Origin of the sequence: Brevundimonas sp., from assembly GCF_016463485.1 — a bacterium.
Taxonomy (GTDB): domain Bacteria; phylum Pseudomonadota; class Alphaproteobacteria; order Caulobacterales; family Caulobacteraceae; genus Brevundimonas.
On record NZ_JAEMRD010000001.1, the window covers coordinates 56,023 to 110,234 of the forward strand.

54 protein-coding genes (1 of these 54 running past the window's edge) are annotated in these 54,212 nt (G+C 63.8%); 30 read left to right on the plus strand and 24 right to left on the minus strand.

Going from position 1 to position 54,212, the window contains the following annotated elements:
- Positions 1 to 248 carry the beginning of an MFS transporter gene (locus JHC99_RS00300; RefSeq protein ID WP_292151470.1) on the minus strand. 1,042 nt of this gene lie to the left of the window's left edge, so the window shows 248 of its 1,290 coding nt (coding positions 1-248); it begins with the start codon at positions 246 to 248; its stop codon lies beyond the left edge, outside the window.
- A 206-nt stretch (positions 249 to 454) separates the two neighbouring features.
- On the opposite strand from JHC99_RS00300, the gene JHC99_RS00305 reads away from it, so the two are divergent.
- The 4 genes from JHC99_RS00305 to JHC99_RS00320 are packed head-to-tail and all read left to right on the plus strand — an operon-like array spanning position 455 to position 3,803.
- Complete coding sequence (locus JHC99_RS00305) at positions 455 to 658, plus strand: ferredoxin (protein ID WP_292151471.1); 204 nt, start codon at positions 455 to 457, stop codon at positions 656 to 658.
- A gap of 4 nt (positions 659 to 662) precedes the next feature.
- Positions 663 to 2,063 (plus strand): FAD-binding oxidoreductase, encoded by a 1,401-nt coding sequence (locus JHC99_RS00310; RefSeq protein ID WP_292151472.1) that lies wholly within the window; start codon positions 663 to 665, stop codon positions 2,061 to 2,063.
- A gap of 7 nt (positions 2,064 to 2,070) precedes the next feature.
- Complete coding sequence (locus JHC99_RS00315) at positions 2,071 to 2,856, plus strand: SDR family NAD(P)-dependent oxidoreductase (RefSeq protein ID WP_292151473.1); 786 nt, start codon at positions 2,071 to 2,073, stop codon at positions 2,854 to 2,856.
- Complete coding sequence (locus JHC99_RS00320; protein WP_292151474.1) at positions 2,853 to 3,803, plus strand: alpha/beta hydrolase; 951 nt, start codon at positions 2,853 to 2,855, stop codon at positions 3,801 to 3,803. Before JHC99_RS00315 ends, JHC99_RS00320 begins: the two co-directional genes overlap by 4 nt.
- Before the next feature lie 4 nt (positions 3,804 to 3,807).
- Here the strand turns inward: JHC99_RS00320 and JHC99_RS00325 are convergent, their stop codons facing one another.
- Both JHC99_RS00325 and JHC99_RS00330 read right to left on the minus strand, forming a co-directional pair.
- A complete protein-coding gene (locus JHC99_RS00325) occupies positions 3,808 to 4,947 on the minus strand; it encodes a Gfo/Idh/MocA family oxidoreductase (protein ID WP_366927694.1) in 1,140 nt (379 codons plus the stop codon).
- Positions 4,948 to 4,992: 45 nt separating this feature from the next.
- The gene (locus JHC99_RS00330) at positions 4,993 to 5,412 is read right to left on the minus strand and encodes a nuclear transport factor 2 family protein (protein ID WP_292151476.1); all 420 of its coding nucleotides are present in this window, start codon (positions 5,410 to 5,412) and stop codon (positions 4,993 to 4,995) included.
- Positions 5,413 to 5,677: 265 nt separating this feature from the next.
- Between JHC99_RS00330 and JHC99_RS00335 the strand changes: the two genes are divergently transcribed.
- Positions 5,678 to 5,977 (plus strand): hypothetical protein, encoded by a 300-nt coding sequence (locus tag JHC99_RS00335; protein ID WP_292151477.1) that lies wholly within the window; start codon positions 5,678 to 5,680, stop codon positions 5,975 to 5,977.
- An 8-nt stretch (positions 5,978 to 5,985) separates the two neighbouring features.
- On the opposite strand, the gene JHC99_RS00340 is transcribed toward JHC99_RS00335, so the two are convergent.
- Positions 5,986 to 6,780: a sugar phosphate isomerase/epimerase gene (locus tag JHC99_RS00340; RefSeq protein WP_292151478.1), complete on the minus strand. Its 795-nt coding sequence runs from the start codon at positions 6,778 to 6,780 to the stop codon at positions 5,986 to 5,988.
- 77 nt (positions 6,781 to 6,857) lie between these two features.
- Here JHC99_RS00340 and JHC99_RS00345 point away from each other — a divergent pair, with 77 nt between their 5' ends.
- Positions 6,858 to 7,904, plus strand: a complete 1,047-nt coding sequence (locus JHC99_RS00345) for a cyclase family protein (protein WP_292151479.1) — start codon at positions 6,858 to 6,860, stop codon at positions 7,902 to 7,904.
- A gap of 3 nt (positions 7,905 to 7,907) precedes the next feature.
- On the opposite strand, the gene JHC99_RS00350 is transcribed toward JHC99_RS00345, so the two are convergent.
- The 8 genes from JHC99_RS00350 to JHC99_RS00385 are packed head-to-tail and all read right to left on the minus strand — an operon-like array spanning position 7,908 to position 18,044.
- Entirely contained in the window at positions 7,908 to 8,243 is a 336-nt protein-coding gene (locus JHC99_RS00350; RefSeq protein WP_271143830.1) for a hypothetical protein, read from the minus strand.
- 1 nt (position 8,244) lies between these two features.
- Positions 8,245 to 8,913 carry an SDR family oxidoreductase gene (locus JHC99_RS00355; RefSeq protein WP_292151480.1) on the minus strand — a complete coding sequence of 223 codons (669 nt, stop codon included), beginning with the start codon at positions 8,911 to 8,913 and terminating at the stop codon, positions 8,245 to 8,247.
- On the minus strand, positions 8,913 to 10,904 hold the full coding sequence (locus JHC99_RS00360) for an NAD(P)-binding protein (RefSeq protein ID WP_292151481.1): 1,992 nt from the start codon (positions 10,902 to 10,904) through the stop codon (positions 8,913 to 8,915). The genes JHC99_RS00355 and JHC99_RS00360 overlap by 1 nt, the downstream gene beginning before the upstream one ends.
- Positions 10,901 to 11,932, minus strand: coding sequence for an acyl-CoA dehydrogenase family protein (locus tag JHC99_RS00365; RefSeq protein WP_292151482.1), 1,032 nt, complete (start codon positions 11,930 to 11,932; stop codon positions 10,901 to 10,903). The genes JHC99_RS00360 and JHC99_RS00365 overlap by 4 nt, the downstream gene beginning before the upstream one ends.
- Before the next feature lie 4 nt (positions 11,933 to 11,936).
- Positions 11,937 to 13,094, minus strand: coding sequence for an acyl-CoA dehydrogenase family protein (locus tag JHC99_RS00370; protein WP_292151483.1), 1,158 nt, complete (start codon positions 13,092 to 13,094; stop codon positions 11,937 to 11,939).
- Positions 13,091 to 13,984: an enoyl-CoA hydratase gene (locus JHC99_RS00375; protein ID WP_292151484.1), complete on the minus strand. Its 894-nt coding sequence runs from the start codon at positions 13,982 to 13,984 to the stop codon at positions 13,091 to 13,093. The genes JHC99_RS00370 and JHC99_RS00375 overlap by 4 nt, the downstream gene beginning before the upstream one ends.
- A complete protein-coding gene (locus JHC99_RS00380) occupies positions 13,981 to 16,080 on the minus strand; it encodes an acetate--CoA ligase family protein (protein WP_292151485.1) in 2,100 nt (699 codons plus the stop codon). The genes JHC99_RS00375 and JHC99_RS00380 overlap by 4 nt, the downstream gene beginning before the upstream one ends.
- A complete protein-coding gene (locus JHC99_RS00385) occupies positions 16,077 to 18,044 on the minus strand; it encodes an NAD(P)/FAD-dependent oxidoreductase (protein ID WP_292151486.1) in 1,968 nt (655 codons plus the stop codon). Before JHC99_RS00385 ends, JHC99_RS00380 begins: the two co-directional genes overlap by 4 nt.
- Before the next feature lie 253 nt (positions 18,045 to 18,297).
- Between JHC99_RS00385 and JHC99_RS00390 the strand changes: the two genes are divergently transcribed.
- The 9 genes from JHC99_RS00390 (at position 18,298) to JHC99_RS00430 (ending at position 27,204) form a co-directional block, all read left to right on the plus strand.
- Positions 18,298 to 19,476: an acyl-CoA dehydrogenase family protein gene (locus tag JHC99_RS00390; protein WP_292151487.1), complete on the plus strand. Its 1,179-nt coding sequence runs from the start codon at positions 18,298 to 18,300 to the stop codon at positions 19,474 to 19,476.
- Positions 19,473 to 21,065 carry an AMP-binding protein gene (locus tag JHC99_RS00395; protein ID WP_292151488.1) on the plus strand — a complete coding sequence of 531 codons (1,593 nt, stop codon included), beginning with the start codon at positions 19,473 to 19,475 and terminating at the stop codon, positions 21,063 to 21,065. The genes JHC99_RS00390 and JHC99_RS00395 overlap by 4 nt, the downstream gene beginning before the upstream one ends.
- A 47-nt stretch (positions 21,066 to 21,112) precedes the next feature.
- Positions 21,113 to 21,493: an OB-fold domain-containing protein gene (locus JHC99_RS00400; protein WP_292151489.1), complete on the plus strand. Its 381-nt coding sequence runs from the start codon at positions 21,113 to 21,115 to the stop codon at positions 21,491 to 21,493.
- Complete coding sequence (locus tag JHC99_RS00405; RefSeq protein ID WP_292151490.1) at positions 21,490 to 22,635, plus strand: thiolase family protein; 1,146 nt, start codon at positions 21,490 to 21,492, stop codon at positions 22,633 to 22,635. The genes JHC99_RS00400 and JHC99_RS00405 overlap by 4 nt, the downstream gene beginning before the upstream one ends.
- A gap of 1 nt (position 22,636) precedes the next feature.
- The gene (locus JHC99_RS00410; RefSeq protein ID WP_292151491.1) at positions 22,637 to 23,614 is read left to right on the plus strand and encodes a phosphotransferase family protein; all 978 of its coding nucleotides are present in this window, start codon (positions 22,637 to 22,639) and stop codon (positions 23,612 to 23,614) included.
- Between the two features lie 37 nt (positions 23,615 to 23,651).
- Complete coding sequence (locus JHC99_RS00415) at positions 23,652 to 24,803, plus strand: hypothetical protein (RefSeq protein WP_292151492.1); 1,152 nt, start codon at positions 23,652 to 23,654, stop codon at positions 24,801 to 24,803.
- Positions 24,803 to 25,570: an SDR family oxidoreductase gene (locus JHC99_RS00420; protein WP_292151493.1), complete on the plus strand. Its 768-nt coding sequence runs from the start codon at positions 24,803 to 24,805 to the stop codon at positions 25,568 to 25,570. Before JHC99_RS00415 ends, JHC99_RS00420 begins: the two co-directional genes overlap by 1 nt.
- Before the next feature lie 84 nt (positions 25,571 to 25,654).
- Positions 25,655 to 26,263, plus strand: a complete 609-nt coding sequence (locus JHC99_RS00425; RefSeq protein WP_292151494.1) for a TetR/AcrR family transcriptional regulator — start codon at positions 25,655 to 25,657, stop codon at positions 26,261 to 26,263.
- The gene (locus JHC99_RS00430; protein ID WP_292151495.1) at positions 26,260 to 27,204 is read left to right on the plus strand and encodes an oxygenase MpaB family protein; all 945 of its coding nucleotides are present in this window, start codon (positions 26,260 to 26,262) and stop codon (positions 27,202 to 27,204) included. The genes JHC99_RS00425 and JHC99_RS00430 overlap by 4 nt, the downstream gene beginning before the upstream one ends.
- On the opposite strand, the gene JHC99_RS00435 is transcribed toward JHC99_RS00430, so the two are convergent.
- The 7 genes from JHC99_RS00435 to JHC99_RS00465 all read right to left on the minus strand — a co-directional run bounded on the left by JHC99_RS00435 (position 27,193) and on the right by JHC99_RS00465 (position 32,617).
- Entirely contained in the window at positions 27,193 to 27,723 is a 531-nt protein-coding gene (locus JHC99_RS00435; RefSeq protein ID WP_292151496.1) for a hypothetical protein, read from the minus strand. The genes JHC99_RS00430 and JHC99_RS00435 overlap by 12 nt on opposite strands.
- The gene (locus JHC99_RS00440) at positions 27,710 to 28,666 is read right to left on the minus strand and encodes an alpha/beta hydrolase (RefSeq protein WP_292151497.1); all 957 of its coding nucleotides are present in this window, start codon (positions 28,664 to 28,666) and stop codon (positions 27,710 to 27,712) included. Before JHC99_RS00440 ends, JHC99_RS00435 begins: the two co-directional genes overlap by 14 nt.
- On the minus strand, positions 28,667 to 29,446 hold the full coding sequence (locus JHC99_RS00445; protein ID WP_292151498.1) for a coniferyl-alcohol dehydrogenase: 780 nt from the start codon (positions 29,444 to 29,446) through the stop codon (positions 28,667 to 28,669).
- Positions 29,447 to 29,453: 7 nt separating this feature from the next.
- Positions 29,454 to 29,684 carry a biotin/lipoyl-containing protein gene (locus JHC99_RS00450; protein ID WP_292151499.1) on the minus strand — a complete coding sequence of 77 codons (231 nt, stop codon included), beginning with the start codon at positions 29,682 to 29,684 and terminating at the stop codon, positions 29,454 to 29,456.
- Between the two features lie 16 nt (positions 29,685 to 29,700).
- Entirely contained in the window at positions 29,701 to 30,711 is a 1,011-nt protein-coding gene (locus tag JHC99_RS00455) for an alpha-ketoacid dehydrogenase subunit beta (RefSeq protein ID WP_292151500.1), read from the minus strand.
- Positions 30,711 to 31,724: a thiamine pyrophosphate-dependent dehydrogenase E1 component subunit alpha gene (locus tag JHC99_RS00460; RefSeq protein ID WP_292151501.1), complete on the minus strand. Its 1,014-nt coding sequence runs from the start codon at positions 31,722 to 31,724 to the stop codon at positions 30,711 to 30,713. Before JHC99_RS00460 ends, JHC99_RS00455 begins: the two co-directional genes overlap by 1 nt.
- Before the next feature lie 116 nt (positions 31,725 to 31,840).
- A complete protein-coding gene (locus tag JHC99_RS00465; protein ID WP_292151502.1) occupies positions 31,841 to 32,617 on the minus strand; it encodes a thioesterase family protein in 777 nt (258 codons plus the stop codon).
- Positions 32,618 to 32,802: 185 nt separating this feature from the next.
- On the opposite strand from JHC99_RS00465, the gene JHC99_RS00470 reads away from it, so the two are divergent.
- Positions 32,803 to 33,990, plus strand: a complete 1,188-nt coding sequence (locus tag JHC99_RS00470) for an FAD-dependent oxidoreductase (RefSeq protein ID WP_292151503.1) — start codon at positions 32,803 to 32,805, stop codon at positions 33,988 to 33,990.
- Positions 33,991 to 34,003: 13 nt separating this feature from the next.
- On the opposite strand, the gene JHC99_RS00475 is transcribed toward JHC99_RS00470, so the two are convergent.
- A complete protein-coding gene (locus JHC99_RS00475) occupies positions 34,004 to 35,176 on the minus strand; it encodes a thiolase family protein (RefSeq protein ID WP_292151504.1) in 1,173 nt (390 codons plus the stop codon).
- A gap of 228 nt (positions 35,177 to 35,404) precedes the next feature.
- Between JHC99_RS00475 and JHC99_RS00480 the strand changes: the two genes are divergently transcribed.
- The 9 genes from JHC99_RS00480 to JHC99_RS00520 all read left to right on the plus strand — a co-directional run bounded on the left by JHC99_RS00480 (position 35,405) and on the right by JHC99_RS00520 (position 44,316).
- Entirely contained in the window at positions 35,405 to 36,196 is a 792-nt protein-coding gene (locus JHC99_RS00480; protein ID WP_292151505.1) for a hypothetical protein, read from the plus strand.
- 73 nt (positions 36,197 to 36,269) lie between these two features.
- Positions 36,270 to 37,010, plus strand: coding sequence for an SDR family oxidoreductase (locus tag JHC99_RS00485; protein ID WP_292151506.1), 741 nt, complete (start codon positions 36,270 to 36,272; stop codon positions 37,008 to 37,010).
- A 44-nt stretch (positions 37,011 to 37,054) separates the two neighbouring features.
- Positions 37,055 to 38,521: an aldehyde dehydrogenase family protein gene (locus tag JHC99_RS00490; protein WP_292151507.1), complete on the plus strand. Its 1,467-nt coding sequence runs from the start codon at positions 37,055 to 37,057 to the stop codon at positions 38,519 to 38,521.
- Between the two features lie 127 nt (positions 38,522 to 38,648).
- Positions 38,649 to 39,311 carry a TetR/AcrR family transcriptional regulator gene (locus tag JHC99_RS00495; protein ID WP_292151508.1) on the plus strand — a complete coding sequence of 221 codons (663 nt, stop codon included), beginning with the start codon at positions 38,649 to 38,651 and terminating at the stop codon, positions 39,309 to 39,311.
- A 134-nt stretch (positions 39,312 to 39,445) separates the two neighbouring features.
- Positions 39,446 to 39,958, plus strand: coding sequence for a CoA transferase (locus JHC99_RS00500; protein ID WP_292151509.1), 513 nt, complete (start codon positions 39,446 to 39,448; stop codon positions 39,956 to 39,958).
- Complete coding sequence (locus tag JHC99_RS00505) at positions 39,954 to 41,075, plus strand: CaiB/BaiF CoA-transferase family protein (protein ID WP_292151563.1); 1,122 nt, start codon at positions 39,954 to 39,956, stop codon at positions 41,073 to 41,075. The genes JHC99_RS00500 and JHC99_RS00505 overlap by 5 nt, the downstream gene beginning before the upstream one ends.
- 21 nt (positions 41,076 to 41,096) lie before the next feature.
- On the plus strand, positions 41,097 to 41,387 hold the full coding sequence (locus tag JHC99_RS00510; RefSeq protein WP_292151510.1) for a hypothetical protein: 291 nt from the start codon (positions 41,097 to 41,099) through the stop codon (positions 41,385 to 41,387).
- Between the two features lie 6 nt (positions 41,388 to 41,393).
- Positions 41,394 to 42,887: an AMP-binding protein gene (locus JHC99_RS00515; protein ID WP_292151511.1), complete on the plus strand. Its 1,494-nt coding sequence runs from the start codon at positions 41,394 to 41,396 to the stop codon at positions 42,885 to 42,887.
- A gap of 1 nt (position 42,888) precedes the next feature.
- Positions 42,889 to 44,316: an amidohydrolase family protein gene (locus JHC99_RS00520; RefSeq protein WP_292151512.1), complete on the plus strand. Its 1,428-nt coding sequence runs from the start codon at positions 42,889 to 42,891 to the stop codon at positions 44,314 to 44,316.
- Here the strand turns inward: JHC99_RS00520 and JHC99_RS00525 are convergent.
- On the minus strand, positions 44,212 to 45,189 hold the full coding sequence (locus JHC99_RS00525) for an enoyl-CoA hydratase/isomerase family protein (RefSeq protein WP_292151513.1): 978 nt from the start codon (positions 45,187 to 45,189) through the stop codon (positions 44,212 to 44,214). The two genes, JHC99_RS00520 and JHC99_RS00525, sit on opposite strands and share 105 nt — an antisense overlap.
- 73 nt (positions 45,190 to 45,262) lie before the next feature.
- Here JHC99_RS00525 and JHC99_RS00530 point away from each other — a divergent pair, with 73 nt between their 5' ends.
- Positions 45,263 to 46,591, plus strand: a complete 1,329-nt coding sequence (locus JHC99_RS00530; RefSeq protein ID WP_292151514.1) for a CoA transferase — start codon at positions 45,263 to 45,265, stop codon at positions 46,589 to 46,591.
- A 12-nt stretch (positions 46,592 to 46,603) separates the two neighbouring features.
- Here JHC99_RS00530 and JHC99_RS00535 read toward each other — a convergent pair whose 3' ends face one another.
- The gene (locus JHC99_RS00535) at positions 46,604 to 47,383 is read right to left on the minus strand and encodes an SDR family oxidoreductase (RefSeq protein ID WP_292151515.1); all 780 of its coding nucleotides are present in this window, start codon (positions 47,381 to 47,383) and stop codon (positions 46,604 to 46,606) included.
- Positions 47,384 to 47,582: 199 nt separating this feature from the next.
- Here JHC99_RS00535 and JHC99_RS00540 point away from each other — a divergent pair, with 199 nt between their 5' ends.
- Both JHC99_RS00540 and JHC99_RS00545 read left to right on the plus strand, forming a co-directional pair.
- Positions 47,583 to 47,966, plus strand: a complete 384-nt coding sequence (locus tag JHC99_RS00540) for a nuclear transport factor 2 family protein (protein ID WP_292151516.1) — start codon at positions 47,583 to 47,585, stop codon at positions 47,964 to 47,966.
- Positions 47,967 to 48,036: 70 nt separating this feature from the next.
- Positions 48,037 to 48,675, plus strand: a complete 639-nt coding sequence (locus JHC99_RS00545) for a TetR/AcrR family transcriptional regulator (RefSeq protein ID WP_292151517.1) — start codon at positions 48,037 to 48,039, stop codon at positions 48,673 to 48,675.
- Positions 48,676 to 48,725: 50 nt separating this feature from the next.
- Here JHC99_RS00545 and JHC99_RS00550 read toward each other — a convergent pair whose 3' ends face one another.
- Positions 48,726 to 50,072 (minus strand): amidohydrolase family protein, encoded by a 1,347-nt coding sequence (locus JHC99_RS00550; protein WP_292151518.1) that lies wholly within the window; start codon positions 50,070 to 50,072, stop codon positions 48,726 to 48,728.
- Positions 50,073 to 50,233: 161 nt separating this feature from the next.
- On the opposite strand from JHC99_RS00550, the gene JHC99_RS00555 reads away from it, so the two are divergent.
- A complete protein-coding gene (locus JHC99_RS00555) occupies positions 50,234 to 51,979 on the plus strand; it encodes an amidohydrolase family protein (protein ID WP_292151519.1) in 1,746 nt (581 codons plus the stop codon).
- A 4-nt stretch (positions 51,980 to 51,983) separates the two neighbouring features.
- Entirely contained in the window at positions 51,984 to 52,673 is a 690-nt protein-coding gene (locus tag JHC99_RS00560; RefSeq protein WP_292151520.1) for a TetR/AcrR family transcriptional regulator, read from the plus strand.
- On the opposite strand, the gene JHC99_RS00565 is transcribed toward JHC99_RS00560, so the two are convergent.
- The coding region (locus JHC99_RS00565; RefSeq protein ID WP_292151521.1) for an FAD-binding protein at positions 52,670 to 54,212 on the minus strand (1,543 nt) is incomplete at its 5' end. The two genes, JHC99_RS00560 and JHC99_RS00565, sit on opposite strands and share 4 nt — an antisense overlap.

Consider the following 54,212-nt stretch of genomic DNA (forward strand, 5'->3'; position numbering starts at 1 on the left):
GGGCCCGTCAAGATGGTGGCGAACCCGGCAAGAGCCGGGCCAAAGGAAATGTCGCCGCGCGACCAACCGAAGTCGGTCTCGAAAGGGGCGATGAACAGGCCGACCGAATAGATGTTGATGGTCGATATGGCGACGCCCGTCGTCGCCGCCGCTACGACCGGCCAGTTGGCGCGCCATTCCGCACGCGTGATACCGAGCCTGGGGGGCGCGACCGAGCCGGATTGTTCTTGATTTTCGGACGTGGCCATTGACGCGGAGATTCCCTGGACACCGATATGGCAGGCGATTGGCCGCAGCCAGCGGCAGCCGCGACACCCTCATGCAACACCGGATGGCCGGTGATTGCACGATGTCGCTCAAGGGCATCGCCGTGGCGGATTCACCGAGCGTTCGATTGACCCCCCTTGGGCCCGCGCATAGCCAGAGGGGAAGCAGGATCGTGGGAGTAGCTGGAATGGCGGACAAGCTGGTGGTGGAATGGCCGCTGTGCGACGGCAACGGCGTCTGCACCTTCGAGGCCCCTGAACTCCTTGAGATCGACGACGACGACAACCTGATCGTGCTTCGAGATGAACTGACCGAAGCGGATATGCCCAAGGCCGAGGCCGCCGTCCGCGTCTGCCCCAAACACGCCCTGCGGATCGAGCGCCAGGGATGAACCGGTGACCTGCGACGGACTGGAAGCGGAACTGCGCACCGTCGTCGGGGAGGACCATGTCCACATTGGCGATGCGATCGGCGAACGCTACCGCGTGGACGTGTCGCGAGGATATCAGTCTCGACCGGTGGCCCTGGTCAAACCCGCCAGCACGGACGAGGTCGCCGCCATCGTCAGGCTGGCGAGCCGGCGGGGGCTTTCCATCACCGTCGTGGGGGGGCAGAGCGGCACGGTCGGTTCGGCCGTGCCTGCGGACGGCGGGATCGCCTTGTCGCTGGAGCGGATGAGCCGTGTCGTCGAAATCGACACCCTTTCGATGACCATGACCGTCGAGGCGGGCTGCATCCTGCAACTGGCTCAGGAAGCGGCGGAGGTCCAAGGCGCATTCCTGCCCCTTGACCTGGGCGCGCGGGGATCGGCGACCATCGGCGGGGTAATCGGCACCAATGCCGGTGGTAACCGGGTCATCCGCTGGGGCATGATGCGCGACATGGTGATCGGGCTGGAGGTCGTGCTGGCCGACGGTACGATCGTGTCGTCCCTGACCAAGATGCTCAAGGACAACGCGGGGTATAACTGGAAGCATCTCCTGATCGGCAGCGAGGGGACGCTCGGCATCGTCACCCGGGCCGTGCTGAGGCTGCGGCCTATCCCGACCTCGCGCCAGACCGCCCTGATCGCCACCGAACGGTTCGAGGACGCCATCCTCTCCATGAGGCGGCTAGAGGTCGCGCTTTCGGGCAAGCTGTCTTCCTTCGAACTGATGTGGAGTGATTTCTACGCGGCGATGACCGAGGCGCAGTCGTCGCAACGCCCTGCACCCATGGCTCCAGGCCATGGATTCTACGCGCTTGTCGAGGCGATGGGGGGCGACGCGGTCGCCGACAACGAGCAGTTCGAACGGGTCCTGACGAGCTTGATCGAAGAGGGGTTGGTCGCCGATGCGATCATCGCCCAGTCCGATCGCGAGCGGGAAAACATATGGGCGGTGCGCGAGGACATGACGCCGGGCCTGACGCCGCTGCGTCCCTTCTGCGCCTACGACGTGAGCATGGGCATCGCCGACATGCCTGCCTTCGTGGCGGCGGCACGTACGGGACTGGCCAAGGTCTATCCCGACGCCAGTGCCCTGTTCTATGGCCATGCCGGCGACGGGAACCTGCATGCGATCGTCAGCCGTGGCTCCATGGACAAGGACATCCAGCGCGGTTTCGACACGGCGATCTTCGACGCGGTGCGAGACGTCGGCGGTTCGATCGCGGCGGAGCACGGGATCGGTGTGTCCCGCGCGCCCTATCTGTCCTGGACCCGTTCGCCGGCGGAAATCGATCTGATGCGGACATTGAAGGGCGCGCTTGATCCAAACGGCGTCCTGAATCCCGGAAAATTGCTCGACGCGATGTGAGGTGGCCATGACCGACCGTTTTCAGGGCAGGGTTGCGATCGTCACGGGCGGGGCCACCGGCATCGGCGCGGCGATTGTCGCGCGCCTCGCCAGCGAAGGCGCTCAGATCGTGGTCGCCGACATTAAGGCCCCGGAGCCCGACGCGGCCGCGAGTCTGTTCATCCCAACGGACGTCACGGACTCGACCCAGGTCACCGCGATGGTCGCCGAAACGATGAGCCGCTTCGGGCGGCTCGATATTCTGGTCAACAATGCTGGGATAGGCGTGCTCGCCGAGACGCCGGATCTGTCCGAAGCGCAATGGGAGCGGGTGTTCGCCGTCAATGCGACGTCAGTCTATCGCACCTGTCGGGATGCGATCCCGGCGATGCAGCGATCCGGCGGCGGAGCCGTGGTCAATATCGCCTCGGTCTCGGGCCTCTTGGGTGACTATGGGTTCAGCGCCTACAATGCGTCCAAGGCGGCGGTGATCAATTACACCCGCTCACTGGCCCTGGACTGCGCCCGCGACGGCATCAGGGTGAATGTGGTGTGCCCCGGGGCCATAGGCTCCACCGCCATGGGCGTAGGCACCCATGGTAGCCAAGCGGATCGCCAGGAATGGCTGGACGGCATTCCTATGGGCCGCGTGGGCCAACCGCACGAAGTCGCCAATGTCGTGGCCTTTCTCGCATCCGACGAGGCCTCGTTCGTGACCGGCGCGACCCTCGTGGTCGACGGGGGCAGGATGGCGCATAGCGGCCAGCCGAACATCATCGCCCAACAGCGCCGTAGATCGGAGGCGACCGCATGAGCGACGCCGCAAGTTCCTCCAGGCCCCATCCTGTGTTCCAGGCGATCATCGATGCCTACGCGGCGGCGAACCGGCCTTTCCTGCATCAGGTGTCGCCGACGGTTGCCCGCGAGATGTTGCGCGCCTCCATGATGGCGGCACCGAAACCGGCAGGCCTCGCCGGACTTGAGGCTGTCGTCGACGCCGTCGTCGAGGGTCCGAATGGTCCTATCCCGATCCGTCGCTATATGCCGTCAAGTCGGGCGCTGGGCGTCTGCGTCTATCTTCATGCGGGCGGCTGGGTCATCGGCGACCTGGAGTTCTCGGACACGACCTGCCGACGTCTGGCTACAGCAAGCCAGTGCGAGTTCATCAGCGTGGATTACCGGCTCGCCCCCGAGCATCCCTTTCCCCAGCCTTTGGACGACGCCTATGCCGTTCTCGAATGGGCGGCGGCCTCCCGCTCCGGACCGTTGCTCGTTGTGGGTGAGAGCGCGGGTGCCAATCTGGCGGCCGCCTGCGCCATCCGGGCACGCGATTGCAACGGTCCCAGGCTGGTCGGGCAGGTCCTCGCCTACCCGGTCACAGACCACGATTTCACGACCGGCTCCTATCAGGAGGTGGGCGAGCGGAACTGGCTGCTTTCGACAGCCGATATGCGTTATTTCTGGGACCACTACGCGCCGTCTGGGGTTGATCGCTCGGATCCGCTGATCTCGCCGCTTCGGCTGACGGATCCCGTCGGCCTTCCCGCCACCTTCGTCGCCGTTGCAGAGCTCGACCCGCTGCGCGACGAGGGCCTCGCCTATGCCGACCGCCTGGCAATGGCGGGGATCGCGGTCGCGACGAGATGCGACGCCGGCATGGTGCACGGCTACCTGGGTGCCGCCGGAGCCATTCCGCTGGCCGCCGAGGCACTGGCGGATATCTCGCGCTGGATCCGAAGCGCAGCCGGGCAGGCCGGCTAACCCTTTAGACGTCGATCCAGGCCCGAGCCGCGTGCGATGCGTAGAGGGCGTCGATCAGGCGCTGGATTTCGGCGGCGCGGGCAAAATTCGGCATGGCTTGACCGGTTCCTCGGATTTCGGCGACGACGCTTTCGAAGACGCGCGCGAGCGATAGTGTCTGGCCACCGTTCATCATGTCGGCGGCGGACGGTTCGACGCGGCGGCCCGCGACGCTCAAAAGCCGATCGGGCACGATCACCTCGGAGCCGGTCGGAACCATGCTGATCGGTCCGGTCGAGGCGTAGAGCTTGGCCGTGGAGACGCTGGGATAGAGCAGGGCGTCCAGTTTCAGCCTGCCCTTGCTGCCGAACACATCCAGGGTGAAGCCGGGGCTGTCGGCGGCGGTCCAGGAGGTTCGCATCGACCCCATGGCTCCATTGGCGAAGCCGAGCAGGGCGTGGCAGGTGTCGTCGGTTTCGGCGGCCCGAGGGCCCTCGCCCGGGATGTTCCAGGACTTGAGCTGTGTCTCCATCCGCGCGACGACGGAGCTGATGGGGCCGTTCAGATAACGGAGTGCATGCAGGATATGGGAGCCGTGATTGCGGGTCACGCTGACGCCCAGACCCGCCTTCCCGAACCACAGATAGGGGAAGCCCGGCATGATCTCCAGGAAGAAGGACAGCTGGAAGGCGGCGTCGATCTGGAAGACCTCGCCGATCTCACCGGCCTCGATCATTTCCTTCATCAGGGCAAGATGGGGAAGCCCCGCCAGGCTGGAGGCGGCACCACCGACCACGCCGGCGTCCTGTTGCAGCGCGGCGAGGCGATCCGCGGCCTTGCCGGAGGTTGCGAACGGCATGTTGTTGACGACGTGCTTGCCGGCGCGGATGGCGGCCGCGACCATGGACTCGCGCAGGATGGGGCTGCTGCCGACATCGATGATGTCGATGTCGGGGTCGGCGCACATCGCCTCGAAATCCCAGAATGGCCGCGCGATCCCGTGTTGCGCGACCGCGGCCTCGGCCGTCTCCTGGCGGGAGGTGCACATGGCGGTGACCTCGACGTCCGGGATCAGTCGCCACGCCGGCAAATGTCCCATGGCTCCCCATTTGGCGCTGATGATTCCGACTCTTAGGGGCCTTGTCATGTGCGCTTCGCGTTCCATGGTCTTGTTTACGAAAGGCTTTGGCTAACCGCTGCCGTCGTGGTGCTAGCCGATCGCGACGATATCGACATGCAGCCGTGTCAGTTTTGACGCCGAGATCTTCCAGACCCCGTCCAGACGCCGAAACCGGTCGCGATAATGGCCGAAGCCCGAGAGAGAGGGACCCTGCGGTCCGAAGACGACCCGATCCTGCATGGCCCAGATGCCCTCGGCGGTGTCTCCGTTGATAGTGATCTCGGGAAAATGGACCTGATGGACAGTGATCGCGGGCACGACGAAGGACATGGCCATTTCGAGGGCTTCCGTCCGGCCCTTGATCGGCGGCGGTCCGCCGGCCTCCGAAACATCCAGCTCGTAGTCTTCGGTGAACAGTTCGCGCCACGCGTCCCACTGTTTGGTGTCCATGAAGCGGCAGTACCGCGCCTTGACCTCGCAGATGGCGATCCAGTCCTGAATGTCGGTCATCGTCGTGCTCGCATGGTTGCTGGTTGATCGCGACCTTGCCTATCGAGTTGAAAGGCGGCGTCGAGCGCTGGCCTGCTCGATCGTCGGCCCACCATGCGGGGGCGCCGGAAGTTCTGTCAGCAGCGCACTTGCCTCTCGGCGCGTGTATCGCCGGGGCGAACTTTACTCCTCGGCGATGTTTTAAAGGCTGCGTCGGCCATACGGTGGAGCCGGTAGGATTTTTGGCCGGGTTCTGCCGAAAGATCCGGTTCAACAGGAGACAAGAATGGCGATCGACGGCGTGTATGAAGTCACCGTGAAGTCACCGATGGGCGACCAGAAGGCGGTCCTGACGGTCAGGACCGACGGCGTGACCTGGACCGGTTCCCAGGCCGGACAGATGGGAACCAATGAGATCACGGACGGAACGATCGAGGGCGACACGATCCGGTGGGTGACCAAGATGACGTCACCGATGCCGATGACCCTGGAGAACGAGGCCACGATCGATGGCGACGCCATTGCAGGCTCGGTGAAAGCGGGCGCCTTTGGCACATTCCCACTTTCAGGAACGAGAACCGGCTAAACGGGGAGTCAGTCGGAGAGGATCATGCGGATCGTGTTTGCGGCGCGCGCCAGGGCGGCTTCATGCCCTTCGGCCGCGATCCGCGGGCCGATGATCTCCATATCGAACCATCCATTGAACCCTGCGGCCACGATTTGAGGCAAGAGCCGGCCCAAGGGGATCCCGCCATCGCCCGGCACAGCGCGACAGGGCAGGGCGCGGTCGCCCATCACGTAGTCGCTGACCTGGACGACGGCGCACAGGGGAGCAGCGGCGCGAAGGGCGGCGTCGATATCCGCATCCATCCAGCAGGCGAAAAGGTCGATGCCCAGATGAATGCCGGCCTGTCTTGCCAGTGAGACCGTGTCCGCCAATCGATGGGCGATCGAGACGTCGGCGTAGAGATGCGATGTGGGTTCGATCGCCAGGCTGATCCCGACCTCGCGAGCACTCTCGGCGCAGGGCGCGATGGCCTGGGCGAACATTTGGGCAGCGTCGGGCCAGTTCAGGTGTTCGCGCCCCCCCGTCGTCATGGTGATGGAATCGGCTTGGATCTCTTGTGCGAGACGCAGGGTTGCTAGCAGCCGCTCCCGACCGGCCTTTGCCAAGTCCGGTGTGGCGTAGGCAAAGGCCCGGTGGGTGAAGGTGGCTATGGATAGTCCCACGTCGTCAAGCAGTCGGCGGGCCCGCGTGGAGCCGAACTCCGTGACTTCCTCGAGCGTCGGGCTGATCGCGGTCAGGCCCAGCCGGACGACCTGATCGACATGGACGTCGAAAGGAGCGGGCGCGAGGCTGAGCGTGTTAACCGAGATCATAGGGTGCATCGCAAGCTCCAACGGAGCTTGGTTCTTGCCAATGCATCGAGGGCGTTGCAATCGATGATCTGCGTGAGGGAAATGTCATGACGAAGTCTGTTCGCTGGACCCGGCGGCCCGAGGGCTCGAACTGGGGCGATTTCGGTCCGGACGACCAGCTTGGTCGACTGAATCTGATCACGCCGGAGCGTCGGCGAGCGGCCGCCCAGGAGGTCCGCGAAGGCTTGGCGTTCTGTCTGTCCTTGCCACTCGACTGTCCGCGACACGTGGAACTGCATCCTCGCCGAAAGCCGCCCGAGTTGGGGTTTTTCCTGCGAGGCGAGGATCCGACGCTGAACTATCCGATGTCCCGCGTGAACCCCGATCAGGACGACGTGGTCTGTGACGACAAGGCGCTGATCAGCCTTCAGTTCTCGACCCAGTGGGACAGTCTGTGCCACATCGGCGCGTTGCATGACGCCCATGGCGACGGACGCCGCGAAGCGACCTACTACAACGGCTTTCGGGCCAACGATCACATCCATGGACCCGTCGATTATCTCCGGGATCGGCGGCCCTTCGACGGCCCCTATGGCGCAGGGGCCCTGGGTATTGAAACCCTGGCCGAAACCGCCTTGCAGGCGCGCGGGGTCATGGTCGATCTGTTCAGCCATGTCGGCCTGGAGCGAGTTGCGGTGGGCTATGACCCGCTAATGCGCATACTCGAGGCGGACCGGACCTCGGTCGAGGCCGGAGATGTTCTATGCCTGCGGACGGGTTTCGATCGCGCGCTTCTGGGACGCTACAACGATCCGTCCGCGCCCTTCGATCAGCATCGGTGTTCGGGGTTGGATGGGGCGGACGAGCGGTTGCAGCGCTGGATCGATGACAGCGGCCTCGTCGCCATCCTGTCGGACAATGAGGCGGTGGAGCTTTTGCCGCCCTCCAGTGTGCCGCACGGCCACGGCACGCATATCCCCCTGCATCACCTGTGCCTGTTCAAGCTTGGCATTCCATTGGGCGAACTGTTCCTGCTGTCCGACCTGGCCGACTGGCTCCGGGCCCACGGCCGGTCACGCTTTTTGCTGACCGCGCCGCCGCTTCGCTTACCCGGGGCGGTGGGATCTCCCGTGACCGGTGTCGGGACGGTCTGAGGTTCAGCCGATCGAGGCGGTGGGGCGGCCCACGATCGTCAGCATTCCATCCTTTGTCATCGCGTCGCTGAGCGGCATGATTTCGGTTCCAGAGGCCTCTCGGATGGCTGCGAGCGTGATTTCGGGATCGTCTGTCTCAAGCTCATAAATGGCCATGGATCGCCACGCCGGCGGCTCCCAGTCCTTTGTCTTGATCCGTTCGATGTTGAATCGCCGCGCGCTGACAACGCCCGGCATTCTGGCCACGTCCGGCATATGCACGGTGTCGTACCAGTGATCGAACTCCTGCTCTCGCCCCGGTGTTGGACAGATGAAGGCCACGTAGGTGTACTGGCCCATTTCAGCCGGCCAGCGACAGAGGAATGGCGGCTCCGGTCACCGCGCCGGATTCGCGAGACAGCAGGAAGGCTATGACCCGCGCCGCCGCCTCCGGCCTGACCCAGGCCGACGTATCGGCGTCGGGCATGTCGGCGCGGTTCGTCGGTGTGTCAATGATGGTCGGAAGGACCGCATTCACACGGATGCCCCTGCCCTTGAGTTCTTCGGCGAGGCTTTCGGTCAGGGCGTGAACGCCGGTTTTGGACGCGGCATAGGCGGCGAACCCTGTGCCAGGCCGGACGGCCCCGGCAGCACCCACGTTGACGATCGCCGATCCCTCCACAAGCAGCGGAATCGCCGCGCGACACGAGGCGGCTGCCGTGCGCAGGTTCATGCGATACATCCGGTCGAAGCTGTCCAGCGAGCCGTCCGCCACGGTCTCCCATACGAAACCCCCGGCGATGTTGACGACGCCGCCGATCGCTCCGAGGTCGCTGACCACATTTCGATAGGCCTCGGCGACTACGTGTTCTTCGGCCAGATCGACGCCGCCCAGGGTCAGTTTGGCTAGGGATTCCGTCGGGACGGGAGCCATATCGACGGCGGCGACCTGATGCCCGGCATCAGCCAGATGGCGGACAACGGCGCGACCCAGAGCCCCGAAGCCTCCCGTGACGACAATGACGGCCATCAGGCGACGCCTCCAGTGGCTAGGCTGTCGATAAGAGCCGACACGCGCGTGGTGATGAACTCATGCGGGTCCGGTGTCCGGGTCCATTCCCAGTAGTCGATCAACGGCCAGGGCGAATTTGCGATGACCTTTCCGGCGGCGTTCTTGTACCAGCTTCCCGCGCTGTCGTGGGACCAGGTGAACCGGGACAGCGCCGCGTCCATCCGAGTGCAATAGTCCGCAAACACCGTCGGCTTGAGTTCGATCGCGTCGATGTCATCCTGAACCATCCATTTCAGGGCGTTGGCGATGTATCGCGCCTGGCATTCGGAGTTGAAGAACAGGTTGCCATTGAAACCCAGATTGGTGCCCGGTCCGTACATCAGGAAAAGGTTGGGAAACTCGGGCACGGTGATACCGAGATGGGCGCGTGGCGTGTCGTCCCAGAATCGGTCGATTCTCTCTCCGGTTCGACCCACGATCTCCATCGGGGCCAGATACTCGAGCGCCTTGAACCCGGTGGCATAGACGACGATGTCTGCGTCGTGATGGACCCCCTTGCCATCGATGATTCCGGTCTCGTCAAAACGCACGGCACCATCCGTGCACAGGGTGACATTCTGACGCTGAAAGGCGCGGAAATAGCCGCCGTCTCCCAGATTGGGTCGCTTCACATAGGGTGGGTAGGTCGGGATTAGCTTCGCCTGCAGTTCCGGATCGTCGCCGATGGCGGCCTTCATACCTTGGGTCAACCGCGCGCGCGCCGCGTCATTGGCGGCGCTGACGGCCTGGGGCCCACCGGTCCATGCCGGATCGATAACCATGTGATCTGGCGAGCCGTCCAGCGCCCAGTTGTACATGATCGCCCGGGTCCAGCGCGCAAAGCCTGGTAGGGTATTCATCGCCCACTGCTCGGCGTCCGAGACCTTGCGACGGTACTCGGGGTGGACCAGAACCCAGGTCGGGGAGCGTTGAAAGACGGTGAGGTGGGCCGCCTGCTCTGCCAGTTCGGGCACGATCTGCAAGGCCGTCGCGGCCGAACCGATGACGATCACCCTCTTGCCTTTGGCCGACAGGTCTTCCGTCCACTTCGATGTGTGGACGCGAACGCCTTTGAAGCTATCCTGGCCTTCTATGTCCGGGATCAGGGGGCGGTTGAGCTGCCCGACGGCACTGACCAGTGCGGCGACACGAACCTGTTCCTCACCCCCGGCCGAGCGCAACGCCACGTTCCAATGCGCGGACCCGTCATCGTAGACGGCGCGCAGAACCTCGGTCTCGTAGCGGATGTGCGGCGTGAGCCCCAAGCGGTCAGCCAAGTCCGCGAAATAGGATCGCAGCACCGGCCACGGTGAGAAGAGTTCGGGCCAGGTCTGGTCGCGCACGAAGGAAAAGGAATAACAGTGGCTGGGCACATCCACGCGCGCGCCGGGAAAGCGGTTCTCGAACCATGTGCCGCCAGGGCCGCTGTTCTTCTCGACGATGGTAAAGGGAATGCCAGCCTCTTTGAGCCGATAGCCCATCACCAGACCGGAAAGCCCGGCCCCGACGATCAGAACGGATTTGGCGTTCACTGCCGTCTCTTTGACGGGCCTGTCCCAATGGAAGGCGCGTGCATCACCGCCGAAGCCCAGCTCTTCGGAAATCAGGGGCTCGTAGCGTGGATCGAGCGCCTTTCCTGTAAGGGCTGCGATCATCTCGCGCAGTTGAAACGTGTCTGGAAGATGAGGGGCGGGGCATCCCGCGTCACGCCATGCCTTGATCGCCTGGGCCGCCTTGGCGCGCAGTTCGACCTGGAGGTCGGCGGGGACACTGCCCGACAGGTCGGTGGAATACTGGGGTCTCAGGGTCGGTCCTGCGGCGCGCAGAATTTCGGTGCTGCCTGTCAGGTGGACGACTGACATCAGAAGCGGCAACAGGCCGAGATCGCCGACCGCCGCATCGATCTCGTCATCGCTCGCCGTCAGCGGGGCGACGTCTGAGAGACCAGGAACAGCGAAGGTCGCGCTCACGCTGGCACCCGACTGGCAAAGGTCATATCGGGTCCTGTCGGCCGGGTGTTCAAACGCTCGATCACGGTCGCCCGATGATCGAAGGCCGTACCCCAGGCATAGCGTAACGCCAGGGTACGCTTGAGGAAGAAATGGACGTCGGCTTCGCGGGTCATTCCCATGGCACCATAGATCTGGACCGCCGTTCGGGTGGCGAGATCGGCCGCGTCGCCGGCGGCGATCTTGGCATGGGCGACGCGGGCGCGGGAGGCGAAAGTGTCGAGGGGGAGCTCGGCAGCAGCGGCGTGAACGACGGGGCGGGCGAACTCGATCTTGACCTGAGCCGAGGCGATCAGATGTTTGACCGCCTGGTAGCTGCCGATCGGCTTTCCGAACTGAGTCCGGTCCTTGGCGTAGGCGACGGCGAGGTCGATGGCGCGCTGGCCAAGACCGATTAACTGGGCTGCGGTGAACAGAGCGCCGCGATCGGCGGTCTGACCCCAGTCGGACCCGACCATGGTTTCTGGCGACGGGCTCCAATCGACAGTGAACAGCCGACGGAAGGTATCGACACTATGCCGGAGCGTCAGTGAAACCTGTTCTCGTTCTACCAGATGGAGCTCCGCGCCATGAGGGAGGACGAAGGCACCGGCCGTATCCGCGTCGGCGACGAACGGATTTGCCGGATGGCCGACGGCGACGACCTCGCCCCTGATCACACGCTCGATCCAGCCGCGATCGTCGGCAAGCGAAGCTAGCAACGGGACGACAATCCCGGCTTGTTCGACCAGAGGCTCGGGCAGGCCTACATAGCCCGCAGCCTCTGCAATGCCGACCAAGTCGACCGGTGCGAGCTCGAGACCGCCAGCGTCCTCGGGGGCGAGCATCGCTACCAATCCCATGTCCCGGATAGCGTTCCAACGCGCCTCATCCCAGGCTTCGTTCCGCTCCAGAAGATGGCGCAGGTCGGCGGGGGTGCAGGTCTCGACCAGCATGACCCGCGCGGCGTCGGTCATGGCGAGCTGATCTTCGTCGAAGGCGAACTGCATCGGCTCAGGCCCTCGGCAGGCCGAGCATCCGCTCGGCGATGATGTTGCGCTGGATCTCGTTCGATCCGGCGTAGATCGGACCCGCGAGGGCGAAGATATAGTCCTCCAGCCAGTCGACTGCCGTCGTGCCCAGGTCTGGCGGCGCCAACTCGGCCCGGCCACCCAGAATGTCGAGCGCGGTCTGGTGCAGGGCGATATCCATTTCGGACCAGAAGACCTTGTTTGTCGAGGACTCCGGCCCGATCGATCCGCCCGCCGTCAGGCGCGACGCGGTCGAATAGATCGACAGGGCATAGGCGTCGGCATCCATCCAGCTCTGGGCCACGCGCTCGGCAACCGAGGCCGGGAGCGAGTTCTTGTTGTTTTCGTACAGTGTCAGCAGGTTGGACGCCGCGACTTGATAACGGGCGGGCGAGCGTAGCATCAGCCCGCGCTCGAACCCTGCGGTGGCCATGCAGACGTGCCAGCCCTGGCCTTCGTCGCCCAAGCGATCGGCAACCGGCACCCGGACATTGTCCAGGAAGAGTTCGGCGAACACCATCTTGCCGTCCATCCGCTGAATGGGACGACGTGTCACGCCGGGCGCATCAAGCGGAAACAGGATCAGGCTCATGCCCTTGTGCCGCTCGCTGCCCGGTTCGCGGAACAGGCCGAAGGCCCAGTCGGCGAAGACGGCGCGGCTGGACCAGGTCTTCTGCCCGTTGAGGATGTAATGGTCGCCGTCACGGGTCGCGGTGGCGCGAACGCCGGCAAGATCGCTGCCTGCGCCGGGCTCGGACCAGGCCTGGGCCCAGATGTCGTCCCCTGCGGCCATGCGCGGCAGGAACCGCGCCTTCTGATCCTCGGTGCCGAACTCCATCATGGTGGGGCCGAGCAGGAAGATGCCGTTCTGGTTGACACGCGTCGGAGCCTTGGCGCGGTAGTACTCTTCCTCGAAGATCAGCCAGCGGATCAGGTCCAGAGCACGGCCGCCGTAGGCCTCGGGCCAGGTGACCATACCCCAGCGCCCTTCGCTGAGCTTGCGCTCCCAGTCGCGGTGGGCTTCGAACCCTTCGCGCGTCAGGTCGAAGGAGGGGAGGGGCCCGGACGGGACGTTGGCCTCCATCCAGGCGCGGACCTCGGCGCGGAACGCGTCCTGTTCAGGGGTGTACTCGAGCTTCACTCGCCGGCCTGCTTCTTGTTGGCCGAGGCCATGGATTTCGCGTCCAGCCCGCCCAGGCTGTTGTCGGACGTCAAGTCGTTCTGGGCGTGGGCGAAATGGTGCATATGGAACACCGCCTCCATGGCTGTTCTCTTGCCGCGCAGTTCCTCGACATGGTTGACGGCCTGTTTGGTCAGCCAGGCGCCGAGGCGAGGCTGGGCGGCCAGCTTGGCGGCGACGGCGGCGGTTTCCTCGCGGAGTTTGTCGCGCGGCACGATCCGGTTGACCATGCCGAACTGTTCGGCCCGCTGAGCTGTCATCCGCTCACCGAGCAGCAGGAACTCCTTGGCGATGCGGGGGGGCAGCTCGAAGGCATGGGCGAAATACTCGACGCCCGGGATGCCCATGCGGACGACCGGATCCTGGAAGAAGGCGTCGTCCGAGGCGATGATCAGGTCGCAGACCCAGGCCAGCATCAGACCTCCGGCGATACAGGCCCCCTGAACCATGGCCACGGTCGGCTTTGGGGCTTCGCGCCAGCGTCGGCACATCCCCAGATACTGTTCCTGCTCACGGGTGTAGAGCAGTTCGGCGGCCGGCCGGTTGACGTGGCGGCCGAACATGAGGCGGCGATCGAAATCCTTGTGCAGGTCGCGACCCGGCGTGCCGATATCGTGCCCGGCCGAGAAATGCTTGCCCTGTCCCGCCAGGACAATACAGCGGACGTCGTCGTCGTTCACGGCGCGCTGGAAGGCGTCATCCAGCGCATAGGTCATCTGACCGTTCTGGGCGTTGTTGAAACCGGGACGGTTCATCGTGATCCAGGCGACGCCGTCCTCGACGGCGTAGAGGATGGGCTCCTCGGTCTCGTAGACGATCTCGGTCGCCTTAGGCTCCACCAGATCGGTCATGCGGCCTGCTCCTGTGTGTCGTCGTGTCCGCTGTCCAAAAGCACCAGGGCATCCACGGCGATCGCGCCAAGACCCTCCGGCATGACCAGAAGCGGATTGATTTCCACTTCGCGAAGTCGCTCGCCGCCAGCCATGACGGCGTTGCACAGGGCGGCGATCGCCTTGCCCGCCGCCGCGACGTCTCCCTTGGGCGCGCCGCGATAGCCGTCCAGCAGCTTGAAGCCCTTGAGGCCGCGAAGCATGGCTTCGGCCCCCGCGGCATCGACGGGCAACAGCCGGTGCTGAACGTCCTTCATGAGTTCGGTCCAGACGCCACCCAGGCCGACCGTCAACATCCAGCCGAAGACGGGATCGCGGGTGACGCCTGCCAGGATTTCGACGCCCCCTTGCAGCATGGGCTCCAAGGTCACGCCCTCGATCCGTACGCCGGGCATGGATCTGGCCTTGTCCATCATAGCCTCGAAAGCCTCGACGACACTGTCTGCGTCCCTGAGGCTCAGCCGGATCAGGCCATGCTCGGTCTTGTGCGCCACATCCGGGCTAACCAGCTTGGCGACGAGCGGGTAGCCGATCCTATGGGCGGCCTCACGGGCCTCAGCGGCGTCATGAACCACGGCGTCGTGGACCACCGGAACGCCGAAGGCCGCGAGCGCATGCTTGGCCTCGGTTTCCGAAAGGGCGGACTCTCCAACCGGGAAGGCGGGCCAGGTCGCGCTGGCGCTCGCCGGGGTGACAACCGCGTTGCCCTGAGCCTTCCATCTGCCGTAGGTCGCGACAGCGCGAGCTGCGCGGTCGAAGTCGTCGAAATAGGCGATGCCGGCGGCGGCAAGCTTGGTGCGGTCGGCGAGAGCGAAGGTGTCGATGGCGACGATCAGCTTGTTGGACGCAGCGGCGGCGCGTTCGACCTGATCAAGGGCGCGCTCCAGAAAGACGCCTGGGAGATACAGCAGCAGGACGTCGATGTCGTCGGGCCGAAGCGCCAGACCGATGGCTTCGAACAGAAAGTCATTGGCGTTGACCAGATTGCCGGTCAGGTCGACAGGATTGGACACCATGCCGAAGGCCGGGATCTCCGCGCGCAAGGCGGCCTGGATGTCGTCCGGCAGCGTCGGGACGTCGCCGCCGTTGAGCGCCAGGGCGTCGGACAGGATGGCCCCCGCAGCGCCGGAGACGCTCAGGATGGCGCAGGCGTTGCCGCCAATCTTGGTTCCGAACTGATTCAGGTAGGCGAGGTCGGACAGGCCCACCAGTTCGCCCGCCCGTGCAACCCCGGCCGCTGTGAAGGCGGCGTCATAGGCGGCTGTGTCACCGGCCAGAGCCGCAGTGTGCGAGCGGGCGGCCTCGGCGCCCTTTTCGCTGGAGCCGACCTTGAAGACGGCCAGCAATTTGCCCTTGGCCCGGAAGGCGGCTGCGGCCTTCAGGAAGGCAGGACCGTTCCGCAGTTCCTCGATGTAGCAGAGGGCGCAGGTCGTATCAGGGTCCTCGGCCAGGAAACCCAAGTAGTCGGCGAAATCGACGTCCGCTTCGTTGCCGGTGTTGATGACGTGGCTGAAGGCCACCCCGGCGCGGCGCGCGATGCGGTAGACGGTGGCGGCCATATTGCCGCTCTGGGTCAGCAGCGCCGTGGAACCGGCAGGGTCGCCGGGCTGGAAGCTGGTGCCGAAGGTGGTGAAGATGCCATCGACGAAGTTAGCGTTGCCCATGCAGTTGGGGCCGGCGACGCGCATGCCGGTGCGGGCGGTGAACGCTTCTAGTTGGGCCTGGCGGGCCAAGCCTTCCGCTTCATTGGTCTCGGCATAACCCGCGGCGAAGACGATGGCTGACTTTACGCCGACGGCATGGCAGCGATCGAGATAGGGCACGACATCGTCAGCGCCGAGGGCGAGGAGGGCGAGGTCCACCACTTCCGGCACGGACTCGATGTCCGCATAGGCCGTGCGGCCCTGAACGGTCGGGCTCTTGGGATTGACGGGATAAAGTTTCTCGAACCCGGCGCGCGCCAGTAGCTCCATGGGAATGCCGCCGACACGCTTCGGATTGTCGGACGCGCCAATAATGGCGATCGATCGGGGCTTCAGCAGGGCGGCGAGGCTCATGCCGCCTTCTCCGAGCCTGTCGCCCCACCCCGAAACTCATACTCTGTCGGATCGAACACTTCGGTCATGTTGCGATAGTCGACCAGCCGCCAGGGCGAGTTCTGCGTCACCCGGCCCGCCGCGTTCTTGTACCAGCTGGTCACACCGGGGTGCGACCAGACCATGCCCCGGTGCGCCACATCGACCCTCTCCTGGTAGTCCCAGAAGGGCTTTTCCTTGACCTCGACCGAAGTCGCGCCGGTTTCGACCAGTTCACGGATGGCCTGCATGATGTAGCGGATCTGGCATTCCGAATGGAACACCGCGCTGCCGCCGTGGGCCAGGTTGGTATTGGGGCCATAGATCAGGAACAGGTTGGGGAAGCCGGGCATGGTCATGCCCAGATGCGCGCGAGGATCGTCCTCGCCCCAACTTGCACGGATGGTGACGCCGTCACGGCCTTGGATATGCATGGGGCTAAGCATCCGCCGGGCCTGAAACCCGGTGGCGAACACAAGCACATCGACCGGATGGCGTACGCCGTCCTTGGTGACGACGGCGTCCTTCTCGATATGGTCGATATGGTCGGTGACCAGATCGACGTTGGTCCGCGTCAGCATCCGGTACCAGTGATTGTCGCGCAGCATCCGCTTTCCGTAAGGCGGATAGTCGGGCGTCGATTTCCGGATCAGCTCCGGATCATGATTCAGTTCGCTGGCGATGTGCGCTTCCAACTGTTCGCGGATCTTGGCGTTGGCGGCGTTGAGCGACCGCTTCTGGTCCGGCCAGTTCGGATCGATCTGGAGCATCGGATGGAAGCCGTCCGACGACGACCAGAACAGCTGAAACCGGAACCATTTGGCATAGAAGGGGATGTTCTTGAGCACCCACTTCTTGTCGTCCGAGACGGTCTCGAAATAGAGTGGATTGGCCATGGCCCAGTGGGGCGACCGCTGGAAGATGGTCAGATTGTCGACGATCGGTGCGATGGCCGGACCGACCTGCATCCCGCTGGCACCGGTGCCGATCAGACCCACGCGGCGGCCGGCGATGTCGGCTTCGTGGTTCCAGCGTGCGGTGTGGAAGGCCGGCCCCTCGAAATCGTCCATTCCGGGAATGGTCGGCATCTGCGGCCGGTTCAGCTGGCCGACCGCGCTCACGACGACGTTGGCCGTCGCGCTGGAAGACTTGCCGTCATTGCCGCGAATCTCGACCCGCCACAGCTGGGCCGCGTCGTCCCACTCTGCGCTGGTGACTTCTTCGTTGTAGCGGATCTGATCGCCGAGTGCGTTCGCATCCGAGTTGCGCTGAATATAGTGGAATATCTCGTCGCGTTTGGCGAAGAAATGATCCCAGTCGTGGTTATTATTGAAGCTGTACGAATAGAAGTGATTGGCCGTATCGACGCCGCAGCCCGGGTACGAATTCTCGTACCATGTGCCCCCGACGGTCTCGTTCTTTTCAATGATGGTAAAGGCGATCCCGGCTTCCTTGAGCTTGATCCCCATGGCGACGCCCGAGAAGCCCGCGCCGATGACCAGGACGTTGAAATGGTCGAGCGTCTCGCGAGCCACTGGTTCGCGCCATTTGACGGTCTTGGGATCGTCGCCTGCTAGGTCCATCTCTTCGAGGACCATAGGATAGTATTCGGCCGGGACTTTCTGGCCCGTGCAGACATCCAGCATCCGGGGCAGGAGGTGCATCGGCGGCGTGATCGGCAACTGCCGGCCGGTGGATGCATAGTCAGCCAGTAAATCGGCCACGGCCTGGCGGAGTTCCGCCTTCAGCGCATCTGGCGTGTGTTCGTGAAAGCTCCAGGGCCCCTGGATGTGGGGCGCGATCCGGTCCAGCCAGGCCGGGTCGCCGCCAAGGTGGATCAGCACCATCAGCAGGGGGGCCACGTCGGCAGCCTTCAGCGCTTCGTCCAGATGGACGCGATCTCCGACGAGGGCCTTTAGGGCTTGCGTGTCGTTTGGAGCCGTCATCGTTCGCCGCCAGTCCATCGCTGTTCACGCCTGAATCCCCCCGGCGATCGCCGCCGCCAGGATCGGGCAGAGGGATAGCGCCCGCCTGTTTCAATGCAATGCGACCGGCGCATTTATCGCCCCCGCGTCGCCTCTACGATGCGCGGCATCGCCGTGGCGTTTTGTGCTGCCTGACCCTTTCTGCGCACCACGGCGTGGGCGACAACCCCCTCGTTCTGACCGCGCGGGTGGTCGGGTGCGTGAGGAACCGACCATGATCCTGACCGACGACCAGCGCGCCCTGCGCGACATGGCCGAAGCCTTCGCCCGCAAGGAAGTCATGCCGATCGCCAACCAGATCGACATGGAGGAGAAGACTCCCGACTCGTTGATCGCCAAGGCGGCAGAGTTCGGGCTGTACGGGCTCTACACCCCCGTGGAGTATGGCGGGTCCGGAGCGGACATGGTCTCGGTCTGCCTTGTCTGCGAGGAGATCGCCAAGGCCAGCCCAGCGTTTGCGGGCGCCCTGACGGTCGAGATGATCCTGTGTCCGGCTGCTGTGGCGATCCTGGGCACCGAAGAGCAGAAGCAGCGCATCCTGCCACGCTCCGCCTCGGGGGAGCGGCTCATGGCCTATTCGCAGAGCGAGCCTGCGGGTGCCGGCAATGTCATGGAGCACCTGACGCGGGCCATCCCCGACGGCAACGGCTTCCGCCTCGACGGTTCCAAGCTCTACTGCACACAAGGGCCCGCGCAGACCTATCTGGTTATGTGCCGCACACGCGACAACGACGGCAAGGAAGGCTTCGGCTGCGTCATCGTCGAGCGCGAGGCCGAGGGGCTTCACATTGCGCCCTATGAGCACAAGCTGGGCTGGCGGGGAACGAACACGGGGCCGATCGCCTTCGACAACGTCCGGATCGAGCCGGAGAATGTGCTGGGCGATCTTCTGACAGGCGGATTCAGCCACCGCGCCGCCAACCACGCCAATCTCCTGGGGCACGTTGCGACCTCGATCGGATGCGCAGAAGGGCTGTTCGACCTGACGCTGGAGTACGTCAAGGACCGCCGGCTTTACGGGCGCAACATGTCCGAGCTTCAGCCAATCAGTTACTGGATGGCCGAGGCCTGGGCCAAGATCCAGGCCTGTCGAGCGCTGCTCTACGACACGGCCGCCGCCTTTGACCGCGGCGAGATGCAGCCTGCGACCTCCAACGCCTGCAAGGCGTTCATCGGCGACGCCTGCTTCGAGATCTGCTGCAAGCTGCTTCAGATGTGGGGCGGCAGTGGGATCATGGATTCCACCGGGGTCAACCGCTACATGCGCGACGCCAAGGCCAAGACGATCGCTGAGGGTGCCTCGGAGATGCACTACGCCATCATCGCCAACCAGTTGTTCCACAACTCGCCCGCACTGGTGCCGCCGCAGACCTTCGTAAAGGGCGCGGCATGACCGGTTTGGCGACGCCGAGTACCACCTCCGCGTCCGTGCCCGACGCCGTCCTTCGCCAGCCCATCCACGGCGCCGACCTGCTCGCCCACGCCTTGAGCCGCGATCTTGATCGGCCCGTCGTCATCCTCGACGACGGACGCACAGTCACTGCGGGCCAGATGGCCGCGTCGGTCAGCCGTTACGCCCAGACTTATGGCGCACTGTCGCCGCGTCCCCTGCGCGCGGCCTTGCTGTCGAAGAACCGACCGGAAGTGCCCGCGGCATCCGTCGGCCTGACCTTCGCCGGGATTGTGGCAACGTCCCTGCACCCGATGGGGTCGGTCGAAGACTATCTGTATGTCATCGAAGACGCGGAGATCGACCTTCTGATCTACGATGCCGATCATTTCGAGGCGCAGGTCGCCGAGATCGAGCGGCGCGCCCCTCGTATCAAGCACTTTCTGGCCTTGGGCGGGCAGGGCGCGCGGTCCCTGGACATGGCCGCTGCCGCCTACGAGGCCCGGCCATTGGCGTCTCCCGTCGTCGATCCGGACGCCTTGGCGCGGATCGCCTATTCCGGAGGGACCACCGGCAAACCCAAGGGCATCATGGTGACCCATCGGGGCATCCTGACGGCGTCCCTCATCCAGCTCACCGAATGGGAATGGCCGGAGGAAATCCGCTACCTGATCTGCGCGCCGCTGAGCCATGCGGGGGCCGCGTCGCTGACACCGATCCTGGTCAAGGGCGGGGCCATGGTGGTCCTGCCCGGTTTCGACCCCGTCGGGTTCATGGCGGCGGTCGAGAAATACCGGATCACCGCGACCCTGATGGTGCCCACCATGGTGCTTGCGCTGATCGACCATCCGCGTTTCGGCGAGTTCGACCTTTCCAGTCTCGAGGTGGTCTTCTACGGCGCATCGGCGTTCCCGGCCTCGCGGCTGAAAGATGCGATCGCCAAGCTTGGCCCGATCTTCTTCCAGTTCTATGGCCAGGCCGAAGCGCCGCTGTCGGTCACCGTCATGCGGCGCAAGGAGCATCTGACCGATGATCCTTTGCGGCTCGCGAGTTGCGGCCGGCCCACGCCCTGGGTCCACGTCGCGCTGCTGGACGATGATTGCCGTGAGGTCGAAGACGGCCAACCTGGCGAAATCTGCGTGCGCGGGCCGCTGCTCATGGCGGGTTATCTCGGGATGCCCGAGGAAACGGAGAAGGTCTTCGAGGGCGGCTGGCTGCATACGGGCGACGTGGCCATCAAGGGGCCGGACGGCTTCCTGCGCATCGTCGATCGCAAGAAGGACATGATCGTCACCGGCGGCTTCAACGTTTTCGCGCGCGAGGTCGAGGATGTGCTGGCGACCCACCCGGGCGTCAGACAGGCCGCGGTCATCGGCGTTCCGGATCCGAAATGGGGCGAGGCGGTGATGGCGATCGTCGTTGCCGTGCCAGGCTCCGAGCCGCGTCCTGACGACCTGATCGCCCTGGTCCGTTCGCAGAAGGGGGCCGTTCAGGCTCCGAAGTCAGTGGTTTTTGTGGAGGCCATTCCGCTGTCCGCTGTCGGCAAACCGGACAAGAAGGCCCTGCGACTGAAATACGGGACGCCCGTCTGATGGCCGTTGATGCGCTTGTCGCGAGACCGGCCCACGCCGCGATCCGCGTGGCCGAGACCGGCGAGCCCTCGATCGAGGGCTTTCGCTGCGCGGACTGCGGCGCGGTCATGATCGACCAGCCGATGGCCTGTCGGGCCTGTACCTCCCGAACGCCGCCTCAGGCTTTCCGCGTCGGCGAGAGGGGTCGTATCGTCACTTGGTCGACGGTCTTGCGGAGTTTTCCAGGCGTGAAAACACCGTTCGTATCGGCGATCGTCGACCTGGATGACGGCTTGACGCTGAAGGGCACGGTCCGCGGCGTCGATCCGGAGTCCATGGGTGTCGGTCTGCCGGTTTCACTGGTGTTTGACGACGCCGGTGGCGCACGGACGCCCGACGGCGCGCCCTATGTCGGTTTTCATTTCGTCAAGGCAGGAGCAGCGGAATGAGCGACGTCTATGTCGTCGGCGCGGACCTGATCCGGTTTGGTCGATACCCCGATCGCACACCGGCACAACTGGGTGCCGAGGCTGCGCTGCTGGCGCTCGACGACGCCGGACTGACCGTTCGCGATCTCGACATCGTCTATGCCTCATCGACGTTCAACGCCGCCTCGATGATCGGCCAGCAGATCCTCAAACAGATCGGTCAGACGGGGATACCATGCGTCAACGTCTCGAACGCCTGTGCCTCGGGCGCGACCGCTTTTCGCGAGGCGTTCGTCGCCATCAAGAGCGGTCTATATGATGTCGCACTCGCGGTCGGGGCCGAGAAGAACCCCAAGGGATTGCTCGGCGGGCCGATCGGCGACGGCCCTTCGCCCGAGGGGTTGTTCGGATCGGGAACGACCCCGGCGATGTTCGCCGAGGCGGGGATGATCCACGCCGGCAAATACGGCACGACGATGGAACAGTTCGCCCAGGTCGCGGTCAAGAACCATCACCATTCGACCATGAATCCCAAGGCGATGTACCAGCGCGAAACGCCGCTGGAGGAAGTCCTGGCCAGCGAAATGATCGCCACGCCCCTGACCAAGCTGATGTGCTCGGCCAATGTCGACGGCGCCGCCGCCGCCATCCTAGTGTCCGAGAAGAAGGCCCGCGAGATGGGCCTTTCTCGGGCCGTGAAGGTGCGGGGTTCCGCGCTGGCGTCGGACCCCTATGAGCCGCGCAATCCGGTATTGCTGGATGCGGATTCAGTCACCCGTCTTGCCGTCTCAAAGGCCTATGAGATGGCGGGGATCGGGCCGGGTGATCTTGACCTGATCGAGTTGCACGACTGTTTCGCGACCGCAGAAATTCTGCACTACGAGAACCTGGGTTTGTGCGGCGATGGGGAGGCTGGCGCCCTGATCGATAGTGGGGCCACGGCGCTGGGCGGGCGGATTCCGGTGAATGTGTCGGGCGGACTTCTGTCGAAGGGGCATCCGATCGGCGCGACCGGGATCGCCAATATCGTCGAGATTGTCATGCATCTTCGCGGGGAGGCGGGGGCTCGACAGGTGCAGGGCGCGCGCCTTGGCCTGGCCCATGTGCTGGGTTTCAGCAGCGTTGCCGGCGTCGCGGGCGTGCACATCCTCGAGAAGGTCTGAGATGGCGGCCGAACGCGACATCAATGTGCTTTTGGCGGGGCTCCGCACGGGAGTGCCTCGCGGCGCCGAGATAACGGGCATCCGTCCGCTGACCGCAGGTCATTCCAACGAGACCTACGTGCTTGAGGGGCTCGACGCGATTCTGCGGCTACCGCCCAGTACGCCGCCTGTCCTCCAAGGGCACGGGGTCATCACACAGGGCCGGGTCTATCAGGAGCTCGGCGCGCTTCCTGATGTCCTGCCGACTCCGCGCATCCTTCATATTGAAGAGGACCCAGGCCTTCTGGGCGATCCGTTCTTCATCATGGAGAAGGTCCCTGGAGCTGCGGTGACCGACTATGTCCTGCCTGAATGGTTCACTGAAGCGACCCCCGATCAACGGAGGTCTGTGTCGCGCCAATGGGTGGCGGCGATCGGGTCGATCGCCACGCTTCAGCCTTTGGCATCATTCGGAACCCCTGCCACCCCGGAGGAAGATGCTCGCAAGTGGCGCAGTTGGGCTGCCAACGCCGACTGCCCAGCTCTGGTCGCACTTTATGATCGGCTTCTGTCCAGACCCGCGCCGCGATCGGGACCGGCGTCTCCGGTCCACGGAGACCCCAAGATTGCGAACCTTATGTGGTCCGACTTCAGGCTCTCGGCGGTTCTGGACTGGGAACTGGGCCACAACGGAGAGCCGCTGACTGACCTGGGCTATGTGCTCTACTTCTTCCGCCCTGAAATCTATTTCGGCGTCCCCTTGCCATCGCTGTCCGGGATCATCAGTCGTGACGAGGCGGTGAAGGCCTGGGAGGCCGCGTCGGGGCGATCGGCGCAAGGATTCGAGTGGTACGAGGCCGCGGCGATCGGAAAGATCGCTGCGATCGTCGCGCGCGGCTTCCAGATGATCGTGGCGGGCGAGTCGCACGATCCCAAGATGGCGCGCTGGAAAGAGATGTTGGACTCCAACATTGCCCTGATGGATGGCGTCCTCGGCTAACTTTCGGATACGCAGATTTCAAATAAAGGCGGCTAACATGGTCCCCACGATCGCGGCGCTGACCGGCGCGGATGAGTTTCTGAACCACCAGATCGCCAATACCCACGCGACGGTGGAGACGGCCGATCGCGGCTGGACCGAGAAGATCTGGATGACGTTGTTCCGCAAGGACGGGTCGCTTCAGGTCGATTTCGGCCTGGGCAAATACAGCAACCGGAATGTGCTGGATGGTTTCGCCGGCTGTCAGCAGGGCACGAGCCAGCGTACGATCAGGGCCAGCCGCGTCTTGCGCCCCGCCATCGACGATCTGGCGGTCGGGCCTCTGCGTTATGAAGTCCTGGAGCCGTTTCGCCGAATTCGAGTGACCTGTGACGCGAACGCTGCGCAGCCGCTCGAGTTCGATCTGACCTTCACCGACCTGATGCCCGCCTTCTTCGAGGGGCGAGATCGGGAGGTTCATAATGGCCGGCTGGCGACCGACGTGGTTCGTTATCATCAGACCGGGACGATCAGCGGGTGGATACGGATCGAAGGCGAAAGAATCCCGGTGAATCCCGACGACTGGTTCGGGGTTCGAGATCATAGCTGGGGCGTGCGAGAGCACGTCGGGATCGATCCCGTCGATCTGGTTCCGCCGCCGAAGGGCGCGAGCACCGACTTCCATTTCAACTGGTTCGTCGGATGTCTCGAACGCCCGGACGGCAGCCGATACGGCCTGAACTATTATTTCCGCGAGTATCGCGAGCCTCGCGGCCTCGACTATTTCACCGGCTTCATCAACGAGGCCGACGGTCGTCAGACCAAGCTGCTGCGGGTTTACCCGGAGCTGACCTATCGCAAGTCGGATCATGCCATGATGGGCGGCAAGCTGTACGTGCTGGAATCCAGTGGTCGTCGCGACGTGACCGAGCGCGTGTTCGAGGTTGAAGCCATCAATCCCGAGATGGGATTCCGCCTGCAACCCGGGATGTACGGGGCCTGGAATGGTCTGATCCACGGCGCCTACAAGGGCGATGACTTCCTGGACGGCGAACTGGTCGAGGACGTCAACGACCCCGTCAAGCTTGCGGAAAGCGCGCGCTGGGAAGTTCGCGATCGGCCGCTCAGAATCCGCGAAGGCGATTCTCAGGGTTATGCTGACGTCGAGTCCCTTGTTCGGGGCGAATGGCCCGCAGCGACGATGGTCTGATGTCCGCGCGCTGGATCGACCTGACGGGGCGCGTTGCAGTGGTGACCGGTGCCGCCGCCGGTATCGGGCGGGCTGCGGCCCGCGCCCTCGCGGACGCGGGTGCAACAATCATCGCCGTGGACCGGGACGCCCCCGGCCTTCAGGCGACGACAAAGGCCATCGGGGGCACGGCCGAGGCTCGCGCCTTGGATGTCACGGACGCCGTGGCGTGGGGTGAACTCGCGGACTGGATCAGATCACGGTTCGGTCGGCTCGATATTCTGGTCAACAGCGCCGGCGTGTCCCTGTCCGATCGGGTCGGCGACGCGGACCTGGAGATCTATCGTCGGACCTTCGCGATCAATGTGGAGGGCTCGCTGCTGGGGATGGCGGTCGCGCTCAGCTTCATGCGCCCGGCTGGGAAGGGCGCGATCATCAATCTGTCCTCTGCGGCCTCGCTCAAGGGCAACCCGATCATGGCCAGTTACGGAGCGAGCAAGGCAGCGGTGGCGCACTACACCCGCAGCGCAGCCCTCGAAGTCGCGCGGGCCGGGCATGATATCCGCATCAACGCGGTTCATCCCGGGCTGATCGACACCTCGATGGCTCAGGACCTCTATACCATTCTGGCCAAGGTCGGGCCGCCGGAGACGGTGATGAAGATGGTCACGACCGGCCGGCCTGGTCGCGCCGAAGAGGTTGCCGACCTGATCCTCTATCTGGCGTCGGATCGCGCCAGCTTCATTTCCGGCGCCAGCATTGTCGCGGATCGCGCCCAAAGCGCCTAAGCCGAAAAATGCCGGACATTGTGTCCGATCATTGTACATAGCGTCCGATCTAGCTAGTCTGGCACTATGTCGGATGCAAGGCCCTTGTCCCTTCGCGACTCCCATCGCGCCCATACGCGCGCTCGGATCCAGGATGCTGCGCGCGAGACCTTCTTCGGCCGCGGCTATCATGAGGCGACAATCGACGAGATCGCCCAGGCGGCTGGCGTCTCCCGCTCGACGCTCTATCTCTATTTCCCGGACAAGCCTGATATGCTCACCCATATCGCCAAGGCTTACGGTGACGCCCTGTGCAAGGTCGTCGAGAGACTGCCGAGCCCGAACCCGTCACGAGCCGAGATCGGCGTCTGGGTCGGCGAACTCGCCCGTTACATTGCCGACGACAGGACACCGGCAATCCTCATTACTCACCTTTCAGAACGCGTCGATGCGCCCATGGCCGTGAGCCAGATCGGTGAACGATTGATCGACGCCTTGGCAGCACGGCTGCCGGCCTTTGCGGCGGCTCTGGACAACAGCGGCGCACACGACCTTGCGCGGGCCTGGGCCCTGGTCGTGATGCGTGATCTCGGCTGGGCCTGTCTGCAGGCTGCCCGGGACGACGGGAAGGGACTGGGTGCGTCCCTGCTGATCGTGGCGGCTGATCTGCTCGAGCATTTCATCAAGAAGAACGACGAATGGGGGACGACATGAATCGCCAGGATAAGCGCTGGTTGGGCGAGCCGGATCGCTACGCACGGCTGAGGAAGATCGAGTCGCTGGATGTAGAGACCGATTATCGGGAGATCACGCTCCTGTTCTACGGCGACTTTCAGTCCGCCATGATGGCCAAGGCCTTCAACGGGTTCCTGATGACCTATTCGGGTCCACGGATATCGAAGGTGCTGCACGCATCCGGGGAGTTGGAGAAGCGCGTCGCCAAGCGGGTGATCGACACGACCATCCTGGCCAGCAAGGTCCTGACGGAAGGCTTCGTGGGGGAGGGGCGCGATGCCGCCCGTCGCGTGAACGCCATGCACAAACAATACGATATCGAGACGGATGATTTTCTGGCCGTGGGGATCGAGGAGGTGGTCGGCTCGATCGAACTGGCCGAACGCTACGGCTGGCGCCCGGTCACGGACAAGGAACGTGAAGCCGTCCTTCGGTACTACAGCCACCAGACCCGGGCGTTTGGATCTCCAAAGCCGCTTCCGCCGACCTACGCCGAGGCGCAGGCCTTCTTCTCCCACTATCTCGACACTGAAACCCGCTACGAACCGCGCAACGAGGAACTCGCCAAGGTCTTCATCAAGTTCAACCGCTCCTTGATGCCGTTATGGTTGCGTCCGATGATCGGGCCCTTGCTTTCGGCGCAGCTGGACCCCCGTGTGGCCCGAGCCTGCGGCATCAAGCCGGGGTCCAAATTCATGAAGAGTCTTGCCGACGTCTTGCTCAAACGCGCTGCGGCCGCTGATCCTGTCCCAGACGGTACGCCGAGCCAGCATGAGGCCTTGATCCGAACCGTATACCCGAACGGGTACAAGGTCTCCGAGGTGGGCACCCACGTGAAGCCCCCCAAGCCACAGCCATCACCGTCTCTCGCCGCCGGTGGTCAGACAGGGGCTCATCCCACGCAGGCCTCAGTCGCCTGAACTTTCGAATCCAGAAGGCGGTCTCGCAGCCTGCCAAGCTTGACGATTTGTCGAAATGGTCACGGCGGCTTTCTTATAGAAAGCCTCGCCCTTCGACAGGTTGACGAAGTTGAACGCCTGCTCGTGTCGGAACTCCAGCACCTCCACGCCATCGGGCCCGGGCGTGTAGGTATAGGGTGTGTTTGCCGGCACGAAAAAGCTGTCGCGCGGTCCCAACTCCTCCGTCCCGATTCTGAGGCTGCCGGCGACGATATGATACAGGCAGTCGGAGTCGTGGCTGTGCAGAGCCAGCGGATAGCTCGCCTTGAGCCAGGCGTGGGTCAGCGCGAAGCCGGGCTTGTCGACCAGCACCGTGGTTTCGTCGCCGTCAAGATAACCGACGGCGACAAGGCACTTCATTCCCGCCCGTTGAACATCGGTCGTCGGCGCGATGGACATTCGGCCCGTGTCCATAAGGCCCGGTGCATCCTTGGCGCGGTAGATTGCGAAGCCGGACTTGGGGGTCTCAGTGTCGCTCATGGCTTCCTCCTGCTGCCGTCTCTGGCTGGTCCAGAGTCTTTTCCAGCCAGGCCTGTGCGCTCTTGATGAAGTCTTGCGCGATCGCGGTGTCATAGGCCCAGGACTCGAAGCCGTGGGGCGCGCCGGGAATGGTGTCGATCACGACGTCGATGCCCGCCGCCCGAAGTCGGTCGGCATAGGCGCGGTTCTCGTCCAGAAACAGATCGAGATCCCCGACGCCGATCCAGGCGGGCGGCAGGGCTTCCAGTCCGCTGCGCCGGGCCGGCGACGCATAGTCGGGCATGTCTCGCCCTCCGGGTTCGGCCGCCAGATAGGCAGACCAGCCTAAGGCGTTCTGCCGATTGTTCCAGACAAAATTCCGGGCAGCATCCAGGTCACGCCGTGCGGCCGTTCGGTCGTCCAGCATGGGGCTGAACAGCCACTGCGCGGCTGCACTGGGGCCGTCATTGTCATTGATGCGCTGGACCAAACTCGCGGCCAGCCCGCCGCCGGCGCTCTGGCCGCCCACCGCCACCAGGTTCGGATCTATGCCCAGATCGGACGCATGATCCTGCACCCACCGCCAGGCGTCGAAACAGTCGTCGAGCGGGGCAGGGAAGGGGTGTTTGGGAGCGAGGCGATAGCTGGCCGCAATCACGGGGATTCCCAGTTTTCGAGCCGTCGCGCCGCAAAGCCGATCATCGAGGACCGGGCGTCCAATGATGTATCCGCCACCGTGAATCCACAGCAGGGCGCCCTTCGATTTTCGGACGAGGGGGATGTGAACCCTCAACCCGCGCGCGGCGCCGGCGACCCCGCGCATCTCGACGCCTTCGGTGGCGATGGCCGGAATCAGACCGATCGCGGCGTTGATCGCCCATCGTCCGAGCGCGCTGTTGAACGGTGTGGGAGGCACCTTGCGCAGCGGCCCTTGGAGTTCGGCTGCGACCCTGCCGAGTTCCATCTAGTCCCCCAACATCATGCCGGCGGCCCAGCCGCCATCCACGGCGAGGTCAACACCGTTGATGTAGGCTGCTGCATCGCTGGCCAGCATCAAGAGTGGCCATGCCTGCTCGACCGGCGTCGAGCGTCGGCCGATCGGTTGAGCGACGGCGTCGATCACTTCACCTGGCACCCTGGTCTCGATATCGACCAGCATCGGGGTCTGGACCGCGCCGGGGCTGGTCGCGTTGATGCGGATACCGCGCCGGATCAGCGATTGAGACTGCTGGAGCGTCCAGACGATGAGGGCTTCCTTGGAAAAGGCGTAGCCGTTGGGTATCGCGAGCCTGTGCGTATCGAACCAGGAGACCCCTTCGGCGAACGAGACCGTATCGACAAACGCGAGCAGGTCGGATCGGCGATTTCGCCACCGAGCGCCGCCGTTCGAGGAAACATTCACGATCGCGCTTCCGACGCTCATGTGATCGACAAGTTTCTGGGTCAGATACCGGGTGCCCAGGAAGTTTACGCGCACAATCTCGGCGGCGGGTCTTGTCGGTGACATCCCGGCGCAGTTGAAGAGTGCGTCCAGCCGACCTTCAAATCCCAGCGTATCGATTGACACGGGGGCGCCGAGATCGACCTTGCTGAAAGCCGCGAGCGATAGGTCCGACGGGTGCAGATCGATTCCGTGAACCTCTGCGCCGGCCTGGACCAGCAGCGATGCGGTGGCGTGACCGATCCCCGACGCGCATCCCGTGACGACGACCCGCTTGCCTGCGAAGCCGAGCGGATCGACCATGGGTGTCCTACTCGATCGTGCCGATGACGGCGCCGACGTCGTAGGTCGTGCCTGCGACGCCCGTGATCCGAAGCGTGCCCGAGGCCGGCGCCTCAACTTCGTTGACCGACTTGTCGCTCTCGATCGAGTAGAGCGGCTGGCCTTCAGTGATGCTTGCGCCGTCGTCTGCAAGCCATTCGCTGAGGACGCCCTCCGTCATCGAGAAGCCGATCTTGGGCAGGATAATGTCGAATGCCATGGTTCTGTACCTGTGGTCAGGAAACGGCCAAGGCCGCGGGAGTATTCGCGCCGAGAGTGGCGCGGGCGGCGTCGGCGATATCCTTGACCGACACGATGAACAGCTGTTCGAGGCCAGGCGAGAAAGGCACCGACGTATAGGGGGCGCCGAGTCGTTTCACCGGTGCCTTCAGTTCGCCGAACAACTCCTCCTGCAAGGTGGCGGCGATCTCGGCACCGACACCGAACTGGCGGACGGCTTCGTGTGCGATCACGGCGCGACCGGTCTTGCGGACCGAGGCGATGACGGTCTCGCGGTCCCATGGCGAGATGGTCCGCAGATCGATAAGTTCGACCGAGACACCATCCGCCTCCAGCTCCTTGGCCGCAGCCTCGGCGCGCATGAAAATTTCGGAGTAGCTGATGATGGTGACGTCGCGGCCTTCCTGGGCGATCCGGGCCTTGCCGAGCGGGATCGGCCCCTGGTCGGCTGGAACCTCACAGGCATTGCCGTAGGCACGCGAGCATTCGATGAACATACAGGGGTCGGGATCGGCGATGCAGGACAGCATCAGTCCTTTGGCGTCGGCGGCATTCGACGGGGCAACAACCTTGATCCCCGCCGTGTGGGCGAACCAGGCCTCCAGGAAGTCGCTGTGCTGGGCGGCGGCCGCGATGCCGGCGCCTGTCATCATGCGGATCACGATCGGAACCGTCGTCTGGCCACCTGACATGAACCGCAGCTTGGCGGCGTGGTTTACGATCATGTCCATGGCCACGGTCGTGAAGTTCATCAGCATGATCTCGGCGACCGGCTTGTAGCCGTTGATCGCCGCGCCGATGGCCGCGCCCATGATCGCCTGTTCGGCGATGGGGGTGGATCGGACACGAGCGTCGCCGAAGCGGGCGGACAGGCCGCGCGTAATGCCGACAACCCCTCCGCCTTCACGGTCGGCCACGTCCTCGCCCAGGACGATGACCTTGGGATCCGCCTCCATGGATTCCGCGATGGCCTCGTTGATGGCCTGGATGATGTTGATCTTGGGCATCAGGCGGCCTCGGTTTCAGCAGCGAAAACGTCGCGGGTCAGTTCGTCGGCGGACGGCAGGTCGCTAGCGAGGGCATACTGGATGGCCTCCTCGATCTGTTTGGCCAGATCAGCCTCAAGGTCGGCGAGTTGCGCTTCGGTCGCCACGCCGTCGGCGATCAGGCGAGCTCGGAAGGCGGGGACCGGATCCTTGGCGATCGCGTCTGCCTTCTCTTCCTTGGTCATGTAGAAATCGTCGTCGCCGAAGACGTGACCGAAGAAGCGAAAGGTCATCGCCTCGATCAGGGTCGGTCCATCGCCGTCGCGGGCACGGTTGATCGCTTCATTGGCGGCCGCATACATGGCGAACGGGTCGTTTCCGTCCACCGTGACGCCGGGCATGTTGTACCCCACGGCGCGCTTGGAAATCTGGTCGACCGAGGTAGCGTTCTCGTAGCGGGTGTGTTCGCCGAACCGGTTGTTCTGGCAGACAAAGACGACTGGCAGTTTCCACAGCGAAGCCAGGTTCAGGCTTTCGTGGAAGGCCCCGATATTGGAGGCACCGTCGCCGAAATATGCGATAACGACCCGACGCGTTCCATCAAGTTTGTGGGCCCAGGCCAGGCCGTTGGCGATCGGCATCGATGAGCCGACGATGCCGGTCGTCAGGATAGCGCCGGACGCAGGATGGGTGATGTGCATCGGGCCGCCCTTGCCCTTGCAGGTGCCGGTGACCCGCCCGGCCACCTCGGCCCACAGGTCCTTGAGCGGGACGCCCTTGGCCAGCATGTCGTGGATCCCACGATAGATGGTGCAGATCTGATCCTCATTGGTGAGGTTCACGGACACGGCGGACGGGATGACCTCCTGACCCCGCGGGGAATAATAGGGCATCATCAGTCGGCCCGAACGCACGACCTTCCGGGAGGCCTCGTCGTTCTGCATGATGAGGGACATCCGCCGGTAGATTTCGATCTGAGTGGCGGCGTCCGGAACGGCTGCGTTCACGCCCTCGCCTTGCCCTGTCGTGGCCATCGATGCCGTCTTTCTGTGCTGGGTGGCGCAGACCTCGCGCCCCGGCCGGACTTGGCATCGCCTGCTCGCCAACAGCAAGGCGCGCCGAAGTGATTTCGCCCCGGCGATACCGCGTTTCAGCGCCGGTCGAGAAACACGGTCTGGTGCGCCATGCCGATCATGCCGTCCTGATCACCAAGCCGACTGTGCACCACTCCGATTCCGTTTCCCGCGCTCTCGCTGCGTGTGTCGATCAGCAGCCACGGCCCCCTTGGAATCCGCGTAAGGTGGATTGAAACGTCGACGTTGGCGTAGGTCCAATCCTTCGACGAGACGAGGGGCCCAACGCCGGAACCATAGTCCGAAACCATCGCGACGCCTTCCAGCGCGCTCAAGGGGCAACCGGAGACCACGGAGACCTTTGGCTTGACCCACCATGCGCCGGGACCGGGATCAGGAAAGCCGCCGTGAATGCGCACGGTCGTCGCGAAATTGGAGTCGTGAGTGATCCCCACGCTCTCGGAAAGGTCAGGGAACGGGTGGGATGGCACCGGCTCAGCCACAGGAGACGGGGCCGTTCTGACCCTCAGCGCAGACGCCCTGACCCAGGTCCGATCTCCCAGGGACAGTTCGACTTCGAGCACCTGCATTCGCTTACCTTCTCGAACAATGCGGACAGCGGGTGTAAGGGGCGCGAGCGGCACGGCACCGAGAATATCGATCGTCAGCCGGGCAGGGGACATGGCGGCGGGAGCGGGGATCGTGTCGAGGACGTGGGCTGCAAGCCCAGCGAGCGCGACACCCATCTGGGCATTCGGGTTCCAGACGCTAACGCCCAGACCTGTTGGCGCAAAGCCGTCGCCGAGTCGGGTATAAAAGCTGTCGCTCACGGTTGATCCTCGTGCATCGGTCAAAGAACGACCTCGACGTGCCCAGCGCGCGGCGAGTGCAGTCGCTTGGGGTGAACTAGCAGGCATTGGGACACTGGCGGCAAACGCCCCGGCGATACTGAACGCCGCGATGGCCCGGTTGTTTGACAGCTCTTCTTTCGGGCCACTACGCCTCGCCATCCGATGAACCAAGGGCTCGAAGTTTGACCATGAAATCCATCGCGATCGTCGGCGCATCACTTGCCGGATTGAATGCCGCGGAGACCCTGCGACGGGAGGGTTTTGCCGGGCGGTTGGTCATCTTCGGCGATGAACCGTACTTTCCCTACGACCGGCCACCTCTCTCAAAGGAGATCGCGCGCGGAGACTGGCCGCCGGAAAAGACCGCGCTTCCGATTGACGCCTTGCTGGACGATGCGGAATGGAAACTGGGCTGTGCTGTGACCGGACTTGACGCGGCATCGCGCACCCTGACCTACGGTGAGGGTCAATCGGAGTCGTTCGACGGCATCGTCATCGCGACAGGCGCCTCGCCACGGCGGCTTCCCGGGACCGACATCAAGGGTGTGCATGTGGTGCGAACCCTGGATGACGCCATCGCCTTGCGAGACGACCTGGCGCGACCTGGCTGTCGTGTCGTCGTGGTTGGTGCCGGTTTCGTAGGCCAGGAGGCAGCGGCCTCGGCGCGTAAGCTGGAACTTTCGGTGACCATGATCGAGGCGGTTGCTCCGGCGGCGCATGTCCTGGGCGCGGAAATCGGGGTCATAATCGGCGACATGCACCGTCGCCATGGTGTCGATGTGCGCCTGGGGGTTGCTGCGGCGGCCTTTGAGGGCGTCGAGCGGCTGGAGCACGTCCACCTCAGCGACGGGTCTGTCGTCGCGGCGGACGTCGCCATTCTTGGCATCGGGGTCACGCCTAACACGGGTTGGCTGGAGGGCTCAGGACTGACGATCGATAATGGCGTGGTTTGCGATGAAACCTGTCTCGCCGCGCCAGGGATCGTTGCGGCCGGGGATATCGCGCGTTGGCCGAACCGCCGCTATGGCGAGCTTCGCAGGGTCGAGCACTGGGACAATGCCGTTCGTCAGGCGGAGCACGCAGCGAAACGTCTCTTGGCTGACGGGGGCGGTCTCAATCCCGGGCCCTACATGCCTGTGCCCTGGTTCTGGTCGGATCAGTACGGCCTGAAAATGCAACTGGTCGGCTCGCCCGTGGCCCACGATGAAGTCCGGATCGTGTTCGGTTCGGGCGAAGAGGAGAGGTTCGTCGCGCTGTATCGACGCGGCGACCGGCTCGTTGCGGCCTTGGGGCTGGCAGCCACGGGCAAGCTGCTCAAATTCCGGCGCATGCTGGAGAACGATCCCTCGTGGGAAGAGGCCCTGGCGGCGGTGTAAACAGGCGAGGCGCTCAAACCTCGATCAGCACCGCCCCGGCCTGACCGCCGCCGGCGCACATGGCGGCGACCCCCAGCCCACCCCCACGACGCGTCAATTCGTTGGCCAGGGTCGTGAGCATCCGTCCGCCGGAGGCGGAGATCGGGTGTCCGATCGAGCACCCGCTTCCCGAGACGTTCACCGTCTCCTCGTCAAGGTTCATCGTGCGACAGGCCGCGAGCGGTACGGCAGCGAAGGCTTCGTTGATTTCCCATAGCCGGATGTCTCCGGTAGAGAGACCGGCGCGCGTCAACAGCTTGCGCGTAACATCAGGGACCGAAACGCCCGTGCGGGCAGGGTCGATCCCGATCGACGTCCAGCCGCGAATCGTCGCCAGAATTTCCCGACCCTCGGCGCGCGCGATCTCGTCGCTGGTAACGACCATGGCGGCGGCGGCGTCGTTGAGACCGCTCGAATTGCCCGCGGTGATCGAAAAGCCCTCGATCTCGGGGTGAAGCACGGCCAGCGAGGCCAACTTTTCGAGGGAGCCGCCGCGCCGCGGATGCTCGTCCACCTTGAACTCGACCTCCTGGCCCTCAGCGTTCCGGACGCGGACGGGGACGATCTCGTCCAGGAACCGACCCTCATCGATCGCTGCGATGGCGCGGGCGTGAGACCGGAAAGCCCAGGCGTCCATCTCCTCTCGCGTGAGGCCCACTTCCTTGGCGGCGTTCCATCCCACCGTAATGGACATGTCGCGATTGGGCGCCTCAGCGCTGTCGGGATGGGTCGGCGGAATCCACCAGTCATTCCATTCCCCCGTGACAGGGTCACGTTGCTGCATACGCGGCGACATGGACATGGCGTTGACCCCGCCCGCCACGATGATCCGTTCCATACCCGCCAGAATCGCGCCAGCAGCCACGCCCACGGCGCTGAGGCCACCCGCACAGTGGCGGTTTACGGCCATGCCGGCAGCCTGGAACATGCCCAGCTCCACGGCCGCATGCCGCGCGACGGCTCCACCGCCGGCCATCGACTCGGCGAGAACGACATCATCGACATCCTTGGGGTCGAAGCCAGACCGTTCGACCGCTGCGCGGACGACGATCGCGGCGAGCGCTTCCGCCGACGTGCTGGCGAGCGAACCCTTGCGGGCGGTTCCAACGGCGGTGCGGACCGCACTCACAATCACGGCGGACGACATTTCACGCTCTCCAGATGGACGCCGTTGTCATGCACGACGCGCTCAACCAGATAACCGCTCGGCAGGGCAGCGCGAGAGTGTTGACCTCAGTCATCGCCGGGGCGGTTGCGACGTGGCCCGTAACACCACACGGGCGATATCTCGGGCGGTTGCAGTCTCTCCGGATTGCGTGCCGATCTGCAGTGCGTAAAGCCAGCCCGACGCTGCCTAATGACAGGAGTGGGGGACATGACCCTCTACACGACGCTCCATCTTCACAATGTTCCCGAGGACAAGACCGGAGCCTATGCAGATTGGTTCGATGGTCCGCACCGTGACGCCCTGGGGCGGTTGAAGGGCTTTGCCGGGGCAGATCGCTATGAAGTCACTGAGGCCCAGATCATGCCTGATGCCGTTCAGTGCTGGCGATATCTGAGTGTCTATGATTTCGAGGTCAGTGACCCGAAGCTCCAGATTCCCGCGCTCGGTCCATTGCTCGCGGAGGCTCGCGACGCCGGACTGGTCTCAGCAGATGGCGCGGAGCGACTTCACACATTCCAACTGTTCGGCGACTGGAAAATCGGCCCGAACTGGCAGCGCGACAAGCCTTTGTCGGGCGTCAGCATCATCCTGGGCAACTATGTTCCTGGACGATTCGACGAATACCAGACCTGGTATGAGAACGTGCACAGCGTCGAGGTGATCAATGTACCGGGCCATGTCGGCATGAAGCGCGGCGTCCTGTCTGATATTCAGGTCGAGCCGCGCAGCTACTGTCCCGGCGACCAGCTCGTGATGACGGCTCAGCAGACCGACGATCTGATTTTCACCGTCACCGACTTCGGCATGCGCGCGTTGGGTAAATCCCCCAGCGGCGTCGCCATGGAGCCGCGCTCAAAAGCCGGCTCGGTCGCGCGGACGGTTCACTATTTTAGAAAGATCAGCGGCACGGAGTTCTGGCCCGGAGGCGTGGCCTATGCCGGCGATCTCTCCGTCTACCCGGAGGCAACGCGCGGGCAGTCGGCATCGCCGTGGCGATAGCGGATGGGTGTCGCGCGCACGGCTATCCGCGTCGTGGCAGGATCGAACGACAGGCAAGGATGCAGGAGCAGACATGACGGGGAAGGTTATCGTGATAACGGGCGCCAACGGCGGCCTGGGGCGGGCTCTGGCGCAACGATTTGCCGACGACGGCGAGACAGTCTTCATGCTGGCGCGGTCGCTCGAAAAGGTCAGCGAAGTCGCCAGAGACGTTGGAGGCAAAACGCTTCCGATCGCCTGTGATGTCACCTCTCCGGATTCTGTGCGCGCAGCCTTTGCCGAGATCGCGCGATCGCACCCTAAGCTCGACGTCCTCATCAACAATGCCGCGATCTTCAATCCTTTCCTGATCGAGGAGGCCACGGACGACCAGATCATGGGAGCGGTTCTGACAAATTTCGCAGGCCCGGTGCTCTGTTGCCGGTCTGCCATCCCCATGCTGGATCGCGGTGGTCAGATCATCAATCTGAGCTCGGAATCCGTCGAGCATCCCGTCCCGCATCTGCTGATGTACCAGTCCACGAAGTCCGCGATCGAGCGATTCAGCAAGGATCTGCACAGCGAACTCGAAGACCGAAATATCCGTGTGAGCATCGTGCGTGCCGGCGCGATGGTTGGACCAGGCAGTTCCGCGACCATGGAGCCCGAGGCTGCGATGCGTTTCCTGACCGCAGCCGCCAAGAAGGGCATCGACTTCATGACCCGACCGGTTTCGCAATACGCCTCCACGGTTCACCTTTTCCGGACGATCGTCGACCTTCCGGCGGACCTCCACATTGGCCTCATGGCCTATCAGGCTCGCCCGGCCGACTGACCCCATTCGACCCGGCGCAAACACACAGGATTGAGGATCAGGCGATGACGACGTTCACTGAAGGCAAGCTCTACATCGACGGCCGGCTGAGGGACGCAGCGGGCGGTGCGACCTATGAGGACATCGATCCCTGGACCGGACAGGTGTTCGGGCATGCTGCTGACGCCTCGGCCGAGGACATGGAAGAAGCGATCGCTGCTGCGCGTCGGGCCTTTGACGACACCGATTGGTCGACGAACCACGCCCTGCGTCGCGAGATGGTCGTCAAACTGGGCGAGCGACTGCAGGCCAATCGGGACAGGCTCGTTCCGATCGCGCAGCACGAGCTGGGGTCAGCCCTGGGCGCGGCCCTGGGACCGCAGGTCGATGGGCCGCTCTCCTACTGGAATGAGCTCATCACGATGTTCGATGCCTTCGAGTGGGAGAAGAGCATGGGCCAGCGGGTCAGCTACGGGGTCACCAACGACCGCATCGTGGTGCGAGAGCCGGTCGGTGTCGTCGGCGCGATCACGCCCTGGAACGTGCCCTTCTACATTGCCGTCGGCAAAGTTGTCCCAGCGCTTCTGGCGGGGTGCACAGTGATCCTCAAGGCCGCGCCTGAGACGCCGCTGATCAATGCCTTGATGGGCGAACTCGCCCATGAGGCAGGTTTCCCGGCGGGCGTGTTCAATGTGGTGACGGCGAAGGACCCGGTCCTCACCGGTGAAATGCTGGTGACCGACAAGCGGGTCGACCTCATTTCATTCACCGGCTCGACCGGCGTGGGCAAGCGGATCATGGAGAAGGGCGCAGCGACGCTGAAGCGGGTTTTCCTCGAACTCGGCGGAAAGTCTGCGAACATTCTCCTCGACGACACGCCGGATTTCGCGACGGCTGTCGCGCATTCGATCGTCTGCTTCCATGCCGGGCAGGGGTGTGCGATCAGTACGCGCTTGTTGGTGCCGCGCAGCCGCTACGAAGAAGCCGTGGCCGTGCTGGAACACACCTATGCGGCCTATGCCGGGGTATGGGGCAAGATCGACGACCCGACCAATGTCATGGGTCCGGTGATCTCGGCGCGTCAGCGCGACCGGGTCATGGGTTACATCGACACGGGCAAGGCAGAGGGCGCGCGGTTGATCGCGGGCGGCAATGTTGCGACCGACAAGGGCGACGGCTATTTCATCGAACCCACCTGTTTCGTCGATGTGACGTCGGACATGACAATTGCCCGTGAAGAGATCTTTGGACCGGTCCTGGTCGTCATCCCGTTCGAGGACGACGATGACGCGGTCAGGATCGCCAACGACAGCGACTACGGCCTGTCCGGGGGCGTGCAATCGGCTGACCGTGAGCGGGCGATGAAGGTCGCACGCCGTATGCGGACCGGAACGATTGGCGTGAACGGCGGAAGCTGGAGTTCGCCCGATATGCCGTTCGGCGGCTACAAGCAGAGCGGTGTCGGGAGAGAGTGGGGTCTGGAAGGTTTTGAGGAATACCTTGAAACCAAATCCATCGGGATCGCTGCCTGACGATGGTCGTGCGTTTTGCCCATTTCGGAGCCGCCAGGAGAGGCGGCAATGGGCTGCGACGCCCTGGAGAGGTGGCGACATGACCCGCCCTTCTGCTCGGGCACAGGCAGGGACCTCCCCCCAGGTGGTGACCTACAACCTCGTCGGTCAACGTCTGGGCCGTAAAGGCCAGGAAACCCGCGAGCGGGTCATCAGCGCCATGCTGACCCTTCTGGACGACCCGGAAGGCCCGCCGGTGACACTGACGGCGGTGGCCAAGGAAGCGTCCGTCGGAATGACGACGCTCTACCTTTACTTTCCGGCGATGGGCGACCTGCTTCTCGCAGTGCTCCGATGCGTGATGGACACTGCGGGCGATGCCTTCATGAAGCTGGTACGCGATTACTGGCGAGACGAAACTCTCACAGAAGACTGTCTAGCGTTTCATCGGGCCCATTATCTGTTCTGGAATCGTCATGCGCGATTACTCAGAATGCGGAATAGTTTCGCTGATGATTGTGATCTCGCGGTTCTGAGTTACAGATCGCAGGCGACACGACCGCTTCTGGATGCGCTGACGCGACAAATGGGCTGCGATCTCGCCGATGGGGACACCCTTTGCGCCCATCTGGCGACCGTCGTCCTCACTGGCCTTGAACGTGTTGCGACGGTCGTCACGACCCCACATTTCCACATCACCTCGCCGGCCCACGGAACCAGTGCGGAAGAGGTCTACATTGATAATCTCATCACCGCGCAATCGCGGTTGACTGAAATCGCTATACGGGACCAGCGTCGCAACAGTCGCTGATCGACCGGCCCGGCATCGCCGCCGCGATTACGTCAGCACGACCCGCCACACCGCTATGACGGACACGGGCGTCCCGTTACCTTCCGCTTCGTCGCACGGGAATGCACTGAGCGCGGCGCAATGGGACGGCACAGATGACACAAGTAATGAAGGGCGTACGGGTCCTCGAGGTAGCGCAATTCACCTTCGTCCCCGCAGCGGGGGCTGTCCTGGCGGATTGGGGTGCCGACGTCATCAAGATTGAACATCCGGTCCGCGGTGACACTCAGCGCGGCTTCGTCAACATGGGTGGGGTCAAGGTGGACCCCTTGCGCAACATGCTTGTTGAGCATCCCAACCGTGGCAAGCGCAGCGTTGGCATCGACATCTCCACCGAAGAAGGCCGACAGCTGATCTACGAGATCGCCGCGACGGCGGATGTTTTCTTGACCAACTACCTGCCGTCCGTGAGGCAGAAACTGGGCTTCGACGTCGAGCAGATTCGGGCCGCCAATCCGAACATCATCTATGCGCGCGGCTCGGCTTACGGCGACAAGGGCCCTGAGCGAACGGCGGGCGGGTTCGACAACACCGCCTTCTGGACCCGGGGCGGTCTGGCCTACACAATGACGCCGGAGGAACTGGGGTGCCGACGTCATCAAGATTGAACATCCGGTCCGCGGTGACACTCAGCGCGGCTTCGTCAACATGGGTGGGGTCAAGGTGGACCCCTTGCGCAACATGCTTGTTGAGCATCCCAACCGTGGCAAGCGCAGCGTTGGCATCGACATCTCCACCGAAGAAGGCCGACAGCTGATCTACGAGATCGCCGCGACGGCGGATGTTTTCTTGACCAACTACCTGCCGTCCGTGAGGCAGAAACTGGGCTTCGACGTCGAGCAGATTCGGGCCGCCAATCCGAACATCATCTATGCGCGCGGCTCGGCTTACGGCGACAAGGGCCCTGAGCGAACGGCGGGCGGGTTCGACAACACCGCCTTCTGGACCCGGGGCGGTCTGGCCTACACAATGACGCCGGAGGAACTGGGAGGCGCCTTCATGCAGCCGATCGCCGCCTTCGGTGACTCCATTGGCGGGATGAACATCGCAGGCGGTATCGCCGCCGCCCTGTTTCACCGTGCTCGAACCGGCGAGGCGATCGAGGTGGATGTCTCGCTGCTCAGCACCAGCTGGTGGGCCAGCGGCGCCGCCGTCGACCAGGCGATCGAAACAGGCACGGCACCGCGCACCCGTATGCCGATGTCCGGCGGAATTCCGGGCAACCCCTTCCTCGGCAACTACGCGACATCCGACGGCGGGGTGATCAACCTGTGCACCTTGACGCCCGGACCCTATGCAAGGGATCTGTTCGCCCACATGGGCATTCCGGAAGCCGCGGACGACTCGCGTTTCTCGGACGCTCACAAGATCATGGAAAACCATCAGGCCGCCAGCGACCTGATCGCCGCCGCCTTCCTGGCAAAGCCTTTCGCCTACTGGCGCGAGAAGCTGAAGACCTTCACGGGGCAGTGGGCTCCGGTGCAGAGTCTGCTGGATCTGGCGCAGGATTATCAGGCGATTGCCAACGACATGCTCATCGAAGTCGAGGCTGTCGACGGCGGAGCGCCGATCAAGCTGGTGCGCAATCCCGTTCAGTTCAATCACCAGCCGGTCGAGACCACCCGGGCACCTCAGGCCTCGGAGCACACCGAGCCTTTCCTGATGGAGCTCGGGCTCGACTGGGATAGGATCGAAAGCCTGAAGGCCGCCAAGGCCATCGCCTGACCGTTAGCAAGGAAGAGTGACATGAAAGCTGGAACCAAGCTGAAGAGCGCCGTCTGCGATACCGAGGTCATGGTGATCAAGGCTGTGTCGAACGGTGTCGCCGAATGCGGTGGGGCGGCAATGGTCGCTGAGCGCGGAGTCTCGAGCGAACTTGATGCCGCCTTCTCCTCAGGCACGATCATGGGCAAGCGCTATGTTGATGATTCCGGTACCGTCGAACTGCTTTGCATCAAGCCGGGAAAAGGTTCGCTGGCGCTGAATGGCGTCGCTCTCAAGGTCAAGGACGCCAAGCCCTTGCCCTCTTCGGACTGATCCTCAGTGGATATCTCGCTTCTGCTGAAAATGGCTGCGGATACCGAGCCGGATCGGATCGGTCTGACCTGCGATGGCCGATCCTGGAGCTATGGCGAGCTCTGGAACGCGGCGACCGGCGCAGCCGCCGCGATTGCCGCAAGTGGTTGCGAGCAGGTCGCCTTGCTCGACACCGGTAGCGAAGCCGCCCCGATTGCGCTGTTCGGTGCCGCGCTTGCCGGCGTGCCCTACTGCCCCCTGAACTATCGCCTGGCGGACGCGGACCTCGCGGCTCTCCTTGCTCGGATCGAGCCGGCGTTTGTGGTCGGCGATACCTCGCGGGTAGGCGCACTCATGTCCGGAACGGGGAACCAGCTTCTGACTCGGGTGGAGTTTGTGGCGCGGGCCGAGGCTATGGCGGAGCCGGATCGTGAGACGGGCGAAGGGGAGGGGGTTGCCGTGCAACTCTTCACCAGCGGAACTACTGCGGCTCCCAAGGCCGCGATCCTGAGGCACGCAAACCTTGTCTCTTACATCCTTGGCACGGTCGAGTTCGGGGCGGCGGATGAGAGCGAGGCCGCATTGGTCAGCGTGCCACCCTACCATATCGCAGGCATTGCGGCCCTGTTGAGCTCCATCTATGCGATGCGTCGGATCGTTCTACTGCCGGCCTTCGAGCCCAAAGCCTGGACCCAGCTCTGCGGCGCCGAACGGGTGACCAACGCCTTTGTCGTCCCCACAATGCTGTCGCGGGTTGTGGAAGGTCTCGACGATGAACAGGCCAGGAATCTGCTCTCGTTGCGTTCTATCGCCTACGGCGGGGGGCGCATGCCGCTGGAACTCGTCGCGCGGGCGCTGGAGCTGTTCCCGTCCTGCGGCTTTACCAACGCTTATGGCCTGACCGAGACGAGTTCCACGGTGGCCCTGCTGGGCCCCGAAGAGCATCGCCTGGCGCACGCCTCCGACGATCCGGCCGTCCGCGCGAGGCTCGGGTCCGTAGGCCGACCACTGCCGAGCATCGAGCTTGAGATCCGCGACGAGGAGGGCGCGGTGCTTCCTGCCGGAGTGCCTGGCGAGATATATGTTCGCGGAGAACAGGTGTCCGGCGAGTACCGCGAACGCTCTGCCCTGGATACGCAAGGCTGGTTCCCGACCCGAGACGCCGGCTATCTCGACGCCGACGGCTATCTGTTCCTTTCGGGGCGCGCGGACGACGTGATCGTAAGGGGTGGCGAGAACATATCGCCTGGCGAAATCGAGGACGTGCTCTTGTCGCACCCGGACATCGCGGATGTCGCTGCAGTCGGCGTCCCTTCGGCCGAATGGGGAGAGGCCGTGGCCACCGCGATCGTCGTCAGGGGAACCGCACCTTCCCATGATGATATCAAGGCCCTGGTCCGTGGACGCCTGCGTTCGTCACGCGTGCCCGAGCAGATATTGATCGTCGATGCCCTGCCGTACAATGAGATGGGAAAGTTGCTGCGCCGAGACGTGCGCAAGCTGTTCGGCGAGAGCCGGTAGATTGACCCCGGCGCTGCTTATCCGCGGCGCGACCCTGCTTGACGGCCGATCTGTGGACGTGCGGATCGCCGGTGAGCTGATTGTGGAAATTGGGTCGGGCTTGGACGGCGCCGACGCCAGGGTCATCGAGGCTGGAGCCGGCCTGCTGATTCCCGGATTGCACGACCATCACGTCCATGTTGCTGCAACGGCCGCTGCTCGAACCTCCGTCAAATGTGGTCCCCCCGACGTCGTCGACCGGGAAGGCCTCGCGCGGTGTCTGTCGACGCCTGGGATCGGCTGGCTGCGTGGTGTCGGCTATCACGAAAGTGTCGCGGGCATGCTTGACCGCGTCTGGCTCGATCAGGTGGCTCCGGAGCGCCCGGTGCGAATCCAGCATCGGTCCGGACGGATGTGGTTCTTGAACACGGCGGCGCTCGAAACTCTTCTGGTACCCAGTGTTCCTCTGCCTTCTGGCCTGGACCGGGTCACCGGCAGGCTCTTCGACGAAGACGCCTGGATGCAGCAAGTCATGGCCGCCAATATGCCTGCCTTCGATGAAGTCGGGGCTGAGTGGTCCCGTCTTGGCGTCACGGGCATCACGGAAATGAGCCCGGCCAACGACGATCGTGTAGCGTCTCATTTTATTGCGGAGCGTGAGAGGGGAGCGCTACTTCAGTCGGTCGTCCTTGCGGGGCAGGCTTCGCTCGGGGCCGAGGGTATGAGTCGGGCGCTCAAGCTGGGGCCGGTCAAGATTCATCTTCATGAAGCCGACATGCCTGATTTCGATACGGTGGTGTCCATGATGCGCAAGGCCCACGCCAAGGGACGGACTGTCGCCGTTCACTGCGTCTCGGAACTCGAACTGGTCTTTACTCTGGCAGCATTGCGCGAGGCAGGGGCCGAGCCCGGAGATCGGATCGAGCATGCCTCGATCTGTCCGGATCATCTGCTGCAGGATATCGCCGACCAGGGGCTGTCTGTCGTGGCGCAACCGAACTTCGTGTCCGAACGCGGGGACGCCTATCGCCAGTCCATTGCGCCAGAGGAATGGTCTGCCCTCTATCGCCTGCAGAGTTTCGCCTCGGCGGGCGTCACACTGGCCGGGGGCACCGACGTTCCCTTCGGCGATCCTGATCCATGGGCCGCGATGGCAGCCGCGGTATCGCGCCGGACACTCTCTGGTCACGTGATCGGGGCCTGCGAGGCGATGAGTCCGGAACAGGCGCTAGGTCTTTTCACGGCGGACCCCGTGGACCTTCGCCGACAACGGTCCGTCGAGGTGGGCTGCGCCGCCAGCCTTTGCCTCTTGAGCCGGCCATGGAGCGAAGTGCGTAACGCGCTATCAGCCGCCGATGTCAGGGCCACGGTGATCGAGGGCAGGGTCATCTACAATCGCGTCGATCAGGCCCCAGTCCAGGGCGCTTCGGGCGTCGATGCGTCTACCTGACAGCATCATCAGGGCTGCGCGCTGACGTCCAATTCGTCTTGGTACGGAAACGCAGCCTCCCGCGCCCGGCAAGATGCCCATGCCCAGTTCCGGAAGCTGAAACCAGGCGTCGGAGGAGGCGGTCACTCGACCGGCGAAGGCCGCGAATTCGAGACTGGCTCCTATGCAGGCGCCTCGGACATGAACCTCATAGATCGACGCTCGCGGCAGGATTGCGCGCGCCGGTAGAGTTCGGCTTCGGATAAAATGCGCGCGGGGAGGATCGTCGGTGGTTCCGAACTCGCTCAGGTCCGCGCCGACTCCAAAACAACGCCCGGTCGCGGTGATGCGCACAATGTGAATCGAAGGATCGAGGTTCGCGAGCGAACAGGCGTCGAACAGGGCATCGCGAAGGCTGCGGTCGATCGCATTGCGCGCACCCGGCCGGTCGACTGCGATGTTGAGTACATCGCCATCGCGCTCGGTCAGTACCCGTCCCTCGCTCATGGGGTTTGCCGAGGAGTGGACTTTCAACCAGTTGCGGTGCTCCCAACCAGACTGCAGTGCCGCGAAGGCAAGGGATTCGCAGGTCAGGGCTCTCGACGGCTCCATCCCGGCGGTTGCCCGGAGAAGATCAATAAGGACCCAAGCGGCCAGAGGGGACTTTCTGATCGCCGTTTCTAGACTGACGAGGGTGAGGTCAGTTTCGATCTGGATGTCGGCCTGTTCAGCCAAGGGATGGAGCGGTGAACCTACGGCGATCACAGGTATCGGCGGCAGTGGATCGAGTGGCACCGCGCCCGGCCATGTCGTAAGGTCGACCACTACAAAAGGGCGGTCGTCGTGGCGCCAGTCGGCGTTCAGCATCCACGGTTCCAGCCGGTGGTAGGTCATGGTCTCTGCTTGGAAGGTTCGGACTGCTCCGGCAAGCCTTGGCAGGTGCATCAATGGTGGTCTATCGATCGTGATGCGCGCCGCCGAGCTTTCTCTGGCCTTGCCCCGAAACGACGGCAGCCTCGCCGTTTCGGTTGCGCGCCGGCTGCTTGAGCCGCTTGGCCCAGTCGATCTTCCGGCCTGGGAAGCCGATCATCCGGCTCTGGCCTGGCGCCGCAGCGGTTTGCTGGAGCTAACCGGCCGGCCTGGTGGGCCAGGCCTGGTTGCGCCGATCCCCCTGACGTCATTGGCGGATGGGCTGGTTCTGGCTCTCGGGGCTTTGGCGCCGTACGCCGACCTGCCTCGCAACGGCGCGGCCCTCCTCGGCGAACGGGCCAGGCGTCTGGGGCTGCGCCGAAGGGGTCAGGTGTCGGCCAACGGGTCGGCGCGCTTGTTGAAAACGCTCGATGGCCATTTGGCGCTGAACCTGGTAAGGATGGAAGACTGGGAGTCGCTACCGGCCCTACTTGGCGGCACCGCTTCGGAATGGTGCGCGGTCGCCGATCTAGTCGCTAGGCAACCGACGGCAGACCTCGTGGCTCAAGGGCACCTTCTTGGCATGGCGATCGCGCCCGAAGGCCGCCCGCCAAGCCCAGCGCGTCCTTTTTCCATCCAGCCGCCGCTTGGGGCCGCTACAATTCGGTCGCGCCGCCCGCTGGTCGTTGACCTTTCGGCGCTCTGGGCTGGGCCGCTGGCGGCGTCCTTGCTGGGCGCTATGGGAGCCCGGGTGGTGAAGATCGAAAGTCTCAGCCGACCGGATGGGGCACGCGGTGGCGATCCCTACTTCTACGATCTCCTCAACGGCGGGAAGGCCAGCGTGGCGCTCGATTTCAAGGATCCGGAAGGGGTCGGGCGGCTCCGTGCCCTGATCGACGCCGCAGACATCGTGATCGAAAGCACTCGGCCCCGGGCCCTTGAGCAACTGGGTATCGACGCCGCTTCAGTGGCCCGGCGCGGCGCGACATGGGTGTCGGTAACAGCATACGGCCGAACTGGGGTGACCGCGAATCTGATTGGGTTTGGTGATGATACGGCAGTCGCCGGCGGGGCCTCGGCGGCGATGCGGCGTGGCTGGGGTGAAAGTCTCTTCGTCGGAGACGCCATCGCCGATCCTCTGACCGGACTGGCTGCCGCCTTCGCCGCCTGGGCGTCCTGGCTCGGCGGAGGGGGCCGACTGGTTGATATCGCCTTGGCTGACGTCATCGCTTACGCAAGCGGTCTAGGCGAAGTTTCGGGCAGCGAGCTCAGCGCTTGGCAGGCTTTCGCTGAGGCGGATAAGGGACCCCTTTATAGCCTGCGCCAACCGCTAGGCATTGCGAGTCCCTTGGGCGCGGATACGGTCTCGCTATTATCCGAACTTTAAGCCGTCAATCCGTCAGCGTGCGGCGAAACGCAGCCCGCCGTCGAGGCGGATGGTCTCTGCATTGAAATAGCCGTTACGCAGCAATTCCAGAGCCAGGCTCGCGAACTCTGCGGGATCGCCGAGCCGCTTGGGGAAGGCGACGGTCGCCGACATCGCGTCCTTCGCCTCCTGAGGCGTTGGGCCCATGGCGGGGGTATCGAAGATGCCGGGCAGGATCGTGTTGATGCGAATCCCGAACCGCGAAAGATCGCGCGCGATCGGCAGGGTCATGCCGATGATAGCGGCCTTGCCTGCGGCATAGGCCGCCTGACCCTGCTGGCCGTCCTCGGCAGCCACCGACGCTGTGCAGACAATCGCGCCACGTTCGCCGTCGACCGGCTCAAGCGTCGCCGCGCCGGCGGCGAACCGTGTGACGGTGGCGAACGTCCCGACCGCATTGAGGGTCAAGGCCCAAGCGAAGGCGGCGGTCGGGAAGACGATGAACTCACCGGTCGCCTTGTCCTTTTTGATCGTGCCATGCGCGTTACCGCCGCCCGCGCAGGCGACCAGCAACCGCTCCTGGCCATTCGCGGCCCGGGCCTTGGCGAAGGCAGCGTCGAGGCTTTCATCCGACAAGACGTCGACCTGGCAATAGAGCGACCCTGTCTCTGCGGCAGCCCGTTCGCCGGCCTCGGGGTTCAGGTCAAAGATCGCAACCTTCGCGCCTGCCGCGCGCAAGGCCTTGACGCTCGCAAGGCCCAGACCGGATGCACCGCCGGTGACAATCGCCGATACGCTGGAGTCGATCTTCATATCCGTCTGTCCCTCGGGCAAAGCTGGCCTGATGTGTTGCTGCGCATTGAACCTCCGACAAGCAGCGGAGGGTGTTGAAGCCTCCGATATCGCGGGGGCGTTCGCGTCGCCAATCGTCCCGGCGATGCCGTCGGCCCTGTCTTCGCCGCAGAACCGAAGACGTGCATCGTAATGGCGCGGGCTCGCGACGAGAGGACTCTTGGATATGCAGGACGACGGACGGGTTATTGAGGACGCCTACGGCGCGATGCAGCGCGGAGACCTTGTGGCGGCTCGCGCCTGTTTCGCGCCCCAAGCGTTAGTTTGGCACAATTTTGATCGCGTCGATCGGAGTCTGGATGAAACGATGGGCGATTGGGGGGCGATGATCACGGCCTTCCCTGAGCGTGGCCTTGAACAGGTCTCACGGGCGCGAACCGATGCCGGTTGGTTCGTCCAGCAACATCTTTTTGTGGTTCGTGATTCCAACGGATTGCGGCGCGCATGGCCCATCTGTCTGATTGTTCGGCTCGAAGGAAAACGGATCGTTCGCATCGAAGAGTATGTCGACAGGGCCGGTAGCTTCGAGCTGAAGACCGACTGACCGACGCGGCATCCTCGTGGCAGTTGTAACCAACCTTGCGAATGCCCCCGTGACGCGACAAACATCCGGCATGGTGAAAATCAACAAGGATGGCCAGGCGATCGGGCGGAAGGGTGCGGAGACCCGCAACCGGTTATTGGTCGCCGCCCTCGAGTTGATTTCGACAATGGCGGCCGAAAAGTTGACCGCGAGCGGCATCGCGCGCGCCGCCAGTCTCGCTTCACAGACCTTCTATCTGTATTTTGACGATGTCGAAGAGGTCCTGCTGCATCTGAGCGCCGATGCGGCGCAGGATACCGGTGAGCTCCTCGCGGAACTCGATCAACCCTGGAAACCGGAGGATACCCGGTTCCACGCAGAACGGTTCGTCACCGCGTTCTACCGCTACTGGGACAAGCACCGCGCAATTCTGAACATTCGTAATTTCAGGGCGGACGGCGGACAGGCCGCGTTCGCTGGAATCCGCAACGCGAGCGCACTGCCGATTGTCGGGCGTCTGGCAGAGCGAATTCGGGCGGCGCAGGGCCAAAACACGCTTTCCGACCGCGACGCCTTTGCCCGGGCCGTCATCGTCTACTCGGCAATCGAACGGATGGCCGCCCGATATGCTTCGATCCACTTTGTGTCGGATGAACTCGACAGTGACGATCTCAAGCGCGCCGAGACGGACATTCTGACGCTTCTTCTTTCGCCGTCGGCGAGGGCATAATCCGCTGGCGACGAAGGCGGCGCGGATCAGGTGACCCGCGTCGCCGGTGATCATTCGGCCGGTTCGAGAGCCGGTTCGACGGTCGTGCCGTCTTCCTTGGCGACGTCCATGAACATTTTCATGATGTCGCCCGAGGTCACGCCCCGACGCACTTCGCCCGGCGCAAGCGGCGCGGGACCGCCGAAAGACTGAGGCCGGGTGTCGACGTGGGCCGCCAGCTTGCGGAGCGCGCCGACGGTGCATTTTTCTCGACCGCCCAGCAGAGCCACGGCATCGAAGTTGAATCGCTTCAGCGCGTTGCCGTGACTGATCTTGTCGATCTGGGCATCGGTGAGGTGGTTCAGGCTGGCGTGCAGGATTTCCGGAACATCGGGCCACAAGGTGTCCGAGTGCGGGTAGTCGCACTCATAGGCGATGTTGTCCTCGCCGATCGCCGCGATGTTGGCGAGGCCGAACTTGTCATCGACGAAACAGGTGAGGAAGTGCTCACGGAACAGGTCACTCGGCTTGCGACCCGGGCCAAAGTCCGAATGTGTCCAGGCATTGTGCTGCTGGAATGAGAAATCGGCGCGTTCAAGGAAATAGGGAATCCAGCCGATCCCACCCTCGGACAGGGCGATTTTCAGCGGGTATTTCTGAAGCGCTTTGAGGAAGAGCCAGTCTGCGGCGGAGTTCACGATCGAGATCGGCATGGTGGTGATCCAGGCGTCGATCGGCGATTCCATCGAGGCGTGGGGTGCCTGGGCACCCGACCCGATGTGGATGTTGATGCACATGTCGTTCTCGACGCAGGCCTTCCACAGCGGCTCCCAGTGGGCATTGTGGATGCTGGGATATCCTTTGACCGCCGGATTGTCGCTGAACGAGATGTTGTGGCAGCCCTTGGCGGCCACGCGGCGGATCTCTTCGACCGTCGCGTCGATGTCCCAATAGGGCAGGATGGCGTTGGGGATGTTGCGACCAGGGTAGCTGCCGCACCATTCGTCGATATGCCAATCGTTATAGGCGCGCAGGATGATCAGGGCGTTCGCCTTGTCCTGCATGCCGTGGAACAGAAAGCCGTCGAACTGGACCACGCTCGGAAAGTTCAGTGACGACAGTATGCCGTTCGCATTCATGTCTTCGATCCGCGCGTCGATGTCCCAGGCGCCCTTGCGCATCTGTTGCAGCGAAACGGGTTCGCAGCCGTATTCTTCCTTTACCCGGCCCACGACGGCGTTCAGGCCGATCGCGCCTGTACGGCGTCCTTCGTAGAGCCAGAACTCGACGCCGTTCTTGTCCTTGCGCAACTCGGGGGCGATCCCCTTGTGCTGCACGCTGATGTGCTGGTCGTACATCGTAGGCGGTTCGACGATATGGTCGTCGACGCTGACGATGATCATGTCTTCTATTTTCACGGCGCTCTCTCCCTAAAACCGACAACCTACCGGTTTCTGTAGCGACTTTGCGTGCTGAGGTAAAGCGCGTCGTCGTGTGCATTCTGATTTGAGTATCACATTGGCTTGCGTTACAGATCGTATCACAAGCAAGAATGTGTCGTCGTCTCCGGGAGGGTTTCATGCAATTTCGTCTGCTGATCAAAGGCGGCACGGTCGTCGACGGATCTGGAGCGGAAGCCTTTGTTGGCGATGTCCGCATTGCCGATGGTCGGATCGCCGAGGTGGGACCAAACCTGACGGCGGGAACAGGCGAACGTGTGATCGATGCAGTGGGGTGCCTGGTGACACCGGGCTTCATCGAAACTCACAACCACTGGGACGGCGGGGTCTGGTGGTCTCCCAACATGGAGCCCTTGCCGGCCTACGGAATCACGACCTCGATCAACGGCAACTGCGGATTCTCTATGGCCCCGAATCCGCAAACCGTTGAGGACCAGCAGAACGTCATCGACATCTTCAACTTCTTCGAGGACATCCCCGAGGCCCCCATGCAGAAGCTGGTGCCGTGGGACTGGAAGACCTGGAGCGAATACAAGGCTTCGTTCCTGCGGAACGTAAAGGTGCCGGTGAATTTCGCGGCCTTCTGCGGACATATTCCGATGCGGCTGTCCGTCATGGGGCAGGACGCCTGGAAGCGCACTGCCACCCCCGACGAGATCAGACAGATGGTTGCGCTGCTGGAAGACGCCATGGACGCCGGAGCGATCGGCTTCTCGTCCAATCAACTCGACTACGATAAACACGACCGGCCGCTTCCCTCCCAGCAGGCCGACGACGCCGAGTACAAGGCGCTGTTCGATGTGGTGGCCCGCTATCCAGGCGCCACGGTTCAGGTCATCGTCGATCACTTCATGCGAATGACGGGGCCAGATTCCGCCGAGCGCTTTGGTCGTCTGGCGACGGCCGCAGGCGTCCGCCTGCAGTGGGTCGGGTTGCCGTCACTCAAGTTCCAGAAGGAGATCGGCAAGAAATCTCAGGTGGTGCACGATCGCTTCAAGGCCGAAGGCCTGGATGTCTGGACCGGCTACCATCATGTCTCACCGACCTCGGTGATCAATTTCGGCCGCTCGCTCGTCTTTGCCCAGAACGGCAATCAGGTCTGGCAGGAAGTCATCGATACCCCGGTCTGGGAGGACAAGGTCGCATTGCTGTCCGACCGCGATTGGCTGGCGCGAGCGCGCCATGCCTGGGACCACGACACCTATCCCCATTCTTACCTGCACGATCCCTCGGCCCTGACCTTCATGGACAGCGAATCCGGCTGGGGACCGGTCACCGGGACCTTGGCCGATTACATGGCTGAGAGCGGCATCGATCACGCCTCGGACGCCCTGGCGCAATGGGTCATCAACAACGGAGCGGAATCGGTCGTTCACAAGCGGTCATGGGAGGTTGACGAAGAGGTTCTTCTGTCTCTGTTCCGGGATCCGTTCTCGGTCGGCAACACCTCGGACGGCGGGGCCCATGGCAAGATGTTCTGCGGCACGGGCGACAATGTGCTGGTGCTCACTGACTATGTGCGCGATCGCGGCCTTCTGACGATCGAAGAGGGGGTTCACGTCCTGACCGGCAAGCTGGCCAACTTCTTTGGTCTGCATGACCGGGGCGTGCTCCAGGTCGGCAAGGTCGCTGACGTCGTGGTTTTCAAGCTCGACGAAATCGAACGTCGCCCGGAAGAAAAAATATGGGACGTGTGGGACGGCGAGGGTGGCCGCACCTATCGCTACACACGCGCTCCGGCACCGATGCGCCTGACGCTTGTGAATGGCGTCCCCATCTTCGACAACGGCGCCTTTACGGGACGGTTCCCGGGCAAGTTCATTGGTCCTGAGCAGCCGGCGTCGCTCGCCATGGCTGCCGAATAGTCTGTTGGATCCCGCTGAGAACGTCCTAGCCGATGTTGCATCGTCGGCCGAGGACCGGGATCCTCGTCTTGGCGGCCTGATGGCTTTTCATCGCCGGCGCAAACAAGACAGTCGTGACAGGCTCTTGGCGGCGGCCATCGATCGCTTCTGCGAGCTGGGCTATTTCGTGGTCTCCATCGACGACATCGCTTCGACGGCCGGTGTCAGTCGCGTCACCTTCTACCGACATTTCAGCAGCAAGGCTGCGCTGACGGCCGAGGTGTTCAGAAATGCGGCCGAGACGCGAAGACCGTTGTATCGCGCGATCCGGGACCTGCCATTTCAGGATCGCCCCGCCGTGCTTCAATGGATCACGGACATCTTTGAGGCAGACAAAGCCGACCATCGCATGCTGAGGATCTTCATCCAGGCCACGACGGAGGAAGGCCATTTCACACAGCGGGCTCAGGCGCTGATCAGCGATCTGATCATGGACTTGGGCGTGACGATCCCTGCCTTCGCCTTGGATGCAAACGAACACAAAGGCCGTCGTCGCCGGCAGGAAGCCTGGCTGCTGCTTTATGAAATCTTGGATCAGAGCAACCATGCTGCGCTGGGAACGGCATTTGCACCGTCATCCGATGTGATCGACATCCTGGCCGATCGGTTTTTGCAGTTCGTCGGCACAGGTCCGACGCCCAGCGCGAATGACTAGGCCGAAGCCAAGGCGTGTTTGGCGGCCACATAACCCCAGACGAACGACGGCCCCACGTTCACACCGGCGCCCGGGGATGTCCGCCCCATGACCGACGCGGTCGATACGCCGGTGGCGTAAAGTCCGGAGATCGGCAGACCGTCGTCACGCAATACACGGCCCTCGCTATCGGTGATCACCCCCCCCAATGTTCCGACGTCGCCGGGCATCACCGGGACGGCGTAGAACGGGCCTTCGCTGATCGCGCCGAGGGTCTCATTGGGTTTGTGGAAGGGATCGCCCAGCCAGCGATCATAGGCTCGGGCCCCTCGCTTGAAGTCCGCGTCGTCATTGGCGGCGACGAACCCATTGAACCGATCGACGGTTCCGCGCAGGACTGACGGCTCAATGTTGAGGAGGGCGGCCAGCTCTTCGATCGAGTTCGCCTGTTTCATATAGCCGCTGTCTGTCCATGCCTGCGGCTTCTTGGATCCCGGCATGGTGCCGGCGACCATATAGTCACGGACAACATTGGCGTCAAAAACAGCCCAGCTCGGGAGGGCAGGGACCTCCTTGTTGCGGTCCGTCATACCGAGGCAGAAATCAGTGTAGTTGCTGCTCTCATTCATGTAGCGCAAGCCCGTCTGGTCGACGAGAATGGCGTGCGGCCCCGCCGTGAGGCCTTGTGAACCGGGCTTGACCGGAGAATCCTCCATTCCGGGCGGTATGGAAACCGGAGAGCCGATATAACCGTCCATCTGCGCGACCGCGCCGCCGTGACGGATCATCTCCTGGATCATCTCACCCGTATCGCCCTCTGCCACATTGGTGCGGTTGGCGGACATTCCCGGCTGATACTGGTCGCGCATCGCCTGATTGCGCGCAAAGCCGCCGGCGTTGATCAACACGCCTAGACGGGTGCCGATGCGCACAGCCTTGCCGTCCCTGCTGACAACGACGCCCGTGGCGCGACCGGCCTCGACGATCAGTTCAGTGACGGGACTCCCGGTGCGGACATCGGTTCCGGCCTTAAGCGCCGCGTGAAGCATCCGGCCCTGGAGTGCCGCCCCGGCCGCGACGTAGTGTTTGCCGGTGAGCTTGCCCCAGATCGTCCGCAGTCCGATCTTGGCCAGGTTCTTCTTGGCCTGGCCCGACTTCTTCATGTGCGGCAGCGTCAGCGCTTCTTCGAGGGAAGCGGCGAGGGGCAGGAAGTTCGGACGCAGTCTGTCTTTCCACTCCCCAAGCTGGTTCGCGTCGAACAGGTCGGCGACCACGGTGCGCCCGGCGTCCGATCCGCCCGGGCGGTCGTCGTAGTAGTCGGGCCAGCGGGAGATACGCGTCATCTTGATGCCCTGGTCGACCAGGAAGTCGATCATAGACGGACCTTCAACCAGGTATCTGTGGCGGCGCTCGCGCGTTGCGCCGGGCGCGTCGTTGCGATCACCGACCACCGCGTCGAGGTAGGCGGTCGCTTGCTCAAGACTGTCGGGGATTCCGTCCCGCTTCATGAAGCGGTTGTTCGGGATCCACATCACGCCGCCTGAAATGGAGGTCGTGCCG

Excerpts from the sequence above, each read along its gene's own strand:
- JHC99_RS00305 (WP_292151471.1), top strand. The coding sequence starts at position 455 with ATGGCGGACAAGCTGGTGGTGGAATGGCCGCTGTGCGACGGCAACGGC.
- JHC99_RS00315 (WP_292151473.1), top strand. The coding sequence starts at position 2,071 with ATGACCGACCGTTTTCAGGGCAGGGTTGCGATCGTCACGGGCGGGGCC.
- JHC99_RS00320 (WP_292151474.1), top strand. The coding sequence starts at position 2,853 with ATGAGCGACGCCGCAAGTTCCTCCAGGCCCCATCCTGTGTTCCAGGCG.
- JHC99_RS00325 (WP_366927694.1), bottom strand. The coding sequence starts at position 4,947 with ATGGAACGCGAAGCGCACATGACAAGGCCCCTAAGAGTCGGAATCATC.
- JHC99_RS00330 (WP_292151476.1), bottom strand. The coding sequence starts at position 5,412 with ATGACCGACATTCAGGACTGGATCGCCATCTGCGAGGTCAAGGCGCGG.
- JHC99_RS00335 (WP_292151477.1), top strand. The coding sequence starts at position 5,678 with ATGGCGATCGACGGCGTGTATGAAGTCACCGTGAAGTCACCGATGGGC.
- JHC99_RS00340 (WP_292151478.1), bottom strand. The coding sequence starts at position 6,780 with ATGCACCCTATGATCTCGGTTAACACGCTCAGCCTCGCGCCCGCTCCT.
- JHC99_RS00345 (WP_292151479.1), top strand. The coding sequence starts at position 6,858 with ATGACGAAGTCTGTTCGCTGGACCCGGCGGCCCGAGGGCTCGAACTGG.
- JHC99_RS00350 (WP_271143830.1), bottom strand. The coding sequence starts at position 8,243 with ATGGGCCAGTACACCTACGTGGCCTTCATCTGTCCAACACCGGGGCGA.
- JHC99_RS00355 (WP_292151480.1), bottom strand. The coding sequence starts at position 8,913 with ATGGCCGTCATTGTCGTCACGGGAGGCTTCGGGGCTCTGGGTCGCGCC.
- JHC99_RS00365 (WP_292151482.1), bottom strand. The coding sequence starts at position 11,932 with ATGCAGTTCGCCTTCGACGAAGATCAGCTCGCCATGACCGACGCCGCG.
- JHC99_RS00375 (WP_292151484.1), bottom strand. The coding sequence starts at position 13,984 with ATGACCGATCTGGTGGAGCCTAAGGCGACCGAGATCGTCTACGAGACC.
- JHC99_RS00380 (WP_292151485.1), bottom strand. The coding sequence starts at position 16,080 with ATGAGCCTCGCCGCCCTGCTGAAGCCCCGATCGATCGCCATTATTGGC.
- JHC99_RS00385 (WP_292151486.1), bottom strand. The coding sequence starts at position 18,044 with ATGACGGCTCCAAACGACACGCAAGCCCTAAAGGCCCTCGTCGGAGAT.
- JHC99_RS00390 (WP_292151487.1), top strand. The coding sequence starts at position 18,298 with ATGATCCTGACCGACGACCAGCGCGCCCTGCGCGACATGGCCGAAGCC.
- JHC99_RS00395 (WP_292151488.1), top strand. The coding sequence starts at position 19,473 with ATGACCGGTTTGGCGACGCCGAGTACCACCTCCGCGTCCGTGCCCGAC.
- JHC99_RS00405 (WP_292151490.1), top strand. The coding sequence starts at position 21,490 with ATGAGCGACGTCTATGTCGTCGGCGCGGACCTGATCCGGTTTGGTCGA.
- JHC99_RS00410 (WP_292151491.1), top strand. The coding sequence starts at position 22,637 with ATGGCGGCCGAACGCGACATCAATGTGCTTTTGGCGGGGCTCCGCACG.
- JHC99_RS00415 (WP_292151492.1), top strand. The coding sequence starts at position 23,652 with ATGGTCCCCACGATCGCGGCGCTGACCGGCGCGGATGAGTTTCTGAAC.
- JHC99_RS00420 (WP_292151493.1), top strand. The coding sequence starts at position 24,803 with ATGTCCGCGCGCTGGATCGACCTGACGGGGCGCGTTGCAGTGGTGACC.
- JHC99_RS00430 (WP_292151495.1), top strand. The coding sequence starts at position 26,260 with ATGAATCGCCAGGATAAGCGCTGGTTGGGCGAGCCGGATCGCTACGCA.
- JHC99_RS00435 (WP_292151496.1), bottom strand. The coding sequence starts at position 27,723 with ATGAGCGACACTGAGACCCCCAAGTCCGGCTTCGCAATCTACCGCGCC.
- JHC99_RS00440 (WP_292151497.1), bottom strand. The coding sequence starts at position 28,666 with ATGGAACTCGGCAGGGTCGCAGCCGAACTCCAAGGGCCGCTGCGCAAG.
- JHC99_RS00445 (WP_292151498.1), bottom strand. The coding sequence starts at position 29,446 with ATGGTCGATCCGCTCGGCTTCGCAGGCAAGCGGGTCGTCGTCACGGGA.
- JHC99_RS00450 (WP_292151499.1), bottom strand. The coding sequence starts at position 29,684 with ATGGCATTCGACATTATCCTGCCCAAGATCGGCTTCTCGATGACGGAG.
- JHC99_RS00455 (WP_292151500.1), bottom strand. The coding sequence starts at position 30,711 with ATGCCCAAGATCAACATCATCCAGGCCATCAACGAGGCCATCGCGGAA.
- JHC99_RS00460 (WP_292151501.1), bottom strand. The coding sequence starts at position 31,724 with ATGGCCACGACAGGGCAAGGCGAGGGCGTGAACGCAGCCGTTCCGGAC.
- JHC99_RS00470 (WP_292151503.1), top strand. The coding sequence starts at position 32,803 with ATGAAATCCATCGCGATCGTCGGCGCATCACTTGCCGGATTGAATGCC.
- JHC99_RS00475 (WP_292151504.1), bottom strand. The coding sequence starts at position 35,176 with ATGTCGTCCGCCGTGATTGTGAGTGCGGTCCGCACCGCCGTTGGAACC.
- JHC99_RS00480 (WP_292151505.1), top strand. The coding sequence starts at position 35,405 with ATGACCCTCTACACGACGCTCCATCTTCACAATGTTCCCGAGGACAAG.
- JHC99_RS00485 (WP_292151506.1), top strand. The coding sequence starts at position 36,270 with ATGACGGGGAAGGTTATCGTGATAACGGGCGCCAACGGCGGCCTGGGG.
- JHC99_RS00490 (WP_292151507.1), top strand. The coding sequence starts at position 37,055 with ATGACGACGTTCACTGAAGGCAAGCTCTACATCGACGGCCGGCTGAGG.
- JHC99_RS00500 (WP_292151509.1), top strand. The coding sequence starts at position 39,446 with ATGACACAAGTAATGAAGGGCGTACGGGTCCTCGAGGTAGCGCAATTC.
- JHC99_RS00510 (WP_292151510.1), top strand. The coding sequence starts at position 41,097 with ATGAAAGCTGGAACCAAGCTGAAGAGCGCCGTCTGCGATACCGAGGTC.
- JHC99_RS00525 (WP_292151513.1), bottom strand. The coding sequence starts at position 45,189 with ATGACCTACCACCGGCTGGAACCGTGGATGCTGAACGCCGACTGGCGC.
- JHC99_RS00530 (WP_292151514.1), top strand. The coding sequence starts at position 45,263 with ATGCGCGCCGCCGAGCTTTCTCTGGCCTTGCCCCGAAACGACGGCAGC.
- JHC99_RS00535 (WP_292151515.1), bottom strand. The coding sequence starts at position 47,383 with ATGAAGATCGACTCCAGCGTATCGGCGATTGTCACCGGCGGTGCATCC.
- JHC99_RS00545 (WP_292151517.1), top strand. The coding sequence starts at position 48,037 with ATGGTGAAAATCAACAAGGATGGCCAGGCGATCGGGCGGAAGGGTGCG.
- JHC99_RS00555 (WP_292151519.1), top strand. The coding sequence starts at position 50,234 with ATGCAATTTCGTCTGCTGATCAAAGGCGGCACGGTCGTCGACGGATCT.